Source organism: Paenisporosarcina sp. P4_B8 (assembly GCF_056402175.1).
The window spans coordinates 1-57,671 of record NZ_JBFUHX010000001.1 but is presented as its reverse complement, the minus strand read 5'-3'; the positions used below and the strand labels follow the sequence as shown (position 1 = coordinate 57,671).

58 protein-coding genes and 1 riboswitch (1 of these 59 running past the window's edge) are annotated in these 57,671 nt (G+C 38.6%); of the genes, 17 read left to right on the top strand and 41 right to left on the bottom strand.

Features of this window, described 5'->3' with window-relative positions; translation table 11 throughout:
* Positions 1–307: the 3' portion of a response regulator gene (locus tag AC1DSK_RS00290; protein WP_477531690.1), read on the top strand. It extends 296 nt beyond the left edge of the window; 307 of the gene's 603 nt are visible here — the last part of the coding sequence; its start codon lies beyond the left edge, outside the window; the stop codon is at positions 305–307.
* A 47-nt stretch (positions 308–354) separates the two neighbouring features.
* Here AC1DSK_RS00290 and AC1DSK_RS00285 read toward each other — a convergent pair whose 3' ends face one another.
* Positions 355–924, bottom strand: coding sequence for an MEDS domain-containing protein (locus AC1DSK_RS00285; RefSeq protein ID WP_477546085.1), 570 nt, complete (start codon positions 922–924; stop codon positions 355–357).
* A 121-nt stretch (positions 925–1,045) separates the two neighbouring features.
* Positions 1,046–1,756, bottom strand: coding sequence for a GNAT family N-acetyltransferase (locus tag AC1DSK_RS00280; RefSeq protein WP_477546084.1), 711 nt, complete (start codon positions 1,754–1,756; stop codon positions 1,046–1,048).
* Positions 1,757–1,912: 156 nt separating this feature from the next.
* On the opposite strand from AC1DSK_RS00280, the gene AC1DSK_RS00275 reads away from it, so the two are divergent.
* On the top strand, positions 1,913–2,206 hold the full coding sequence (locus AC1DSK_RS00275) for a hypothetical protein (RefSeq protein ID WP_477546457.1): 294 nt from the start codon (positions 1,913–1,915) through the stop codon (positions 2,204–2,206).
* 143 nt (positions 2,207–2,349) lie between these two features.
* On the opposite strand, the gene fumC is transcribed toward AC1DSK_RS00275, so the two are convergent.
* The 5 genes from fumC to AC1DSK_RS00250 form a co-directional block, all read right to left on the bottom strand.
* A complete protein-coding gene (fumC, locus tag AC1DSK_RS00270; protein WP_477546083.1) occupies positions 2,350–3,732 on the bottom strand; it encodes a class II fumarate hydratase in 1,383 nt (460 codons plus the stop codon).
* Between the two features lie 366 nt (positions 3,733–4,098).
* Positions 4,099–4,962 (bottom strand): pentapeptide repeat-containing protein, encoded by an 864-nt coding sequence (locus AC1DSK_RS00265; protein WP_477546082.1) that lies wholly within the window; start codon positions 4,960–4,962, stop codon positions 4,099–4,101.
* 233 nt (positions 4,963–5,195) lie between these two features.
* Positions 5,196–5,930, bottom strand: coding sequence for an amino acid ABC transporter ATP-binding protein (locus tag AC1DSK_RS00260; RefSeq protein WP_477546081.1), 735 nt, complete (start codon positions 5,928–5,930; stop codon positions 5,196–5,198).
* A gap of 26 nt (positions 5,931–5,956) precedes the next feature.
* Positions 5,957–6,658 (bottom strand): amino acid ABC transporter permease, encoded by a 702-nt coding sequence (locus AC1DSK_RS00255; protein ID WP_016428531.1) that lies wholly within the window; start codon positions 6,656–6,658, stop codon positions 5,957–5,959.
* A complete protein-coding gene (locus AC1DSK_RS00250; protein WP_477546080.1) occupies positions 6,645–7,466 on the bottom strand; it encodes an amino acid ABC transporter substrate-binding protein in 822 nt (273 codons plus the stop codon). The genes AC1DSK_RS00255 and AC1DSK_RS00250 overlap by 14 nt, the downstream gene beginning before the upstream one ends.
* 406 nt (positions 7,467–7,872) lie before the next feature.
* Here AC1DSK_RS00250 and pepF point away from each other — a divergent pair, with 406 nt between their 5' ends.
* Complete coding sequence (pepF, locus tag AC1DSK_RS00245; RefSeq protein WP_477546079.1) at positions 7,873–9,693, top strand: oligoendopeptidase F; 1,821 nt, start codon at positions 7,873–7,875, stop codon at positions 9,691–9,693.
* A 72-nt stretch (positions 9,694–9,765) separates the two neighbouring features.
* On the opposite strand, the gene AC1DSK_RS00240 is transcribed toward pepF, so the two are convergent.
* The gene (locus AC1DSK_RS00240) at positions 9,766–10,701 is read right to left on the bottom strand and encodes a DMT family transporter (protein WP_477546078.1); all 936 of its coding nucleotides are present in this window, start codon (positions 10,699–10,701) and stop codon (positions 9,766–9,768) included.
* Positions 10,702–10,884: 183 nt separating this feature from the next.
* Between AC1DSK_RS00240 and AC1DSK_RS00235 the strand changes: the two genes are divergently transcribed.
* Positions 10,885–11,364, top strand: a complete 480-nt coding sequence (locus AC1DSK_RS00235; protein WP_016428535.1) for an Lrp/AsnC family transcriptional regulator — start codon at positions 10,885–10,887, stop codon at positions 11,362–11,364.
* A gap of 79 nt (positions 11,365–11,443) precedes the next feature.
* On the opposite strand, the gene AC1DSK_RS00230 is transcribed toward AC1DSK_RS00235, so the two are convergent.
* Together AC1DSK_RS00230 and AC1DSK_RS00225 are read right to left on the bottom strand one after the other, a co-directional pair.
* Positions 11,444–12,070 (bottom strand): AarF/UbiB family protein, encoded by a 627-nt coding sequence (locus AC1DSK_RS00230; RefSeq protein ID WP_477546077.1) that lies wholly within the window; start codon positions 12,068–12,070, stop codon positions 11,444–11,446.
* 128 nt (positions 12,071–12,198) lie between these two features.
* Complete coding sequence (locus AC1DSK_RS00225) at positions 12,199–12,465, bottom strand: hypothetical protein (protein ID WP_477546076.1); 267 nt, start codon at positions 12,463–12,465, stop codon at positions 12,199–12,201.
* Between the two features lie 145 nt (positions 12,466–12,610).
* Here AC1DSK_RS00225 and AC1DSK_RS00220 point away from each other — a divergent pair, with 145 nt between their 5' ends.
* Together AC1DSK_RS00220 and AC1DSK_RS00215 are read left to right on the top strand one after the other, a co-directional pair.
* Positions 12,611–13,045: a GNAT family N-acetyltransferase gene (locus AC1DSK_RS00220; protein WP_477546075.1), complete on the top strand. Its 435-nt coding sequence runs from the start codon at positions 12,611–12,613 to the stop codon at positions 13,043–13,045.
* A gap of 153 nt (positions 13,046–13,198) precedes the next feature.
* Positions 13,199–14,182 carry an NAD(P)/FAD-dependent oxidoreductase gene (locus tag AC1DSK_RS00215; RefSeq protein ID WP_477546074.1) on the top strand — a complete coding sequence of 328 codons (984 nt, stop codon included), beginning with the start codon at positions 13,199–13,201 and terminating at the stop codon, positions 14,180–14,182.
* A gap of 59 nt (positions 14,183–14,241) precedes the next feature.
* Here AC1DSK_RS00215 and AC1DSK_RS00210 read toward each other — a convergent pair whose 3' ends face one another.
* The 3 genes from AC1DSK_RS00210 to AC1DSK_RS00200 all read right to left on the bottom strand — a co-directional run bounded on the left by AC1DSK_RS00210 (position 14,242) and on the right by AC1DSK_RS00200 (position 15,841).
* Complete coding sequence (locus AC1DSK_RS00210) at positions 14,242–14,868, bottom strand: YczE/YyaS/YitT family protein (protein ID WP_477546073.1); 627 nt, start codon at positions 14,866–14,868, stop codon at positions 14,242–14,244.
* Positions 14,869–15,039: 171 nt separating this feature from the next.
* The gene (locus AC1DSK_RS00205; RefSeq protein WP_477546072.1) at positions 15,040–15,327 is read right to left on the bottom strand and encodes a type 1 glutamine amidotransferase family protein; all 288 of its coding nucleotides are present in this window, start codon (positions 15,325–15,327) and stop codon (positions 15,040–15,042) included.
* 31 nt (positions 15,328–15,358) lie between these two features.
* Entirely contained in the window at positions 15,359–15,841 is a 483-nt protein-coding gene (locus tag AC1DSK_RS00200) for a zinc metalloprotease (RefSeq protein ID WP_036659896.1), read from the bottom strand.
* Between the two features lie 290 nt (positions 15,842–16,131).
* On the opposite strand from AC1DSK_RS00200, the gene AC1DSK_RS00195 reads away from it, so the two are divergent.
* The gene (locus AC1DSK_RS00195; RefSeq protein ID WP_477546456.1) at positions 16,132–16,794 is read left to right on the top strand and encodes a GntR family transcriptional regulator; all 663 of its coding nucleotides are present in this window, start codon (positions 16,132–16,134) and stop codon (positions 16,792–16,794) included.
* A gap of 61 nt (positions 16,795–16,855) precedes the next feature.
* Here the strand turns inward: AC1DSK_RS00195 and brnQ are convergent, their stop codons facing one another.
* Positions 16,856–18,214: a branched-chain amino acid transport system II carrier protein gene (gene brnQ / locus AC1DSK_RS00190; RefSeq protein WP_477546071.1), complete on the bottom strand. Its 1,359-nt coding sequence runs from the start codon at positions 18,212–18,214 to the stop codon at positions 16,856–16,858.
* Positions 18,215–19,006: 792 nt separating this feature from the next.
* Here brnQ and trhO point away from each other — a divergent pair.
* Entirely contained in the window at positions 19,007–19,981 is a 975-nt protein-coding gene (trhO, locus tag AC1DSK_RS00185; protein ID WP_477546070.1) for an oxygen-dependent tRNA uridine(34) hydroxylase TrhO, read from the top strand.
* A 170-nt stretch (positions 19,982–20,151) separates the two neighbouring features.
* Here the strand turns inward: trhO and AC1DSK_RS00180 are convergent, their stop codons facing one another.
* From AC1DSK_RS00180 to pxpB, 7 genes are all read right to left on the bottom strand, one after another.
* Complete coding sequence (locus AC1DSK_RS00180; RefSeq protein ID WP_477546069.1) at positions 20,152–20,994, bottom strand: DegV family protein; 843 nt, start codon at positions 20,992–20,994, stop codon at positions 20,152–20,154.
* A 281-nt stretch (positions 20,995–21,275) separates the two neighbouring features.
* The gene (locus AC1DSK_RS00175; protein WP_016428547.1) at positions 21,276–21,452 is read right to left on the bottom strand and encodes a hypothetical protein; all 177 of its coding nucleotides are present in this window, start codon (positions 21,450–21,452) and stop codon (positions 21,276–21,278) included.
* 139 nt (positions 21,453–21,591) lie between these two features.
* Positions 21,592–22,380, bottom strand: a complete 789-nt coding sequence (locus tag AC1DSK_RS00170) for a putative hydro-lyase (protein ID WP_477546455.1) — start codon at positions 22,378–22,380, stop codon at positions 21,592–21,594.
* Between the two features lie 129 nt (positions 22,381–22,509).
* Positions 22,510–23,715, bottom strand: a complete 1,206-nt coding sequence (locus tag AC1DSK_RS00165) for an NRAMP family divalent metal transporter (protein ID WP_477546068.1) — start codon at positions 23,713–23,715, stop codon at positions 22,510–22,512.
* Positions 23,716–23,733: 18 nt separating this feature from the next.
* Entirely contained in the window at positions 23,734–24,504 is a 771-nt protein-coding gene (locus AC1DSK_RS00160) for a 5-oxoprolinase subunit PxpA (protein WP_477546067.1), read from the bottom strand.
* Between the two features lie 2 nt (positions 24,505–24,506).
* Positions 24,507–25,517, bottom strand: coding sequence for a 5-oxoprolinase subunit C family protein (locus AC1DSK_RS00155; protein ID WP_477546066.1), 1,011 nt, complete (start codon positions 25,515–25,517; stop codon positions 24,507–24,509).
* The gene (gene pxpB, locus AC1DSK_RS00150) at positions 25,504–26,202 is read right to left on the bottom strand and encodes a 5-oxoprolinase subunit PxpB (protein WP_016428552.1); all 699 of its coding nucleotides are present in this window, start codon (positions 26,200–26,202) and stop codon (positions 25,504–25,506) included. Before pxpB ends, AC1DSK_RS00155 begins: the two co-directional genes overlap by 14 nt.
* A gap of 215 nt (positions 26,203–26,417) precedes the next feature.
* Here pxpB and AC1DSK_RS00145 point away from each other — a divergent pair, with 215 nt between their 5' ends.
* Entirely contained in the window at positions 26,418–26,603 is a 186-nt protein-coding gene (locus tag AC1DSK_RS00145) for a hypothetical protein (protein WP_477546065.1), read from the top strand.
* A 91-nt stretch (positions 26,604–26,694) separates the two neighbouring features.
* On the opposite strand, the gene AC1DSK_RS00140 is transcribed toward AC1DSK_RS00145, so the two are convergent.
* The 4 genes from AC1DSK_RS00140 to AC1DSK_RS00125 form a co-directional block, all read right to left on the bottom strand.
* Entirely contained in the window at positions 26,695–26,868 is a 174-nt protein-coding gene (locus tag AC1DSK_RS00140; RefSeq protein ID WP_016428554.1) for a YfhE family protein, read from the bottom strand.
* A gap of 508 nt (positions 26,869–27,376) precedes the next feature.
* On the bottom strand, positions 27,377–28,495 hold the full coding sequence (locus AC1DSK_RS00135; RefSeq protein ID WP_477546454.1) for an NAD(P)/FAD-dependent oxidoreductase: 1,119 nt from the start codon (positions 28,493–28,495) through the stop codon (positions 27,377–27,379).
* Between the two features lie 282 nt (positions 28,496–28,777).
* Positions 28,778–28,963, bottom strand: coding sequence for an aspartyl-phosphate phosphatase Spo0E family protein (locus tag AC1DSK_RS00130; protein ID WP_016428556.1), 186 nt, complete (start codon positions 28,961–28,963; stop codon positions 28,778–28,780).
* A gap of 341 nt (positions 28,964–29,304) precedes the next feature.
* The gene (locus tag AC1DSK_RS00125) at positions 29,305–30,318 is read right to left on the bottom strand and encodes an LLM class flavin-dependent oxidoreductase (RefSeq protein WP_477546064.1); all 1,014 of its coding nucleotides are present in this window, start codon (positions 30,316–30,318) and stop codon (positions 29,305–29,307) included.
* A 378-nt stretch (positions 30,319–30,696) separates the two neighbouring features.
* On the opposite strand from AC1DSK_RS00125, the gene AC1DSK_RS00120 reads away from it, so the two are divergent.
* The 3 genes from AC1DSK_RS00120 to AC1DSK_RS00110 all read left to right on the top strand — a co-directional run bounded on the left by AC1DSK_RS00120 (position 30,697) and on the right by AC1DSK_RS00110 (position 33,603).
* Positions 30,697–31,671 (top strand): proline dehydrogenase family protein, encoded by a 975-nt coding sequence (locus AC1DSK_RS00120; RefSeq protein ID WP_477546063.1) that lies wholly within the window; start codon positions 30,697–30,699, stop codon positions 31,669–31,671.
* Between the two features lie 185 nt (positions 31,672–31,856).
* The gene (locus tag AC1DSK_RS00115) at positions 31,857–32,780 is read left to right on the top strand and encodes an S-layer homology domain-containing protein (RefSeq protein WP_477546062.1); all 924 of its coding nucleotides are present in this window, start codon (positions 31,857–31,859) and stop codon (positions 32,778–32,780) included.
* Between the two features lie 193 nt (positions 32,781–32,973).
* Positions 32,974–33,603 (top strand): YfbR-like 5'-deoxynucleotidase, encoded by a 630-nt coding sequence (locus AC1DSK_RS00110; protein ID WP_477546061.1) that lies wholly within the window; start codon positions 32,974–32,976, stop codon positions 33,601–33,603.
* 232 nt (positions 33,604–33,835) lie between these two features.
* On the opposite strand, the gene asnB is transcribed toward AC1DSK_RS00110, so the two are convergent.
* The 7 genes from asnB to AC1DSK_RS00075 form a co-directional block, all read right to left on the bottom strand.
* A complete protein-coding gene (gene asnB / locus AC1DSK_RS00105) occupies positions 33,836–35,719 on the bottom strand; it encodes an asparagine synthase (glutamine-hydrolyzing) (RefSeq protein ID WP_477546060.1) in 1,884 nt (627 codons plus the stop codon).
* Between the two features lie 84 nt (positions 35,720–35,803).
* Positions 35,804–36,172, bottom strand: coding sequence for a hypothetical protein (locus AC1DSK_RS00100; protein WP_477531106.1), 369 nt, complete (start codon positions 36,170–36,172; stop codon positions 35,804–35,806).
* Between the two features lie 199 nt (positions 36,173–36,371).
* A complete protein-coding gene (locus AC1DSK_RS00095) occupies positions 36,372–38,720 on the bottom strand; it encodes a universal stress protein (RefSeq protein WP_477546059.1) in 2,349 nt (782 codons plus the stop codon).
* Positions 38,721–38,785: 65 nt separating this feature from the next.
* Positions 38,786–39,343 (bottom strand): potassium-transporting ATPase subunit KdpC, encoded by a 558-nt coding sequence (gene kdpC / locus AC1DSK_RS00090; RefSeq protein ID WP_477546058.1) that lies wholly within the window; start codon positions 39,341–39,343, stop codon positions 38,786–38,788.
* 26 nt (positions 39,344–39,369) lie between these two features.
* Positions 39,370–41,409, bottom strand: coding sequence for a potassium-transporting ATPase subunit KdpB (kdpB, locus tag AC1DSK_RS00085; protein WP_477546057.1), 2,040 nt, complete (start codon positions 41,407–41,409; stop codon positions 39,370–39,372).
* A gap of 32 nt (positions 41,410–41,441) precedes the next feature.
* Positions 41,442–43,115, bottom strand: coding sequence for a potassium-transporting ATPase subunit KdpA (gene kdpA, locus AC1DSK_RS00080; RefSeq protein ID WP_477546056.1), 1,674 nt, complete (start codon positions 43,113–43,115; stop codon positions 41,442–41,444).
* Between the two features lie 27 nt (positions 43,116–43,142).
* The gene (locus AC1DSK_RS00075; protein WP_081637833.1) at positions 43,143–43,220 is read right to left on the bottom strand and encodes a potassium-transporting ATPase subunit F; all 78 of its coding nucleotides are present in this window, start codon (positions 43,218–43,220) and stop codon (positions 43,143–43,145) included.
* 581 nt (positions 43,221–43,801) lie between these two features.
* Positions 43,802–43,945: riboswitch (cyclic di-AMP (ydaO/yuaA leader) on the bottom strand.
* A 247-nt stretch (positions 43,946–44,192) separates the two neighbouring features.
* Here AC1DSK_RS00075 and AC1DSK_RS00070 point away from each other — a divergent pair.
* Positions 44,193–44,561 carry a Na-translocating system protein MpsC family protein gene (locus AC1DSK_RS00070; RefSeq protein WP_477546055.1) on the top strand — a complete coding sequence of 123 codons (369 nt, stop codon included), beginning with the start codon at positions 44,193–44,195 and terminating at the stop codon, positions 44,559–44,561.
* Between the two features lie 300 nt (positions 44,562–44,861).
* Here AC1DSK_RS00070 and AC1DSK_RS00065 read toward each other — a convergent pair whose 3' ends face one another.
* A complete protein-coding gene (locus AC1DSK_RS00065) occupies positions 44,862–45,161 on the bottom strand; it encodes a hypothetical protein (protein ID WP_477546054.1) in 300 nt (99 codons plus the stop codon).
* 272 nt (positions 45,162–45,433) lie between these two features.
* On the opposite strand from AC1DSK_RS00065, the gene AC1DSK_RS00060 reads away from it, so the two are divergent.
* Both AC1DSK_RS00060 and AC1DSK_RS00055 read left to right on the top strand, forming a co-directional pair.
* Positions 45,434–45,580 carry a hypothetical protein gene (locus tag AC1DSK_RS00060; RefSeq protein WP_477546053.1) on the top strand — a complete coding sequence of 49 codons (147 nt, stop codon included), beginning with the start codon at positions 45,434–45,436 and terminating at the stop codon, positions 45,578–45,580.
* Positions 45,581–46,390: 810 nt separating this feature from the next.
* Positions 46,391–46,786 (top strand): BsuPI-related putative proteinase inhibitor, encoded by a 396-nt coding sequence (locus AC1DSK_RS00055; RefSeq protein ID WP_016428571.1) that lies wholly within the window; start codon positions 46,391–46,393, stop codon positions 46,784–46,786.
* 210 nt (positions 46,787–46,996) lie between these two features.
* Here the strand turns inward: AC1DSK_RS00055 and AC1DSK_RS00050 are convergent, their stop codons facing one another.
* The 7 genes from AC1DSK_RS00050 to AC1DSK_RS00020 form a co-directional block, all read right to left on the bottom strand.
* The gene (locus tag AC1DSK_RS00050) at positions 46,997–47,512 is read right to left on the bottom strand and encodes a C40 family peptidase (protein WP_477597995.1); all 516 of its coding nucleotides are present in this window, start codon (positions 47,510–47,512) and stop codon (positions 46,997–46,999) included.
* Between the two features lie 552 nt (positions 47,513–48,064).
* A complete protein-coding gene (locus tag AC1DSK_RS00045; RefSeq protein WP_477546051.1) occupies positions 48,065–51,157 on the bottom strand; it encodes an AAA family ATPase in 3,093 nt (1,030 codons plus the stop codon).
* A complete protein-coding gene (locus AC1DSK_RS00040) occupies positions 51,154–52,341 on the bottom strand; it encodes an exonuclease SbcCD subunit D (protein WP_477546050.1) in 1,188 nt (395 codons plus the stop codon). Before AC1DSK_RS00040 ends, AC1DSK_RS00045 begins: the two co-directional genes overlap by 4 nt.
* A 176-nt stretch (positions 52,342–52,517) precedes the next feature.
* The gene (locus AC1DSK_RS00035) at positions 52,518–52,814 is read right to left on the bottom strand and encodes a DUF3817 domain-containing protein (protein WP_016428575.1); all 297 of its coding nucleotides are present in this window, start codon (positions 52,812–52,814) and stop codon (positions 52,518–52,520) included.
* A 123-nt stretch (positions 52,815–52,937) separates the two neighbouring features.
* Positions 52,938–53,804 (bottom strand): AraC family transcriptional regulator, encoded by an 867-nt coding sequence (locus AC1DSK_RS00030; RefSeq protein WP_477531100.1) that lies wholly within the window; start codon positions 53,802–53,804, stop codon positions 52,938–52,940.
* A gap of 193 nt (positions 53,805–53,997) precedes the next feature.
* A complete protein-coding gene (locus AC1DSK_RS00025) occupies positions 53,998–54,762 on the bottom strand; it encodes a VanZ family protein (protein WP_477546049.1) in 765 nt (254 codons plus the stop codon).
* Complete coding sequence (locus tag AC1DSK_RS00020; RefSeq protein ID WP_342542357.1) at positions 54,723–55,085, bottom strand: PadR family transcriptional regulator; 363 nt, start codon at positions 55,083–55,085, stop codon at positions 54,723–54,725. The genes AC1DSK_RS00025 and AC1DSK_RS00020 overlap by 40 nt, the downstream gene beginning before the upstream one ends.
* A gap of 162 nt (positions 55,086–55,247) precedes the next feature.
* Between AC1DSK_RS00020 and AC1DSK_RS00015 the strand changes: the two genes are divergently transcribed.
* Positions 55,248–55,577 carry a CHY zinc finger protein gene (locus AC1DSK_RS00015; RefSeq protein WP_477546048.1) on the top strand — a complete coding sequence of 110 codons (330 nt, stop codon included), beginning with the start codon at positions 55,248–55,250 and terminating at the stop codon, positions 55,575–55,577.
* 106 nt (positions 55,578–55,683) lie between these two features.
* Here the strand turns inward: AC1DSK_RS00015 and AC1DSK_RS00010 are convergent, their stop codons facing one another.
* Positions 55,684–56,532 (bottom strand): class I SAM-dependent methyltransferase, encoded by an 849-nt coding sequence (locus AC1DSK_RS00010; RefSeq protein ID WP_477546047.1) that lies wholly within the window; start codon positions 56,530–56,532, stop codon positions 55,684–55,686.
* A gap of 167 nt (positions 56,533–56,699) precedes the next feature.
* On the opposite strand from AC1DSK_RS00010, the gene AC1DSK_RS00005 reads away from it, so the two are divergent.
* Positions 56,700–57,425 carry a BsuPI-related putative proteinase inhibitor gene (locus AC1DSK_RS00005; protein WP_477546046.1) on the top strand — a complete coding sequence of 242 codons (726 nt, stop codon included), beginning with the start codon at positions 56,700–56,702 and terminating at the stop codon, positions 57,423–57,425.
* Positions 57,426–57,671 lie beyond the last annotated feature (246 nt).

The following is a 57,671-nucleotide window of genomic DNA, read 5'->3' as shown; positions in this document are numbered from 1 at the left end:
TCTCTTGAAAGACAGCCCGAGTGAAGATTTGGCCAACTCTATTCGCAGTATCATGGAAGGACGCCGCGTATACGCACCCGAGCTCATCGACCTTGCGTATAGTGGCGACGAAAACCCATTAACTGATCGGGAACATCAAGTACTCGAATTGATAGCTGACGGTAAAAACACAAAAGAGATTGCGAGTCAGCTATACATTACAACCGGTACGGTCAGAAACTATATTTCCGTAATCTTAGACAAACTGGACGTAACCAATCGAATTGAGGCCATTTCACGTTTTAAAGAAAAAGGCTGGTTTAAGTAAAAACTCTACAAAATAAAACACGCTTAGTGGTATTTCCTAAGCGTGTTTTATTTCTTATTAGGTGTCTGGTATTGTTCCGAGATGATGAAATCATCTTCCATTAGAACATAAGGATGGGTTTCCATCAAAATCTTTTTTATATAGTCTGGCATTCTCTTTCCTTCGTACGCACAAATTAATGGAAACGACAGCTGATTTACAGCTTCGTCTACTATTTTCTCAAAATCTTCTATGAGATGCAGGGGCTCTTCCATAGTTGCCCACTCCACATGCGCCCACGAACGGAATGAGATATTATTGTCCACGTAGGGCTGTACTGTTTTATTAAAGTAATCCGTGATTGCAGGAGGATGATAACTGCCACTAGAAAAATAAAAATCGAAGCTGTTTACAAAGTGAATGAACTCCATTTGTTCTTTCGTTAACTGTTTGCTCAGCTCTTTGTGAATAATAGGGTAAAGACGTGCATTTTCAATAATAATTATGTAATCTCCTGCGGCAATACCATCTAGTATAAAATTCATAATCTGTTTATGGTAATTATCCATTCCATTGTATGAATAAAGTACATGCACATTCCTTTGGTCCTCAAACAACTGATTCATTTTACTTTTCATGTAATCATTCCTTCTCTTCTGTATCTCCTTAATTATACTAGAATTATGTAAATGATGTATCTCAAGAATTTTCAGTTACATTAACGAGGACCATTCGTTTTGGTATGTTAGATTGATTTAATCAATGTACATTGTTTCTGTCTTTATCTCCTGCAATCTTCTGGTACTGAACGTGCCATTCTTCATTCACCATGCTTATACTTACACCAATAAATCCTTCGTTTAAAAGACGTTGCTGCATGGCGGTGTCTGACATCGGAATCAACCTCTCTTCAGAGGACTTAACATCGTTCTGCTCATCTTTGAACGTTTTCATAAACACATATCGAAGTTTGCCACCATATTTTTGGCTCATGGCCACAATATGAAGACCCAGTACAAATTTATCCTTTAGGCTAGGAATGTTAAACGGCGCAACTGTTGAACAAACATAATCGTATCGAGAGCGATCGATGGCGCCCATTACAATCTTCCCCATTTGAAGCTGAAGACCTTTTCCACGATAGTCTAGGTGAACGATGGATAGTTCCAAATAAATGACTCGACTTAATGCCCCCAACGATAGCCCTGCATCTAGCCCTAAGTGGTCTCCATCAATGAATGGCATCAGCAACGCGCGGAAAGCAACCAGTTTTTGTCCTTCAAACAACCCAACTATTAACCCATTACCGTTCAAAATAAATTCAAATTCAGATCGAGATAATGGTTGTAGCGTATCTGTAGAAGCCATATGTTTTTTTGCAAGTTGCTGCAGATCCAACATGTTTGGCAAGTCATGATGCTCCAAGACTTTAGGTGAGAATACCATTGAATCTATAATGATTGGTTCCATTAGTTAATCACCGCTTTCTTTTGAGTTGAACTACTTTAAAATTTATGTCTGAATTAGCTATATTCATTGTTTACGTGCTTGCCCCAATACCGCATGGTACGATGTAGACACAATTAATAAGATTAGTATTATCTTTCTTAAAGGAGATTTGAAATGATGGACCAAAAGACTATGACCGACTACATCATCCAAAAATATCAAGAAGACGAACATGTGATGATTCAACTATTTGTGCAATGGTGTCAAAACTATGAGATTGACCCTTTATCTTTATATCAAAAAGCATACCCTACCCAAAGTGCCAATGAAACTTTAAAATCAATCATCGAAAACAACGAACCCATAGATTTGGACATTGATTCAGCCACACTTATTGAGATTCTTCAAGTGTTCGGGAACGATGATCTCGCATTTATGGTGTCTGAAGAGGCTAATAAGCTTAAAAAGTGAAAGTGCAAGAAATCACCCGATATTAAACACCAATATTTTACCATTCTAACTAACCTCCCTCTTTTTCCAACTAAAGAAGTGTGACCTTCAATTGTAAAAACGAAAAATCCCGTTCATCCAAAGATGTACGGGATTTATCTTACTTATCGAATCATTTTCGAAGGGTCTACAATTCGATCGAACTCTTCTTCCTTCAGTAATCCACTTTGCAAGGCTGCTTCTTTCAGCGTACTGCCGGATTCATGTGCCTGCTTGGCAATTTTCGCTGCGTTTTCATAGCCAATATGCGGATTAAGAGCAGTGACCAACATCAAGGAATTGCTCACATGATGGGAAAGCTGTTCCACATTTGGCTGAATGCCAACTACGCAATGGTCATGGAAGCTTCTCACACTGTCACTAAGCAATCGAACAGATTGCATAAAGTTATAGAAAATGACGGGTTTAAAAACATTCAACTCAAAGTTTCCTTGGCTTGCTGCGAAACCAATTGTCGCATCATTACCCATTACTTGTGTAGCAACCATCGTTAGCGCTTCACTTTGTGTCGGGTTCACTTTACCAGGCATAATCGAACTTCCCGGCTCGTTAGCAGGAATGGTAATTTCACCGATTCCGCTACGAGGTCCACTTGCTAACCAGCGAACGTCATTCGCAATCTTCATTAGATCTGCAGCCAGTGCCTTAAGTGCGCCATGCGCATACACAAGTTGATCATGACTGGTCAAGGCGTGGAATTTATTCGCTGACGACACAAAATTCAAACCAGTCTCCCCGCTCACTTCAGTCGCCACACGTTCACCGAATTCCGCATGTGCATTGATGCCAGTTCCGACGGCTGTCCCTCCTATGGCAAGCTCGCCAACATGAACAATGCTTTCACGAATCATCTCTTCGCTTTTAACGACCATGTGTTTCCACCCACTGATTTCCTGACCTAAGGTTAATGGTGTGGCATCTTGCAAATGCGTTCTGCCGATTTTAATAATATCTTTAAATTCATTTTCTTGTTTTTCGAAGGTTTGTTTTAAACGAGCTAGTTCTGGTAATAACATGGTCTGTAGAACTTCCACTGCCGCAATATGCATAGCTGTCGGGAAGGTGTCATTCGAGCTTTGCGATTTGTTCACATCATCATTTGGATGGAGTATTTCTTCACTCCCGGTTTCTTTCAACAACTGATTCCCTCGATGGGCAATCACTTCATTCACATTCATATTCGATTGTGTACCGCTCCCAGTCTGCCAAACGACTAATGGAAAATGTTCATCCCACTCACCTTCCCGTATTTCTGAAGCTGCACGAGAAATCGCCTGCATCTTCCCTTCACTCAAGGTGCCTAAATCAAAATTCACTTTTGCAGCTGCTTTCTTCAGTACGGCAAATGCATGAATTAACTCAATGGGCATCAATTCGGTGCCAATCGCAAAATTCTCTTTGCTGCGTTGCGTCTGTGCACCCCACATTTTATCAACGGGTACTTGAATTTCCCCAATGGAATCGTGCTCTATTCGAAATTTGGTCATGTTGAATACTCCTCCTTTGAGTAAGTTTAAAGAAAAAGGATTTAAAAATTCAAATATTTCAACTTAAAGCATTCGCATATTCTCTACAATACATACGCTTTACTTAACATGAATAATAGTTTGTCACACGAAATGAACTAATATTATTAAGTTCAGTAAATGATGTGTTTTGGAACAGTACTAGTTCCTATCTTTATTAAATAATCTAATGGAGCAAAATTAGCATTATGCAATTAAAAAGACATCCAATTAAATTGTCTAATTGGATGTCTTTTTTCGTTGGGATCAATCTATTGAAGCAAGTTCAGGAATTGTCTTGTCCATTCTTCTTTTGGATTTGTAAACATGTCGATTGGTTTGCTACGCCTAGTTAGTCCAATGAGATGGGCGTTTCAAGTATGAAGGTAAAATTGTTTCTTTGTCACCTTTAGCAGAGTTAATTTGCATTTGAGTTAGAAACATACTTGTTGAAAGATTCGCACCACTTAAATCTGCATCACGTAAATCAGCACCAATGAAATCGACACCTCTTAAATCCGTATTTTGCATATCTGCTGCAATTAAATATGCCCCCCTCAAATCAGTCGCTCTTAAATCTTTTCCTTTTAACTTTTTCCCAATCCAATCGATTCCTCTAAAGTCATGTTTTCGTGTATTCTTAGCACCGAAAAACTTTAATATTAATTCATTCCTAATATACTTACTAGATTCTAAAAGTAATTCATTTACAGGCAGTCGATAAGTATTTATATCTAATAATAATAATGCATCAGCATCAAGCCGCGTTAAACTCTCTAATTGACCTAATTGTAAATTCAATTTAACTGTTAGCGGATGTGAAACCTTGTAGGATAATGCTTCTGCAATATACGCAATCATTTCGTACAGTTGCTCCATAATTGGAAATACACGAAACATTTTCTCGCCAACTTCAGGATTTTCTCGCCAGTCTATTCCATTGAAAGTATCTTGAGAAACCTTTTGTCCAGCTCCTAAGCAATCGAATACTGTACACCCCTTAAATCCATTTTCTCTAAGACTACTGTGAATTTGACAACGGTAATCTGACTTTAAATTAGGGCAAGGTATTCCAGATGCTTTATTGATTGCAAAATCACTTGATGCAATAATATTTAGAGCTGTGCAACATAGACCAAAACAGTTTATACAATCTGCTTGCAGACTCTCTCTAATTTCTTTAGCAGTTGCTAATCTTTTATCTCCAGACATTTCTCACACCTCGTAATTTTTATATCTTCCACACCAACATTTATTGCATTCTCTTAGTGGTTAACAAGATTTTTAATGGAATTTCACTATAATTTAACATTATTTTCTTAAAATGAGTAGCCTCAAAACGAATTGAAAGATTTTAGCAAAGAGAGTTTGTTCATTCTTTGCAAAAAAAAGACATCCAATTAGACTGTCTAATTGGATGTCTTTTTATGTTGAATCAATCTCTTTTATTGAAGCAAGTTCAGGAATTGTCTTGTCCGTTCTTCTTTTGGATTTGTAAACATGTCGATTGGTTTACTACGCTCGATAATTTTACCTTGATCCATAAAGATGACTTCGTCCGCCACGTCGTTGGCAAATCGCATTTCATGCGTTACTACTACCATTGTGATGCCTTCGCCAGCTAAATCTTTCATCACTTGCAATACTTCCCCAACTAACTCGGGATCCAGTGCAGAGGTCGGTTCATCAAACAGCATCACTTTCGGTTCGAGCGCCAGCGCTCTAGCGATACCTACACGTTGCTGTTGACCACCTGAAAGTTGGTGGGGATAGAAATCAAGCTTGTCCCCTAGACCCACCTTAATCAATAACTGCTTTGCCTTTTTACGCGCTTCTGCTTTTGACAATTTCTTCACAGTAACGGGACCTTCCATTACGTTTTGAATGGCTGTCATATGCGGAAACAAGTTATAGTGCTGGAAAACCATCGCTGACTTTCTTCTAAATAGATCAATCGTTCTTTTAGGGACGGATTTCGAGAAATCCGCCGTCTGGTCATCGATTGTAATACTGCCTGAAGTCGGTACTTCCAATATATTTAAGCATCGAAGCAATGTCGTCTTGCCTGATCCAGAAGGACCAATAACCACAATAACTTCGCCTTTATTAACTTGCAGGTCGATTCCTTTTAAAACTTCTAGATTGCCAAATTGTTTTTTTAATCCATTTATTGAAATCATCTCTTACTCCTTTCTTCATCCTTTTGTTATCTCGATACATAGCGATCGAAGCGATGTTCCAGTCGACCTTGGATAAGCGAAAGGAAGAAACAAATAATCCAATAAAGAATCGCTACTTCTGTATATAACAATAAAACTTCATAATTTGTTGCCGCAATTTCCTGGGCTCTTCTGAACATTTCCGTTACGAGAATCAGAGATGCCAATGATGTATCTTTTACCAAACTGATGAATGTATTCGACAGTGGTGGAATGGACACACGAGTTGCTTGTGGCAAAATCACGCGCTTCAAAGTTTGAGAGTAAGACATCCCAATCATATGTGCAGCTTCCCACTGACCTTTAGGTATAGAGAGAATGGCCGCACGAATTACTTCTGAAGCATAGGCGCCAACGTTTAAGGAAAATCCGATTACCGCTGCTGGAAATGGATCAATGACAATTCCTACAGAACCCAATCCATAAAATAAAATGAACAACTGTACCAATAATGGCGTACCGCGAATCGCAGACACGTAGAAACGGGCAATCCATTGAAACGGCTTAACGGTCGAGATTCTCCCCAATGCCGTCAGTATGGCTAACGCAAGTCCTAATATAAAGGAGATTAAAGACAATGGAAGAGTATATACAACAGCACCCTCCAGCAAAGGCAGGAGGGATGATTGCGCGATATCTAGGTATCGCTCCATTTTTTCAGGGTCGACGAAAAAACTATTCCAAGACATTTTCGCCGAACCATTTTTCCGAGATTTTGTCGTACGTGCCGTCTTCAATCATTTCGTTCAAGGCTTTGTTTACAGCTTCCACTAAAGCTTCATTACCTTTGCGGAACATTAATCCACTTTGAGCCACGTCGTCTGCTTCATCTACAATTTGAATTTTTGCATTCGGTTTTTGTTTTTGGAAATCCAAAACGGAAAGTTTATCATTAATCGTTGCATCTACACGTTGAGAGTTCAACAATTCAATTGCTTGGTTAAATCCATCTATGCCTACCAATTCTGCACCATAAGATTTAGCGAGTTCAGCATAGTTACTTGTTAATGACTGCGCTGATTTCAGCCCTTTAAGATCTTCAAAGCTTTTTACTTCTTTGTTATCTGCATGTGTCACTAGTACAGCTGCTGAAGAAATATACGGCTCAGAGAAATCATATTTCGCTAGTCGTTCTTCTTTAATTCCTACTTGGTTAGCTATCATGTCAAAACGTTTAGAATCTAGACCTGCGAACATTGCATCCCACTGTGTTTCCATGAATTTCGGTTCCACACCTAAACGTGATGCGATTTCTTCAGCAATTTCCACGTCAAATCCAGTTAACTTACCACTTTCATCATGGTATGTGAATGGTGGGTAAGTTCCTTCAGTACCAATTAATAATTCCCCATCTTTTTTCACTTTCGCTAACAAATCGCTTTCAGATGAACTTGTGTTCTTTTCATCTTTAGATGCGTTATCGTCCTTTGAACCGCAAGCTGATAACATAAAGACTGCCGTAAGTAGCAGTGCTAATAATGTAGTTAATTTCTTCATTTTTATTAATTCCTCCTAATTCATATAGACTTACTTGGTATTACTAATCTTATAACATTGGATTAATTGCGTCAAAACAAAAATCTCAGTGCATTAAAACGCGAATAATTAAGAATTATCTCATTAATTCTGTCTCTTACTATGATGATGGAAATGAACCATTTCTATCCTGCTTTTTGGTATTTTTTTTGATCCTATACACTTTTTATCCCCGTTTACATATTGATGAAACTTAATCTTTTAAAGACATACGGTGAACAGAGCTTAAAAATTTCAGGGTTTAGGAAATCTATTATTTCCACTTAATTTTTCAAACAATAAAATTTTACAAAAAGAGTGAATTTTTCAATAAATAGAGATATAATAGTTTTTAGTTCGACATCCGTGATAAAAGGGAGAGATGAAAATGGTTCAAAGTTTACCTGCACGTTCAGATGTCAAAAGAGAAGAAACGTGGAATTTACAAGATTTGTTCACTTCAGAAGAAGCTTATCAAGATGCACTTATCGCGCTTGAAAAAGAAGTGGATGCTTTCCATCAACAATTCAAAGGTCAGATTAAAGATGCACATTCTGCTGAGGAAGCATTAAAAGGCTATGAAAGCTTATATAAAATGTTTGTTCCACTTGGCACCTATGCCGGCCTTGCATACAGTACTGATCAAACAGACAGTGATGCACAAATGCGTTCTGCTCGATTCGGTTCAGTGTCAGCGAGCTTAAGCAGTAAATTATCTTTTGTGGATAGTGAATTACTGGAGTTGCCTGTGGAAGCTTTGGAAGAAGCAATGAAAAACTCAACTGAATTCGGACATTATTTGAAGAAATTGATTCGCAAAAAACCACATCAGCTTCATCCTGAAGTGGAAAAAACATTGGCTGCTTACTCTTCTTCATTTGATGGTCCTTACGAGTTGTATAATACGACGAAAATGGTCGATTTATCCTTTGAAGACTTTGAAGTGAATGGTAAAAAATATCCGTTAAGCTATGTGCTGTTTGAAGGCGATTGGGAAGCGGAGACAGATACCGATGTTCGCCGTGCTGCATTTAAAGCATTTTCAAATCAACTGAAAAACTATCAGCATACAACAGCGAAAACGTACGATATGAATTTACAAATTGAAAAAACAACGTCTGATTTACGTGGCTATGACAATATTTTTGATTCTTTGTTGTTTGGTCAGGAAGTGGATAAATCATTGTTTGACCGTCAAATCGACTTGATTATGACTGAGCTTGCACCACATATGCGTAAGTATGCGAAATTGCTTCAAGATGTTCACGGATTGGAAGAAATGACTTTTGCGGACTTGAAGATTCCATTGGATCCTTCATATGAACCAAAAATCACGATTGAAGAATCCAAGAAATATATGAACGATGCACTTGCGATACTGGGTGATGACTATTTGGACATGGTCAACCGTTCATTCGATGAACGCTGGATTGACTTTGCACAAAATAAAGGGAAATCTACTGGTGCTTTCTGCTCCAGCCCGTACGGTTTCCATCCTTACATTTTAATTTCATGGTCAAGCCGTATGAATGAAGTATTCGTGTTAGCACATGAACTAGGACATGCAGGTCATTTCTACAATGCCCATAAAAACCAAAATGTCTTTAACTCCCGACCATCCTTATACTTCATTGAAGCACCATCGACGATGAATGAAATGCTGATGGCGAACCATTTGCTGGAAAACTCGGACGATCCGAAGTTCAAGCGATGGGTCATTTCTTCTATCGTGGCACGTACTTACTACCACAACTTCGTGACACATTTACTTGAAGCTGCTTATCAACGTAAAGTCTATGAACGCGTGGATGCAGGTAAAAACGTCAATGCGGGGATTTTGAATGAAATCAAACGAGGTGTACTGGAAGAATTCTGGGGAGATGCAGTTGAAATCACGCCAGGAGCTGAATTGACATGGATGCGCCAACCTCATTATTATATGGGCTTGTATCCATACACTTACAGCGCTGGACTGACAATTTCTACACAAGTTTCAAAACGTATTTTGGAAGAAGGCGAACCGGCTGTAACTCAGTGGTTGGAAGTTCTTCAAGCAGGCGGTACGAAGTCGCCGGTTGAACTTGCTCAAATGGCGGGCGTTGACATTACAACGGAACAACCGCTTCGTGACACAATTGCCTACATCGGCGAATTAATTGATGAATTGGTGAAACTGACAAAAGAAATCGAAGCAGTACCAGCAAAATAAATTGAGCATAAAAAACGAACCGAACCTTGGTCTATATTTGACCAAGGTTCGTTTTGCTTCTCACATTTTCAATTATTTTCTAACGATAGCTACCGGGACACCCTTTTCCCCAAACAGCTGGAATTTTCCTAGGAACGGCTTTGCTTTAAAATATGTAAACAAGAAGCAACCCATGATAACTATCAAACTTCCCATTCCCTGTATCCAAGTCATACGTTCCCCTAGTAAAAGATAAGCAAGAATGGCGGTGAAAATCGGATTAAAATTCAGGAAAATGCCTGACGTCGTTGCACCTATTTTTTGAACAGCCATGTTCCATAACAACATACAGATTACCGTAGATACTACTCCGGTATAAAGAACCGATTGAATGAAAGGTGTATCCATGTTGCTAATAGTAAAGTCCTTCATATTAAAAGGGATTAACATCATTACGCCAAAAACTCCAGAATACAATGTAGCTTTCAAAGGTGTTGTATATTTCATCGCCCACTTGCTGATAACCGAATACAACCCCCATATACATACCGCAGCCATCATTAATAAGTCGCCTTTATTGAAACCTATGGAAAAAAGTACTTCGACATGTCCTTTTGTAAGAACCAACAATACACCCGTGAAAGAAATAAACATAGAACCTATCTGGAATCTGTTGATTTTCTCTTTTAAAAACACAAATGAAAACAAGGCAATGGAAAACATATTAAACGTTGAAATCAATCCTACATTTGTTGCAGACGTGAAATTCAAAGACAGGAATTGAAAAAGGTTAAATAAAACTACTCCTGTTGCCCCCATCAATACGAGTGGCAAGATGGCTTTTCGGGAAAGCACGAGACTCTTCTCTTTCCACCACACAATTGGAATCAGGCAGATAACAGCGATTAACCATCTCAATGTCGTTAACGTCACTGGAGATGCATGGTCCACTAATGATTTCCCTACAACAAAATTGCCACCCCACAACAAGCTTGTAAACAACAACAATAGATAATAAATGTATGGCATATCATCCACCCCCTCTTCCTATTAAATTAATTTTAGCACCTTTATAGTTTTTACAATATATTATTTTGTCATATCCGTTGAATTCAAAATAAACAAAAGAATATACTGTAGATACTTAATATTATTCCATTAAACACTTAACCAAGAGGCATTTTTGGAATAAAAAAGAAAGAGGTAAAATCCATGGAATCATTGATTAGTAAAGTACTCGATCCAATCGATATTCAAATTCTCGATATTCTGCAAAGACAAGCGAATATCAGCAACGCAGAGCTCGGTCGACGTGTCAGTCTGTCCCCCCCTGCTACGCATGCGCGCATAAGAAGGCTGGAAACCGAAGGATATATCAATAGACAAGTCGCCATTCTCGATCAGCAAAAACTCGGTTTCGACCTCTTGTGCTACATTTTTATCAGCACCGATATCCATCAGGCAGAGAAACTTGAAATTTTGGAAAAGAATTTGGAAGCCCTCCCCGCTGTTTTGGAATGTCACTGCCTGACCGGCGAATACGATTATTTATTAAAAGTAGCGAACAGGAACCGCCATGAACTCGAACAATTCATTCGCAAACTGAATAAACTAGGCATCTCACGAATCCAGACCAGTCTTGCCTTACGGGAAATCAAACACTCCACCGTTTTGCCCATCAATAATCTATAAATAACTTAAATTTTCATTTCATATGAAAAAGCGGCAGTTGAAAATCTGCCGCTCGTTGCATAATAAGTATTAAAATTATTTATACAATCTTCGATGATGACAACTGATGCGGAATCAGATGTTTTTTATAGAAGAACGCTAATGTGTTCAAAACGCCAGCCGGAATTTTTTTCGGAAAGAATCGCTTCGTATAAAATTGTAGATATACCGCTTTTAAATCATTCCATTGGGAACAATCTTTTGTTTGCCTGAAACGAGCGACATCAATCAGCTTGATGTCGTTATTTGCTGTAATAATAATATTCCTTAAGTGAATATCTGAAGGATTCAGCCCCTTCTTTAATGCCATTGATAAAGCTCGATCAATCTCATCAATATGGTCGGAAGTAATGGGAATGCCTTGATTTACACATTCAAAAAGAGTACGTCCTTCTATATAATCCATAACAATATAGTTCTGTCCGGTATCGTAAATGGTCGGGAAATACAAAATACCATGCAGTTCTTTATAGATATCCGCCTCTTCTTTTGCAATGTATGTGAATTCCGGAAAAAAGATTTTAATGGCTTTACTGGAAGACTTAATCCGAAAGACAAAAGCACTTCTTCCGGTTCCTACGAGTGTCAATATATTGTCATAACTGAGAAGTCGATTTTTTTTTGCGGAAATGACAACTGAATTTGCAAGTTCTTGATAAGTTTTCAAACTTAGACCCCCCCTTTCTATTATAATCAACAAAAAGAGACGTTATAACTAAAAGACCTCACCAAATAATTGGTAAGGTCTCGCAAACAACTTAATGTTAGTTGCAATCAAAGCCGAGAAAAAATAACCTAATTAAAGTTGCGCCCTTGCTTATTGGCAATGTCATGCGTCAAATCATTTAACTTCTGTTCATTTTGGTTTGCATTGGATTGATTGTTCAATTCTTTTTCGCCTTGAATATCCTGCAGTTGATTATCGCGATTCTGATCCACACGATTGTCGTGCAATTTTTGATTTTGTTTTAACTCTTTTTCGTTTTCTTCTTGCTGTTTCTGCCGTTTTTCAATTTCTATAGGCTCTGGCTCAAATTCAGGAAACTTCTCTTTTTCACTCATGGTAAATGCCTCCTTTAGAATCTTCATCTTATGCTTATTATTCCCTTCAATTTGAAGGTAAAACATATGGCTTGTAAAACATATTTAATGTCCAATATATATTGACTTACAGAAACATTTTTATACAAACAACAGGAGGTTCTTCATGGTATATACATATATTGACGGTATTCCCGATGAAAAGTATATGATTGGCATTCAACAACTTCATCAACACGTGTTCGAGGGGGCAAAACTCTCACTAGAGGAATTGCAGAACAAGCAAAACCTACTTACATGCCTTGCAGTTTCCAATGATGAAGTAATCGGTTTTAAAATCGGATATGAACTCAGCCCCGATATATTTTATAGCTGGCTTGGCGGTGTTCACAGTTCTTATCGCGAACAAGGAATTGCTTCCAAACTAATGGCACTCCAACATAAGCTACTTAAGAATGCCGAATACAAAACGGTTCAAACGAAATCCCGAAATACTCGAAAAGAAATGCTGATTCTTAACATCAAACATGGTTTTGATATCATTTCCACGTATACGAGTGCTAAAGGGAAACATAAGATTATTTTGGAGAAAGATTTATAAGAAATTCACTATCCTTATCGTCATCATTTTACGGATAAATAATTGTAAGAGTCGTCTCATCCTTTCGACTGAAATGTGCGTGATAATGCTTATATTACCAACGATAGTGGTAGACTCATGGTAGACACTTAATGGACAAGGGGCTCGATTAATATGAAAGTATATGATGTAACAATAATAGGCGCAGGTCCTGCTGGATTATTTACAGCTTTCTACGGCGGTATGCGTCAAATGTCAGTCAAAATAATTGAAAGTTTACCCAATGTAGGTGGCCAATTAACGGCACTCTATCCGGAAAAATACATATATGATATTGCTGGATTTCCTAAAGTGCGTGCAAAAGATTTAGTAGCCAATTTATCCGAGCAACTATCAATTTTCTCACCCACTATCGTCACAGATCAGTCCGTGGAAGATATGACAAGACTTGAAGATGGTACTTGGCAACTGACAACTGAAAAAGAGAAGCACTTATCAAAATCAGTCATTTTCACCACTGGGAATGGCGCGTTTGAACCAAAGCGACTGGAACTCGAAGAAGCAGCCAAATACGAAGGTACGCAACTTCATTATTTTGTAGATGACATGGGAAAATTTGCAGGAAAAGACGTTGTATTATTTGGTGGAGGGGACTCAGCTGTCGATTGGGCACTCATGCTTGAACCCATCGCGAAAACAGTCACTCTCGTACATCGACGTGATTCTTTCCGTGCGCACGAACATAGCTTAGATTTGCTTCATCAATCATCTGTCGTCATCAAAACACCATTTGTAGTGGATCATTTTGAACCAGAAGGTGATACGTTTACACATGTGGCAGTCCGAAAATCAGATGGTGATATTGAATTGCTAAAGGCAGATTATGTAATTGTCAATTATGGATTCCGCTCACATATTGGCAACATGAAAAATTGGGGCATGGAGATGGAACGACATGCAATCAAAGTCAATTCCAGTATGGAAACGACTCTGCCGGGCGTTTACGCAGTCGGGGACAGCAACACTTATGAAGGTAAAGTTAAACTTATCGCCTGTGGATTCGGCGAAGCACCTATTGCCATTAATTCTGCGAAACACTTCGTGGATCCAGAAACAAAGAAACATATGAAGCATTCAACCGATTTATTTTCGCATTAAGATAAAAAAAGAGCAGTGAATTCATGAAGAATTCGCTGCTCTTTATCTATTTATACACTCTATAGCAAAACAGACTCATTACATAAACGTTCACGCAACTTCGTTACCGGTCGATAGAAGAACTGAATCATTGGACCAATCATAAGAGTCACAAAAATAGTACCCAATCCAATTGGGCCACCGAGAATGAACGCAATGACTAGCACGCCAAGCTCCATCATGGTTTTAGAGACAGCCATGCTTTTGCCAGTCAAAGTTTGAATCGCCATCATTAAAGTATCCATAGGGTTACGTGCAATTTTTGACTGCAAGTAACAGGCAATTCCTACTGCAATAACTGCAATACCGCCAACCAACATGGCAAATCGAATTGGAAGAATCGGTGCCTGATAGTTAGCAAAAACAAATAACAACCAGAAATCAATCAAAAAACCAACCGTTACTACAGGTATTACTGCAGAAACATCAATTCGCTCTCTTAACAGAAGAGCATTGATGAAAATAAGTAATATCCCTACAATAAAGACCCACGCACCGACACTTAGGCCAAAAAGATTATTTAGCCCTACGTACATGGCATCCCAGGCTCCAGCCCCTAAATCAGCCAATATTATTAAACTAATGCCCAAAGACAGAAAAGTTAATCCAATTAAATAAAATATAGCTACAATACTTCGATTTTTCATAAAAACTCCTTTACATTCCGCAAAAATGAATGATTGAATCATCTTATCATGAAATAAACTGTATTCCCAATTTTTCAATTCACAAAAAATAGCCTTTTCACTGTTTCAGTGAAAAAGCTATGACATTATTGAAAATAGAATAGCAGTGCACAAAATCGTATGCAGTCCTATTTATGAACCTAATTTTTCTATTAATTCTTTTACAACCATTTTTGGCGTGGATTGTGGATTTTGACCTGTAATCAATTTGCCATCCACCACAGATTTCTCAGACCAATTTGGCCCCGTCTCTACTGTTGCATCGAGCCCGCTTTCCAATAAGAATGGCATTAAGGAATCAAAAGTGGCGTCACGTTCTTCCGCAACGGTAAATGCACTGACCCGCTTCCCTTCAATCAATGGTTCGCCATTTGAAAGCGTTGCACCTACTAATCCAGCTGGACCATGACAAACTGACACTACGTATTTATCCGCTCATCACGAATAGGGATTACATCGTAGGATTATTTTTAAATGGTTTCTTTCGTATGAGATTCCAAACAGCCATTCCGTCACTCGGATTCTCCCCATGCCATATGGGAAATAGTGAAAAGAAAATGAAATAGAAAGAGAAATAAACGAATTGATACAAGAAAATGCCAGGTTCTAGTTCACGCATCAAAATCAAGCCATTCAACAGTAATATAGCGGTCAAATTAAAAAGCGATCCACCCAAGTAGACCAAAATCAGCTGCCATCTACGTCTCTTTTTAGCCAAAGAAATATATTCACACCAACCATCATAAAAGTACAACCGTCGTATATGTAGAGGTCCAATCTTCGTCAAAATTTTTCCCGATCCAATGTGCATATTTACCTTGCCTCCAAAAATGCGCGCGAAAAACATATGGCCCATTTGATGAAGAATTGTAACAAGAGGCATCACCAAGAAAAATGAAAAGAAAAATTTCCACATATCATTAAATCCAAACATTATGCCACCCGCTTTCTAATATTGAATTGAGGTCAGTTTAAAAGATGCCAAGCATGAATACAAATATTATCCTCCAAATTCCAGTGATAATAAGGTCCACCTACGTACTCTTCAACACCTTTGGTTCGGTATTATTTATCATCTATTTTATATTACTGAAATATGATATAAATTAAAGTTAATGCTAAATTCAAAGTGCAATATATCACATACAGAGTATTTGTTGTATAATGGAAGAAATCATCCATTTTTATACATATTATTTCTCGATAGGAAAGGTTGTTACCTATATGCCGATACCCACTAATCATGCCAAACCCATCCGCATCTCTGCCAAAGAGAATGCTTTTAACCAGTTGCAGCAATGGATTATTGACGGTACATTACGTCCTGAAGAAAAATTAAACGATACGGAATTGGCTCAAGCATTGGGTGTCAGCCGAACACCTATCCGAGAGTCGTTACAATTGCTTGAAGTTCAAGGTTTCGTTGAAATGTTTCCCGGAAAAGCCACGCAGGTCACAACTGTGAGAAAAGAAGACATTAAAGATCTCCTTCCTCCGTTAGCCGCGTTGCAGGCACTGTCTGCCGAATTAGCCATACCCAACTTAGATAAAAAAACGATAGATAACATGGAAGATGCAAATGAACGATTTTCACATGCAATCCAAACAAAAGACTATTTTTCAGCCTTGAAAATTGATGAAGAGTTTCATCAAATTATTGTAGATGCCGCAAACAATCCTTATATCACATCGATGGTTGCTAATTTACAAGCCCATGTACTCAGACAGTTCTTCCATAATTCAATCGTTTTGACGACCCATTCGATTAAGGAGCACGCTACCATCATCGAATTATTAAAAAAACGTGATGCCGCAGCCGTCGCCCAAGTGATGCGGGACAACTGGCTACGTGCAATAGAAGAATTTTATACTCGTGAAGAACTATAAAAAAACCCTCAAATCTTGATACTTTAAAAGTATCTGAGATTTGAGGGTTTTTTGGTTAAAATCATTGTGAATAAGCGAGTGAAGCTTTTCTTACGTAAGCGAGAATTCCTGTAATCACCATGACAATGAGCACAGGAATCAGCCAGCCCAGACCTTGTTCATAAAAAGGCAAGTAGTTTTCATAAAACGAAATGACTGGTTTCATCCAATCGAAATACTCCATGTTTAATGAAGTGCATAACGTTTTCAGTCCATCTATGCTGCTCACCATCAATGTAACGACCGTTGCCGAAACATAAACCATGCGCGAATGCTTAAACAACGGTGATGCGAACGTTAAGATAATCAAGACGATTGCCAACGGATACAAGAACATCAACACGGGAATCGAGTACGTAATAATGTTCGATAAGCCGAAATTGGCAATGATAAATGAAAATGTTGAAAAACCGATGATGAATAATTTATAACTCACCTTAGGGAAAAGGCTATGGAAATACTCCCCACATGCCGTAATCAGACCGATACTAGTCGTTAAACAGGCAAGAAAAATAATGACAGCCATCATTAGGGTACCTAATGTTCCAAAATAATAAGCGGCTGTATTCGTAAGCACTGGTCCACCAGTATCAAATAAACCAAACATTTCGATACTCGTCGCTCCTAAATAAGCAACACCTACATAAATCACGCCAAGTAAGAAAGTAGCCACTGCGCCTGATTTAGCTGTAGCCTTTAAAATTCCACGAGTGGATGTAACACCCATTTTTCGAATAATATCAATGACGATAATCCCGAATACCAGTGATGCTAGCGCATCCATCGTATTATAGCCTTCAGTGAAGCCTTTCATAAATGCACCATTGGCATATGAGTCTTGAGGTGCTTGGATCGAGCCAAGCGGATTAACGATTACCATGACAAGTAAAGTTCCTAGCAGTACTAAAATAGCTGGAGATAATAACTTCCCGATGCGATCAACCATTTTCGACGGATTCAAGGATAACCAAAGTGTTATAGCAAAGAAAATGATGGTGAAGACAATTAACCCAATCTGTTCATTGCCTTCTCCTAAAAATGGAGCCACACCGATATCAAACGAAACCGCACCAGTTCTTGGAATTGCGAATAACGGTCCGATTGTCAAATACAGCAAGGCAGTGAAAATGACGCCATATACTGGATGGATACGGCTTGCAAGGTCTTGTAAACTGCGACTTCCTGAATAGCCCATTGCGAGTATGCCAAGAAACGGTAAACCAATTCCAGTTAATAAAAAGCCAGCTACTGCCAACCATACATTCGTGCCTGCATTTTGACCAAGAGTTGCCGGGAATATTAAGTTTCCTGCACCAAAGAATAAAGCGAACAGCATCAATCCAATGACAGAGTATGCTGATAACGATAATTTTTTATCCATTTTGTTTACCTCCTGCAATTTAAAGATTGTAGTTTATGCAACTCCGATATATTGCATACTGAAACTATCACTGTCGTAATCCTACTCTCTTTTTAAATGAAATGCAATATATTGCATAAAATATTTAAAATTTTTATATAATTAATATAAATATCCGCCTAAATAATATATCTGATACTCCAGGAGACAAAATAATTCCTTATCTGTTGCGCATTTGGCTTGTCTAGACGAGTATGCTTGTTCAGGTAGACAGTTCGGCGATCCAGGTAGACAGAATGAGGGGTCAGGTTGACAGTTTGACTCTCCAGGTAGACAGAATGAGTGGCCAGGTTGCACAAAATCTTTAAACGTTCATATAAACAAAAACGTCTGCCTCCAAAAAGAAGGCAGACGTCTTATTATGATTATGCTTGATAAGTTACCAGGCGTCGCCACTATCCAGCAAAGCCCCGCTCCCACAACAATTACATCAACCTTCATACCAATACACCCCATTGAATTAAGATTTCATTTGGATACCTATTCGAGAAAATATGGACGTTATCCTTTAAAGGTTTTTTCGATATCTGGATTAAGTGGGGGGATATCGAGGATTCGGTGATGGATATCTCCATTTCACATGGTCTTATCCAGCATTCGCAATTCCTTTTCTCCATTTCACCCCACTTATCTAAAATTCACTTTTCCTACACAATTTAACAGTCTGATTTCCCTATTATCACTGTTCATTTCATCACTTTTATGCTATATTTATTGATTGAATTACCATAAAATTAAGGTGGTTAAATTAAAATGGAAAACAATGCTTATCAAGTCTTGTTATATTATAAATATGTATTAATAGATGAACCTGAATTATTCGCACAAACTCACTTGGCTGCGTGTAAAGAAATCGGCTTATTGGGTCGTATTCTTGTATCTCACGAGGGAATTAACGGAACCGTTTCTGGAACCATCGAACAGACCCAAGCCTACATGGATATGATGAAGAGTGATGAACGTTTTGCAGATATGATGTGGAAAATTGATGCAGCGGAAGGTCATGCGTTTAAAAAAATGCATGTACGTGCGAAAAATGAAGTGGTACATCTTGGTCTTGGAGAAGATGATATCAACCCGAACGAAATTACTGGTCAATACTTGTCCCCAACAGAATTCTACGAAAAAATGCAACAGGATGATACAATCGTCATCGATGCACGTAATGACTATGAATTCGATCTAGGTCATTTCCGTGGGGCAGTTCGTCCGGAAATTAAAAACTTCCGTGATTTGCCACAATGGATGCGCGAAAACAAAGAACAATTCGAAGGCAAAAAGATTTTGACTTACTGCACAGGCGGAATTCGTTGTGAGAAATTCTCCGGTTGGTTAGTCAAAGAAGGTTTCGAAGATGTAGGTCAACTTCACGGCGGAATCCATACTTACGGTAATGACCCAGAAGTGAAAGGTCAGCTTTGGGACGGACAAATGTATGTCTTTGACGAACGCATTGCTGTACCGATCAACAAAGTCGAGCACGTAATCGTCGGAAAAGATCATTTCGATGGTACACCTTGTGAGCGTTACGTAAACTGCGCTAACCCAGAATGCAATGATAAAATTCTTTGTTCAGAAGAAAACGAACACTTATATTTGCGCAGCTGTTCTGATGCTTGCCGCATGCATCCACGTAACCGTTATATCGTGGAGCATGACTTAAGCGAAGAGCAAGTTCAAGCTAGACTTGAGGAAGTTGTACGCGTAAAAGGTAACGTAATAGCATAAACAATGGAATTCATTTCCCGAATTATAAAGAGAGACGCAATGTGATTTTGTCACTTCGCGTCTCTCTTTATCTTTACTTATCACTATTCCAACTAAATAGGGAGCCCACACAACAAAAAAGTCGCCACCCCATACATAGGGGTTGGCGACTTTTTACGTTATAAATATTCTTATTCTCCTAACCAAGCAAGACCGACAGTTCCTCTTCCCGTATGAGTGCCTGGCACGGGACTAAGTTCTGTTGTAGAGAAAATAATCTGAGGATGTTGCGTTTGAAATTCTTTTTTCAATTGAGTCGCTTCTTTCAAATTATCCGCGTGGAGGACAGTCACTTCTTTTACGTGATTTTTTTCGGCTTCTAAATAGTCGGCCATTTTGGCGATGGCACGCTTATGACTTCGTACTTTATCGGACAGCACTGCACGTCCTTCATGAAATTTCAAGACGACCTTCATATTCAATAGAGTTGCAAACACGGCTTGTGAACCCGTTACACGCCCACCTTTGTGGAGTTGTTCAAGGCTGCCAGGCGTTAAGAACAGGCGACCTTTTGCAGGCAACGTCTTGATTTCAGAAACGATTTCTTCAAACGTTTTTCCTTGTTGCTCTAACGCCACAGCACGCTCCACCATTTTTCCAAGTGGAAATGATCCAATTTGAGAATCCAGAACAAACGCATCTACTCCAGCTTCTTTTGTCGCCGAGACTGCACCACTATACGCACCAGTCAATGCACCTGTCGCATGAATGGCAATAACGTGCTTGTATTTGTTTTTTATTTCATTAAACAGCTCCAGCATTTCGCCTGGAGAAGGTTGTGAAGTTTTAGGTAAATCATTAGCGGACGCAAGTTTTTTATAAAATTCACTTGAACTGATTTCAACGTTTTCTTTGTAAGCGGTTTCTCCGAAAATAACAAATAACGGTACCACATAGATATTATGTTTTTCTATAAATTCTGTAGTCAGGGTAGCAGTTGAATCCGTAACCCATGCAATATTTGATTGGTTCATGGCCATAGCTCCTTTTAATACCACTTAAGTGATTAATTAAAATGGTTAATTCAGGAAATCAACAGGATGAATGGTGACTCCTTTGAATGTATTAGTATGGTAAGAAGCAATGTTTTTCACAAGTGTAAATATCATAAGAGTAGTATGACAAACGTCATGTTTACAAAGAAATATAGGAGATTGTCATTAACTGTACACATACACTTTTTAAATATCCCATTATATAGAAAAATCCAAACCAGGTAATTTCCTGATTTGGATTCTTGTTGCCAATATGCTGATTATGAAAGTTCCTGATATTTTGCTTGAAATTTTCCTTCTACTACATCAGTATGGTACATCGCTTTAAGGGCGAAATCTTTTTCAAGCTCATGTTCTTTCATGATTTGCTTTAAGCGTATCTTCAGTTCCTCATTTTCTTTTACGAGTTGCTTCATTTTCGATTTTACGAATTTCAATTAAAGGTCCTCCTTTTCCGTTTGTTTTGGTCACGTCCAATTAACCTTGTATTGCTTATACTAGCACAAAAAAGTATCTCTCAGTCATAAACCGAGAGATACTTCAGTAATTGTAGATGTTCAAAGATAGCAGTTAGAATCAAATCACGCTTATATGTTCACTTTTTAAATCTGTGATGAACATATGACCAGGTGCGTGAGTGATCATCAATGGAGGCTTCATATGCATAGCAATTGCTTGTGGTGTCACACCACATGCCCAAAAGACGGGTACTTCTCCGTCTTTAATCGTCACCGCATCGCCAAAATCTGGATGTTGAATGTCCTTTATACCGATTGATTCTGGATTTCCGATATGTATCGGCGCACCGTGAACCGATGGAAAACGACTGGTGACTTGAACTGCCCGAATGACATCCGCTTCTTTCATTGGACGCATGCTGACGACTGTCGGTCCCGCAAATTTGCCTGCAGGCGACGTTTCAATTGATGTTTTATACATCGGCACATTAACGCCTTCTTCATTATGTCTCATAGGAATGCCATTTTTAATTAGCGCATCTTCGAATGTGAAGCTGCAGCCGATCAGGAAACCGACCATTTCGTCAGTCCAATACTCTTTAATATCTGTAGGCTCATCCACGACTTCTCCATTACGATAGACGCGGTATCTAGGTAAATCTGTACGTAAATCAGCTTTGGGTGCAGACATTTTCGGAATATATGAACCGGCGTCTGTGACGTCAATTAGCGGACAAGATTTGGGATTTCTTTGACAGAACAGTAGAAAATCAAAAGCCAAATCTTTCGGTAAAATAACTAGATTTGCTTGAATGTACTCTTCACATAACCCAGAAGTTGGTGAAGAAATCTCACCACTGCGCATCTTTTCTCTTACTTCAGATGGTTTCATCAAGTTAACCCCCATTTCTTTTAAGGCATTATAAGAAGGATGAAAAATATCGAAATAGCGCATTTGCGGCATGCATCACATCAAAGTGAGTGTTGGCTCATACGGAACATGCCGCTAATGTAAATGTACGATTAACAGAGATTTCTATTTAAACAATTGAGGAATTCCTTCAATTAAGGTGTAAACACCCATAATCGACATCGCGATAACAATAATGATTCCAAAAATAGTCATCCACATTGGATGTTTGTAGTCACCTACAATTTTCGATTTATATGCCGCAATAAGCATAACGCCTAACGCAATCGGTAAAATCAAACCATTTACAGATCCAACTAGTACAAGAATACTGACCGGACGACCGACGAATACAAAGACGATAGTTGAAATCGCAATAAACGCGATAATGATTTTTTGATGATGTTTTTCTAACCACGGATGGAATGTACGAATGAATGAAACGGATGTATAGGCCGCACCTACTACGGAAGAAACTGCTGCGGCCCACATTACTATCCCGAAAATTTTATAACCAAAGTTACCAGCTGCCAATTGGAAAACAGATGCAGGTGGATTAGAAGGATCAAGTTTTAACCCCTGTGACACAACACCAAGAACTGCAAGGAACAAGGCAATTCGCATAATAGCAGTAACTACAATTGCAAATACTGCGCTACGGTTCACTTCAGGAAGCGAGTCTACACCTTTGACACCTGCATCAATCAATCGGTGACCTCCGGCGAAGGTGATATAACCCCCAACCGTTCCCCCTACCAATGTTACAATCGCCAAAATATCAATCTTGTCTGGAACAAAAGTTTTCACAACAGCTTCTCCTACTGGAGGATTCGCAGTAAACATGACATATACAGTTAATGCAATCATGATGAAACCTAATATTTGCGCGAATTTATCCATCGCTTTGCCCGCTTCTTTAACAACAAAAATACCGATGGCAAGAATTCCGCTGAGAATAGCTCCCGTCTGTGCAGAGATTCCGAATAAAACATTTACTCCAAGACCAGCACCTGCAATATTTCCGATATTGAATGCAAGACCACCCATAACAATTAAAATTGCAAGAAAGTAACCAAGGCCCGGCAATATATCGTTTGCAATATCTTGTGCCCGTTTTTCAGAGACGGCAATGATTCGCCAAATGTTCAACTGAGCGCCGATATCAATAATAATGGAAATCAGAATAACGAATCCGAAACTTGCAAGAAGGGATTCGGTAAAGACCGTCGTTTGAGTTAAAAATCCTGGTCCTATCGCAGAAGTCGCCATCAGGAAGGCTGCACCTAGCAATAAACTCCTATTTGTGTTTTTCAATTTGTTCTCAGTTTTCATGTGGATCCCCCTTATGATTTATTTGAACTCTGAAATTTTTTGAATATCAATTCCAGATGAATTCAAGACTTGAGAAATACGTTGTGCAAAATCGAGTGCATGCAGCCCATCTCCATGAATACACACAGTGTCGGCTTGAATCAAAACTTCTTTTCCGCTGATGCTTGTGACCTTGCCTTCTTTAACCATTCGAACGACTTGGTGAATGGCTGTTTCCGTATCAGTAATCAGTGCATTAGCTTCTTTTCGGTTCGTCAATGTTCCATCTGCTTGATAAGTACGATCGGAGAAGACTTCATTCGCCGTGCGTAACCCGATTTTCTCGCCAGCTCTGACGAGTTCACTGCCGGATAAACCAAAGAGTACTAACTCAGGATTCACTGCATAAACCGCTTCTGCAATAGCTTCAGATAATGCCGAATCAGTAGCCGCCATGTTGAATAACGCACCATGTGGCTTGACGTGTTGCATCACGCCACCCTCCGCTTTTACAAAGCCAAACAATGCCCCAATTTGATAGACCACGATTTCATAAGCTTCCTGAGGTGTAACTGAAAAATTTCTTCTACCAAAGCCAGTCAAATCTTGAAATCCAGGATGCGCACCAATGCCTACTCCTTTTTCGAGTGCGAGTTTGACTGTTTTGCGCATCGTGGAAGGATCGCCTGCATGAAAGCCACACGCGATGTTTGCAGATGTCACAAAATCCAGTATCTCTTCATCGTTTCCCATTTTGTAGGCTCCAAAACTCTCACCCATATCACAATTTAAATCGACTTGATACTTCATTTTCATGTACCCTCCTTAAATTTAAGTGAAATGGATTGCGTTAATTGATCAATCAATTTTCTCTGCTCAATCATTGCTTTTTGTGCTTCTTCCAAAGATATTTTTTCAAAACGAATGGTTTCCCCAGGCTTCAGCTGGCTCACTTTCGGCAAATCAATAAATGCAACTTGACCTATTTTTGGATAGCCACCAGTCGTTTGCCGGTCTGCCATCAAAATGATGGGTTGTCCATCAGGGGGCACCTGGATGGAACCAAATGACACTGCCTCTGAAAGCAATTCTTTCGGTACTTCTAATCTAAGTTCAGTTCCTTTCAATCGATAACCCATCCGATCGGAATCTGAAGTGATTTGGAAAACTTGATTAAGGAAATCATCTTTACTTTTTTTAGTGAATAAATGTGCTTGTCTTCCTTCCATGACACGCACCGTCGCATCCTTTTGATAGGTGGGAATTGCTTCGGACTTTAATGTCCATTCCACTTGCATAAATGACCTATCGTTTATTTCTTTAGAGAGCTTGTTGATAAAACCTTTAACTTGTTGTGGGGCGTCATTAACCGGAATAACATCTCCTCTTTGCAAGGCTCTTCCGTTAAACCCTCCGATACTCGCTCGTATATAGGTAGACTGACTCCCCATCACTATAGGTACAGCAACTCCTCCAGCAACCGCCATATACGTTCGGCAACCTGTTACAGGCTTTCCAAAAATCAGCTTGCAACCTTTTCTGGCAAAAATCGGGCGCCACATTTTTATGGGTACACCATCAATGACGGGTGATAGATTCGCGCCAGTTAATGCAAATAAACAGTCTTCAAGAAATGTCATATGTGGGCCCATTAATGTGATTTCGATCGTTGCTTTCGTCTCTTCATTGCCGACCAATATGTTCGCCAGACGATGTGCATAAGAATCCATAACGCCACTAACAATAACGCCATATTTTTGAAAACCATTCCTGCCTAGATCTTGAACAGTCGTTTGCAAACCTTCCTTATCAATCATCAGCATGAGTTGTCCCCTCCCATTCTGCATACTCCGATTCTGTTATTGGCTTGAAGACTATAAGATCTCCTGCTTGGAGCAAGCTTGGAACGTCTTCATGCGGAAGGAATAAATCCATCGGCGTCCGACCGATTAACTGCCAGCCACCAGGCGTCTCAATCGGATAAACACCAGTCTGCATTCCAGCAATTCCGACAGACCGTTCGGGGATACGGAGCCTAGGAGTCGAGCGACGAGGAGCAGCAATTTTTTCGGACATGCCTCCAATAAACGGGAACCCTGGGGCAAATCCAATCATATTCACTTCATATGTACCAGAAGAATGAATGGCAATCACTTCTTCAACTTTTAATTGATTATGTGACGCAACAAACTCGAGATCCGGTCCGTGCTCGCCTCCATAGCAAACGGGAATCTCAATGGTCCGTTGGTCTACTTTTTCCGAATCATTGTTATTGTGCAGTATCTTGGTTAGACAATCCTTCATATCTTCAAATTGATTGTCGGCAGACACTCTATAAAAAACAGTGACGGTCGTAAATGCAGGAATTACTTCTACAACTGAGTCAATAGAAGCTTGTTCGATTCTACGGGTGATTGACCGTACCAGGTTGGTTGCTTCTTTTGTAATTTCTTGTCCAACCTCTAAGACAATTGCTTCTTCTCCAAGTGGTGAATAGGTGATTTCCATCTTTACACTTCCAAACATTTTCTGAAATATACGATAATTATAAAGAAGAATATATAGGGATACAACCGTAAATTAATAAATATGCACATATTGTATTGAAAATACAAATATTTCAAGTTCTGTCGGAATTACAAGATTCGTATGTTTGAACATACACATTTGGGGAAATATTCAACTACAACACTTTTACTAAAATAAATCAGGAGGGTTTGACAATGAAAAGAAATACGATGGCAATGGCAGCACTTGGACTTGGAGCGGCTTTCCTAATGCGCAACAAAGATTCTCGAGAAAAACTTAAAGGGCAAGTCAACGAATTCACGAAAAGTGGTAATGGTAAAGGCATGCTAAATCAAGTCATGAATTCCTTTGATAAGAAAAAAACAACGACAACGATATAAGAATTTTTAAAAAGGCCCTTTACAAAATTAGTGTATAAAAAGAGGCCATTCCAACGTTGAAATTTCAACTAGGAATGGCCGCTTTTTCTATTCAGTTTAATTTATTTTTAGTTTTCTCGTCTTTCTTCTTGATGCCTTTAACGCCTTCTAATCCACTTGCTTTGTCTGCTTTGTTGAACTCTTCGTTGTACAACACTTCCTGCGCAGCGGACAAACCATTATTTTCTTCAGACATTTGCTGATGTGGGGGTTTTCTTTCACTCATTTTCGAATTCTCCTCTCTTACTTATTGAAAACCTTAGTTTGTCCTTAGTGAACTTTCTTTATTCCTCCTATTTTTTTATCAAAGGCAAGTACCCGAAAACACGGGAAAGCATTTTGTGCAACCTGGAAGGCATTTCTGTCTACCTGGAACTTCTTTCTGTCTACCTGGAACTTCTTTCTGTCTACCTGGAGTTCCTTTCTGTCTACCTGGAGCTTTTTTCTGTCTACCTGGAGTTCCTTTCTGTCTACCTGGAGCTTCTTTCTGTCTACCTGGAACTTCTTTCTGTCTACCTAGAACTAAAACAGAGTCTCACACTGTTGATTGATTGCGTCTCCTTAGCACGTACTAAGGAAAAATAAATTACCTTTCTCCTTGACAGAACTTATTATGTACCTTTGTTCTACCAACGAACAGTACGCACTTTCAAGTAATGTAGGCACCAAAAAGTAGAAACACCCCCGTAGAAAATAGTTCTACGGGGGTGTTCGTTTTTTTGCAACTCATACTGTTAGTCTATAATTGCACCTGACACATCGTACAAAGCCAAATCGATATCGACTCGTTCATCAAGCGCGAGCTTCGACAGTTGTGCACCTAGAAATGGTCCGATAGTTAATCCCGATGCCCCAAGTCCGTTGGCGAGAAGAAGTCCTTCCCAACCCGGAACCTTCCCGATGATCGGCAAAAAATTAGGTGTAAATGGACGGAAACCGACACGGGTTTCAACAAATGTACTATCGGCTAATCCAGGTGCCACGGACAACGCTTTGTGAAAGACTTCATGTAAACCGCCTGCAGTGACGCGTAAATCAAACTCTTCATGGTCTTCATGGGTGGCGCCTATTACCATTTGGCCGTTATCAAAAGCGAGAATATATTGATCATTTGGAGGCATTACAACGGGCCAATCATCCGTTTTCATATTTTCCATCTGAAGATGGACGATTTGTGCTTTTTGGGATGAGAGCTGAAATTCAATACCCATTGGTTTTAATAATTGATCCGCCCACGCTCCGGCAGTAATGATTATCTTTTCAGCACTGTAACGTTCATTGCCGACACGAACTCCAGTGATAGCTGAATCATCAAATTCAATTTCAGCAGAGCCCTGAATGAAGGTTGCTCCATGTTTTTTTGCCGAATTGATTAAGGCTTGTCGGAGCGCCCTTCCGTTGACTCGAGCAGCTCCACTAACATAAACCGCTCCAAATTCTTCAGCTAACGGAGGAAATAGAGAACCCGTTTCATTCGGTGTAAGTTGAAGAACTTCTCCAATTTCCGTTGCATCCTCTCTTCTTGTCACCGCTCGTTCTTCCATTTTGATAAGTTTGCTTTGATCTGTATGCAGACTGAGGGCTCCCACGCGTTTGTATCCCGTATCTGTTTCACCATCTTCTTCCAGTTGGGCTATCAGTCCCTCATAATAGGCCGCCCCACTTTTAGCGAGAGAGTACCATGCTTTATTACGTCTTTGTGAAATCCATGGACATATAATACCTGCTGCGGCGTCCGTTGCTTGTCCTTTATCAAAGCGATCCACGACGGTAACTGTTGCACCCGTTTTAGCTAGATGATAAGCAGTTGACGCCCCTAAAATTCCAGCACCGATAATGATATATTTTTTCATGAAAGCACCTTTTCCCAATTGATTTTCTACAATCATTTTACACGTTTGAACACAGAGTCTCAAAATGACTGGTATCTATCTGAACAAATGAGCACTATCAAAGTATTTTAAGGGAAATAACCAAGCTAAAAAAACCCTGTCGTGAGATACAGGCATCTACGCGCCTTCCTCATCGACAAGGGAATTTTATCGTATGACAATATTATATCGTTTCAACTGTTGAGTGTATCTAGATGAGATGGAGTATCAAAAAATGGTGTGATTAATTGAAACATTGTGGCTTCACCCTACTTCTTGATATGGAATCATCCCTTGATATTGATTCAAGAGTTGATCCAGTTCTTGACTACAAGTCACCACCACTGAATGTGTGTAGCCTAATTGCTTAGCCTTTTTGTACATGTCTTTCTTTTTACGGTTAATTTGTTTCAATAAAAGATGTTGCTTATACACTGTCTTTGTTCTCATCTGTTTACATCCTCCAACTGGCTTAGCAATTTATTCATGAAATCACTTATTTACCAACTTAAAATTGTCATGTAAAAGTAAATTTCAATTTATGTATTAACTATTTAACCAATTATTTACTGAGATAAACTTCCTTTTTCAAAATTTTTTTCAATTAAATTATATTTTTTTTCGAAATGACCAAATCTCTTTATTTTCTAGTAGTAATTAATTGGCGGCAGTTTTACACCTGCGGTTTTGTTTGGAGCGGAGTTGATTGAACATTTGACGGGATCGGCACCTTTCAAATGAATTTAACAAACAAAAAACAGGCCAATATCTCCCGGCCTGTTTCCTGTTTCTTATTGAAGTTCATCCATCGCTTCTTTCAGTATCTCATAAGAACGTTTTCGTGCTTCCCGATCGTAAATGTACGTCACAGCCATCAATTCGTCCACTTGGAATGTGTCCTGGAATCTTTTCAGTTGTTTCTGAATTGCATTCTTGTCACCTTTAAAGGAATATGTAGACATACTGCGGACGGCGCTTTCTTCAAATGAATTCCATAAACCGTCCATTGAGTCTACCGGAGGCTTCAAGAATTCCTCTGTGCGTCTCACCACGTTTAAATAAAATCGATTAGTTGAAGTGGAAAGTTTGGTGGCTTCTTCAATCGTATCCGCCGCTACAACATTTACACAAACCATAACGTATGGCTCGCTTAAATACTCAGACGGCATAAATTGATTGCGGTATATCTGAAGTGCTTGCTCGAGTTGAGCCGGTGCAAAATGAGCTGCAAATACGTATGGTAAACCAAGTCTTGCAGCCAGCGAAGCACTTGATGTACTAGAACCGAGAATGTAGATTGGCACTTTGGCATCTACACCTGGAAATGCACGAACTTCACCTTGCTGCTCAATGGAACTGAAATACTGTTGCAGTTCCACTACATCTTGAGGAAACGCAAAAGCAGTTTCCTGTGTTGTTCTACGAAGTGCATGCGCTGTACGCATATCGGTTCCAGGTGCTCGACCGAGACCCAAGTCTACTCGTTTTGGATATATGGCTTCTAATGTTCCGAATTGCTCTGCTACAACCAAGGGTGCATGATTCGGCAACATAATTCCACCTGACCCTACTCGAATGGATTGAGTATTTTCCAACACATGTCCAATAAGAACCGACGTAGCCGAACTAATTACTGCAGGCATATTGTGATGTTCGGTTAACCAATAACGTTGATAACCAAGTTTTTCTGTATGTTGAGCTAAATTGACCAAATCGCCAATTGCTTCTTTATGTGTTTGTCCTTCAAGTACAGCAACCAAATCCAATACGGAAACTGGAATAGATTTTTCATTTAAAGTCATCATCAAAATCCTTTCGCAAAACTAATATCTTGAGTTGATAATATATCGATGAGATTTATACATCAAGCTATCTGCCTACGAGAAACTTCCTCCCTTAAACCACTCATGAGAAAGTGACTTTAAGATGTGTATGATAAGCATTTTCTATAAATAAAAATCAGTTATTTCTGATATCGTTCTGTTCTGATGTTTTTCAGATAGTATTAAAGAGTAGGTTTACGATTAAAAGGAAAGAATTTCCGTACAATCTCAATACGTTTAGTGTACATGTTCGTGAAAAAAGATTTATAATAAAACGATATCATTATACACATGATAGGATTAGTGATTTTACGGATGCAAGACAACATATAATGAATATTTTTTTAGGAGGCAAAAATCATGTTAAAAGATGTATTTATGGCTTTATCAAAAAACCAATTGCTGACGAGTGCAGCTAAAAAATATGGTTTGAAATTAGGCGCACAAACTGTTGTCGCTGGAACAAATGTTGAAGATACAATCAAAAGCATTCGTGAGTTAAACGCGTTGGGCATTAGTGCAACCGTTGATAACTTGGGCGAATTCGTTTTCGAGAGATCGGAAGCTTTGAAAGCTAAAGAAAGCATTTTGGAAGTAATCGAAGCAATTCAAGCCAATGGTGTGGACGCTCACATTTCTTTGAAACCAACTCAACTTGGTCTCGATATCGATTATGATTTCTGTTATGAAAACTTACATGAAATCGTTGCTGCAGCGAGCAAATATGACATGCACATCAACCTTGACATGGAAGATTATGGTCACCTTCAACCTTCATTTGATCTAATCGATACTCTTTCTAAACAGTACAGCAATGTCGGCACAGTAATTCAAGCTTACTTCTACCGCGCACAAGACGATATCGAAAAATATAAAGATATGCGTTTACGTATTGTAAAAGGTGCTTACAAAGAATCTGCTGAACACGCTTACCAAACAAAACAAGAAATTGATGCCAACTACATCAAACTGATTGAATATCATTTACTGAATGGTAAATTCTCTTCAATCGCAACACATGACCACAATGTCATCAACCATGTGAAGAAGTTTGTAAAAGACAATCAAATTTCAAACGACAAATTTGAATTCCAAATGTTGTATGGTTTCCGCAAAGACATGCAAGTGGATTTAGCGAAACAAGGATACAACTTCTGCACATACGTACCATTCGGAGATGATTGGTATGGTTACTTCATGAGAAGATTAGCTGAACGTCCGCAAAACTTGAACTTGGTTGTCAAACAAGTATTCAATAAACGCACAAATACTGCTATCGGAGTCTTTGCTGGCGCTTTCGCATTGAGCCGTATAGTTTCAAAAAAGAAAAAGTAAAATAAGTGTGCTGCCCTTTTTTAAGGGCAGTTTTTTTATGCCAATTCATCATTTTTCACCCATTGTACGGAGTCTTTAGGCTCAAATTAGAAATCCCTCAATTTACCTGTATTTATACAAATCTATCCATGGTAAATTAAGATGTATTTGAAAATAGTTTTATCCATTAATAGGAGGAAAGATCAATGTTTACTAGTCTCAAAAAATTTATTGCTGCTAGCTTAGTAGCTATCCTGGCAGTATCTGCCATCGTTCCATCTGCTTCTGCAGCGGAACACCAATTTACGGATGTTAATTCAAGTTATGATGAAGCTGTCAGCTTCTTTTATGAATATGAATTAATCAAAGGAACAACTCCTACCACTTTCGGAACAGATTTAAATATCAAACGTGGAGATGCTGCTGTCATTTTGGCAAACACGCTTGGTCTTGATGTCGATAATGCACCATCTGCAGGATTCAAAGATTTAAACCCACGTGTCCAAGGTGCAGTGAATGCTTTGGCTGAAGAAGGAATTATCTCGGGAGTATCTAAAGATAAATTCGGTCCAGACCAACTGTTGAGCCGAGGCGCAATGGCGAAGTTGTTGACTATTTCATTCGGACTTGAAGATTATGCAGAACCAACACCATTCACGGATGCTGTTGGGGTATTTACACCTTATATTGAAGCTTTATATGGCTCAGGAATCACAAATGGTAAAACGGCAACTTCATTTGGCACGAATGACAACATCAAACGTGGTGAATTTGCCAACCTTCTTTACAATACAATTATGTTCTCTTTCTATATGCCTTTTGCAGAATCAGCTAAAATTCTGACTCCGACAACGATTGAAATCAAAATGGAAGAAGCTGCACCTAAAGAATATTCAGTTACAGAACTTGCAGAAATGTTCTACATTGAAGCGTACTTCAAAGATGGTTCAGTAAAAGAACTTCAGTTTGTTGGAACTTCATTATCTGATGATCGTACAACTTTAGTAGTTGAACTTTCTGCAGACAGCTCATTGGCTGGCAAAAAAGGGAAAATCGAAATTGACGGATTGAATGAAATTGATTTTGATTACACAACACCTGTTGCACCACCAGTTGAAGAAACAAAATAATAAACATAACTCATCCTCAGATATTAATGAGGATGAGTTTTTTTGTGTTATTTGTCACGACCAGATGGATTTTTACACATTGTATAGGAAGAAGCGTTTAATCTGTTGGAATGGTGGAAACCACTTATGAAAGACTTTTGTACATACAGATTACATGTTGACAGGAAACTCACCTTAAAGGAGAAGAAATACAATGGGAATTCATCGATTTTTTACGAGCATGAACGATTTGGAACGCATCATACGCTGTCCAGGAAAATTTAAATTTGAAGAGCATAATGTTGCCGCACATAGTTGGAAAGTGTCCCAATATGCCATGTTTTTTGCGACGATTGAAGAAAATAACGGAGAAGTCATCGATTGGAAAGCGCTGTACGAGAAAACGATTAACCACGATTTCGCGGAAGTTTTCATTGGCGACATCAAAACACCAGTTAAACACGCTTCCCCAGAATTGAAGCAAATGATTGCCCATGTGGAAGATAAAATGATGGAAAAATTCATATTGGAAGAAATCCCAGAAGAATTTCAACCCGTTTTCTTTCATCGTATGAAAGAAGGAAAAGATGCCTCCATCGAAGGAAGGATTCTTGAATTTGCCGATAAACTCGATCAGTTTTATGAGTCCTTTGCCGAATTGAAGCGAGGCAATACAGACCCGGAATTTATCCTCATGTACCAGGAAGCTTTGACGAAATTACTAAAATTACCGTTACCAGCAAGTGTTGCTTATTTTCGAGATATTATGCTGGAAGACGTGAAACGGGAAGATACGGCACTCGATGTTAAAACATTTACTCTTAAAGTCCTACAGACCCCATGACAAATTTAGCCTGTATCATGAACATACTGGAAACGTAACTATATTTTGATGTCTTAACCAGCTCTGATAACCATGTTAAAATTAAAAGGTAGACGGAAGAGGATGCGCATCGTCTTTCGTCCTACAAATATTTCATATTATGTTCTACACATAACCTACCTGTTTTGTGTTATGTGGTCTGTGGAAAAAACGTCCGGAGTGGTTGCCGGACGTTTTTTTATGTATTTTTTTACTAAGTCTCTTCAATATCTCCCTTACGATTAAATTCATAAATATTCTCTACATAAACCTGATGCCAAACCATAAAGATAAGAATCGTCCAAAGTTTCCGGCTGTTGTCTTTTTTATTGGTCACGTGATCCGCTAGTAAATTTAACACTACCTGTTTATTGAAAATAGTCTCTGTTTGGCTGATATGTATTAAATCCATTGCCCATTCATATAACTCATCTTTTAACCAATGACGAATGGGAACAGGGAAACCGAGCTTTTTCCGTTCCACCACATGTTCAGGCACGAGTCCTTCTGCTGCTTTTCTCAAGATGTATTTGGTTGAATTGTTTTTTATTTTCAGGTCGGTATGTAGCTTCGATGCTACTTCGAAAACGTGTTTATCTAGAAATGGAACACGCAATTCAAGTGAATGGGCCATTGTCATCTTATCTGCTTTGACTAATATATCGCCCTTTAGCCAAGTGTGGATATCTATATTTTGCATTTTCGTGACCGAATCATAACTCATTGATTGTTGATAAATTGGCTTTGTGATGGTTGTATAATCCAAATTCGATTTATAGGTTCGAAGCAATTTCCTTTTCTCATTTTCTTCAAACATCTTGGCATTTCCAATATATCGTTCTTCCAATGGTATAGTCCCGCGTTCAATGAAGCTTTTCCCTTTAAATTCTTCAGGAAATATACGACTGAGGACTTTCAATATTTCTTTAAACCGTGGAGAAATATGATTAAATATCCTTAGAGAATGCGGTTCTCGATAAATATTATAGCCACCGAATAACTCATCTGCCCCTTCTCCTGACAATACAACTTTTACTTGCCTTGCTGCTTCCCTTGCTACGAAGTATAGCGGAACTAATGCCGGATCGGCCAAGGGATCATCTAAATGCCAAACGATTTTTGGTAGTTCCTCAAGAAATTCCTGTGATGAAATCATATAGCTGATATTTTCCAACTGGAGGACATTTGCTGTTTCTTGTGCGACATTTACCTCACTGTAACCACTTCTTTCAAAACCGACCGTAAACGTTTTAAGCCGTGGATTCACTTCCTTTGCCAATGAGACAATAAAGGACGAATCAATCCCTCCTGAAAGAAATGCCCCCACCGGTACATCACTGCGCATATGAACACGAACTGAATCGGTCAAAACATCGCGGATTTCATGGATTAGTTGATTTTCAGAAGAATGAACTTGCTGGAATTTCGGGGTCCAGAAAGAATGAATTTCCATTGGTTGCTCCGGTTTCTTAGTGAAATAATGACCAGCCGGCAACTTTTTAATCAATCTCGTCATGGTGTTGGGTTCAGGTACATATTGGAAGCTCAGATAATGCTGAAGTGAATCGTCATCCAGTTCATCGGATTCGACAAAAAGGATTGCTTTCTTCTCAGAAGAAAAATACGTCATTTCCTCATTTTCTAAGTAAAAGAAGGGCTTAATGCCGAAATGGTCCCGAGCTCCGAATAAGTGTTGTTCCTCTTTGTCCCAAATGACAAATGCAAACATCCCTCTTAATTTGTGCACCATTTTTTCTTTAAGCTCACTATATAAGGTAAGAAGGACTTCCGTATCCGATTCACTAGAAAATTCATGACCTTTGGCTATTTGTTCTTCCCGTAGTTCAATGTGGTTATAAATTTCTCCATTAAAGATAATCCAGTAACGTTCATTCTCATAAGAGAACGGTTGATGACCGCCTTCGATATCTAGTATACTCAGCCTTCTAAATCCAAAGCTTACGTACTCATCAACAAAACACCCTTTGTCGTCAGGCCCTCTATGGGCAAGTAATGAAGTAATTTCATTCATTTCCTGTACTCTTAGGTCACTTATTTCTTGAGGTTGATTATAAAAAAACCCTACAAATCCACACATAACAATCTCCTGCCTACGTATATTTCCAACGATAATGATTGATATGCGGGCTACCTTTCACCTATGTTCAAAATTTGTGTACTTTTAAACAACCATCATTTCTTTCAGTGCTGTAGAGAATTCTGAGTTCTGTATTTCAATTGTGGCTTGGTTTACTAAATGTGCAAGAAACGCTTCTTCATCAAAATCTTCAATATCGATTTCGAATCGATCCAATTCCAACTGGACTTCTTCGTTAACATTCGTTTCAATTTCAATTAAATCCGAAAAAATCAAGCCCCATCTTTTCTCTTCATATAATGTTCCAGCAATTTTTATGATAGTTGAACTGACCGTGGAAGAAGGAACAGAGTAATGATTCTTAATCCAGATAGATGTCTCATCATGATTCGCAACAAATTCTAGAACCTCATATCCTAAATCAAAATTCTTCTTAAACTCTACTTTGTTCATAGTCTTCCTCCCCAATTTTCAATAGATTACTGTCACTATATCCATTTAATCCAGCGATTATACCAATTTACTATGTTGTTCTACTCTATTATTTTTTCTTAAATAGAGTTCCTTACATATCAAACCAATGTGCTATTTTCAAACATTATGAGTTTGGTAAACTTGGAAGATATGATTTGGCTCACAGCTTCAAAAATTATTAATTTTTGTCTTTTTCAGACTTATAATCAGCAACAACTAACACATCTAAATGTCGGACTAAACGCAATAGCTTTTGAACTACCGATCCTTTCATGATTTCTTCCACACGTGTTCTAGCTGACTGTCCAATAATGACTTGTGTTGCTTTTCTTTCATTTAGCTTATGAACTAATTCATACACGACTTTTCTTCGATGCGATGTTTCATATATTTCAAACTCTCCACCAAGTCTTTCTGTTAATGACTTCACTTTATTTGACATAGATTCCTCTGATTCTGAAAGAGTAGCATGATCTTTTACATAAATTACATACCACCTGGCTTTCAATCGATAAGCAATACGAAATCCCCTTCGAATTAGCCGTTCACTGTCATTCCCTAAATTTACACAAACAAATATTATTTCCTGTTTCCGCCAAGGCCCTCTTAACGTTCGACTTCTCTCCAGAGACTCCAACCTCTCGTCAACATCATCTGCTACTTCACGTAGCGCCAATTCCCGTAACGCAATCAAGTTACCTGTTCTAAAAAAATTATTTAAGGATTGTTCAATTTTCGTTGTATCATATATATTCCCTTGCTGCATCCGTGTTCTTAAAGCTTTAGCTGAAATATCGATTAATTCTATTTCATCTGCCATTCGAAGAATATTGTCTGGAACTGTTTCGCGAACTCGCACTCCCGTAATTTGTTCAACACTATCGTTTAAACTTTCCAAGTGTTGAATGTTCATAGTAGAAATCACTGAAATCCCAGACTTTATTATTTCTTCGACATCAATATATCTTTTTGAATACTTACTAGTAGGGATATTCGTATGGGCGAGTTCATCGACAAGAACAACCTCAGGGTTCCGCTTTAAAATAGCTTCTGTATCCATTTCTTCTAAAATGACATGTTTATACTTCACTTTTTTTCTAGGAATGAACTCAAGGGTACCAACTTGTTCCAGTGTTTCTTTTCTTCCGTGGGTTTCCAATAAGCCGATCACTACGTCAATTCCACTTCGCTTCAAGATATTTGCTTCACGAAGCATCGTGAATGTCTTACCAACTCCTGGGGCAGAGCCGATGTAAACCTTTAAGGTGCCATTTTTAATTTTATGAACCTCATTTTCAAGTTCTTTATGTGATAGTCGTCGGTATGGATCTGGCGTCAGAATTTCTGATTTTTTTGCAGGTAGAATCCGTTCTCCTTCTTTTTCTGTACGATCTGCTACGATAAACAAATCTATATTTTTTGTTTTTCGCAGTATTTTATTCAAAATTGACCCATACATCACTTCATCCAATCTGCTACGTTTTGTTTGCCCCACGACTATACGGGTGATTTTTTTCTTCGTAGCGTAATTGTAAATTTCATCAGCTACATCCTCATTGATGATAGGAAGTTCTTCAAAAGAACCACCTATTTTTCCCACAAGTTTTTTTATTTCGCGTCTGAACGATTCTTCATTTTTGGTGAGGTTTCTTTTTGATGAACGAAAACAGACAACAAGGAGTTCTGCTCCTAGTCGCTTGGCTATTTGTTGGCCACGACGGATTAAGATGGACCCGTTCCAATGGTATTGAACAGATACCAATATTTTTTCAGAGGCACCTGATGCTCCTAACATCCCTTGTTTTTCGCGATAAGAATCCAATACCTCATTTACTTCTTCTGCTACAAACCTTAATGAGAGTTCTCTAAGCACCGCAAGATTGTCACGCAAATATAATTTATCTCTTCCTTTTGATGTAACAATGGTTCTTTCAATTGTTCCATCCTGTAATCGCTTTAGTATGGATTCAGGGGTCACATCAATGAGTTTTACTTCATCAGCTAAATCTAATGTGTCTTCGGGAACACAATGATCAACTTGTACGCGGACACCTAAAGTTTCTTCAGCTACTTCTCGTACACCTTGCAAATCATAAATATTGACCGTTGTAATCACACTTATTTTTTTATTGATTAATTCTAAAACATCGTCTAATCTTGTTTTATTTTTAGCTTGTGGGGAATTTCGATGTGCTAACTCATCTACAAGAACTAATTCAGGATTTCGCGCAAGAATCGCTTCCATATCTAAATCACATTTTATTATTCCTTCATTGTTCCACTCAATCGGAGCTATATTTTCAAGCTGTCCAATTTGTTCAACTGTCTTTGGATGGTTCGATACACTAACTAGTCCAATCACGACATCTATCCCACTCTTTTTCATTGCATTCCCTTCTAGTAACATATGATAGGTTTTACCTGACCCGCTCACAGCTCCTAAAATAATTTTCAAGTAACCTTTATTTACTTTTACTATTTCCTGAAGCAGTTCTTCCGGTGACTTCCTCCGAAATTGGTCTACCATCTATCAATCACCTTCCTTTTGCAAGGTAAAAAGAGAGAGTCATTTCACTCTCCCTTTTCTCCTACTTATTGCTGTTTATCAAGAGCCAAATTGAGGTTCAATACATTTACACGTGGTTCACCAAACACACCTAACTGACGTTCTTCCGTATGTTCCTTAATTATTGTTAATAATTCTTCTTCACTAACTCCCCTTTCAGCTGCAATTCGAGGAACCTGTATCTCAGCAGCTAATGGTGAAATATGTGGATCCAGACCTGATCCAGAGTTGGTTAATAAATCTGCTGGAATATCTTTCTTTTGAATATCAGGATTATTTTTTAGAAATATGTCAATATCCGATTTAGTTCGTTCAATCATATCTTCATTCGAAGGCGCATAGTTTCCGGACCCAGAACCTGCTGCGTTATTATCTATAGAAGAAACTCTTCCAGAAAAGTACTTTGGGTCATTAAATGTTTGGCCGATTAGCTCAGATCCAACTACTTTCCCATCTTGATCCGTCAATAAGCTTCCCTCTGCTTTTGCTGGCATAATTAGTTGCGAAAAACCTGTCATCGCCAATGGGTAACCTACCCCACATATGAAAAGTAACACGAGCGTTAATCGTAAGTTTTTTAACATGATTCGTCACCTTTGCCTTCATTATTTTATGTTAAATTTATCAAAACTAGCATCAAGTCAATTATTTTTATACCAATAAAAGGAATCAAAACTCCGCCAAACCCATAAATAAACAGATTACGGTTTAAAAGCTTAGTCGAGCTCATCGGAACATATTTTACGCCCTTCATTGCTAAAGGAATCAGCAAAGGAATGATTATTGCATTGAAGATCAGTGCAGATAAAATTGCACTTTGCGGTGTTGCCAAATTCATAATGTTCAGAGCAGCCATTTGAGGAATAGCTACCATGAACATCGCAGGAATGATGGCAAAGTATTTTGCTACATCGTTTGCAATACTGAAGGTTGTCAATGCTCCCCTTGTCATTAACAGCTGCTTTCCGATTCCCACTACTTCAATGATTTTTGTTGGATCCGAATCTAAATCAACCATATTAGCAGCTTCTTTAGCAGCAGTTGTTCCACTATTCATGGCAAGACCAACATCTGCTTGAGCAAGAGCTGGGGCATCGTTGGTTCCATCACCTGTCATCGCAACAAGTTTACCCTCAGATTGCTCTTTTTTTATAACAGCAATTTTATCTTCTGGCTTTGCCTCTGCAATAAAATCATCAACCCCGGCTTCGCGGGCAATAGTTGCAGCTGTCAAAGGATTATCGCCAGTACACATCACCGTTTTTATTCCCATTTTTCTTAATTCATCAAAACGCTCTTTCATTCCTGGTTTAACTGTATCTTTTAAATAAATTAATCCTAAAATTCGGTTACCATCTGCTACGGCAAGTGGCGTACCACCTTCCATCGCAATTTCCTTCGTTTTCTCATCCAAATCACTTGGAACTGTTCCACCTTTTTTCATTACATAATCTTTGATGGCATTGACTGCACCTTTACGGACTTGACGGCCGTTTGCAAAGTTCGTTCCACTCATTCTCGTCTCCGCTTTAAACTCCACTCCCTCAGATCCGGCTGCATTTAGTTCTGATGCAGAAACACCCATTTTTCTTCCTAACTCAACGACTGATCGGCCTTCTGGCGTCTCGTCATGGAGTGAAGTATGAAGAGCCACTTTATTTAATTCTTTTTGATTTACATTTTCTACTGGAATAAACGTTGCAGCCATCCGGTTACCAAAAGTAATTGTTCCTGTTTTATCTAGGATGATTGTGTTAATGTCACCAGCAGCTTCTACTGCTTTCCCTGACATGGCAATCACATTAAACTGTGTAACCCGATCCATTCCTGCAATACCAATAGCTGAAAGAAGGCCCCCAATGGTTGTTGGAATCAAACAAACTAGCAATGCAATTAATGTTGAGATCGGAATGTTGGCATCCACATAAGATGCAATGGGTAATAATGTTGTACAAACAATTAGAAAGATTAATGTTAAACTAACGAGCAATGTATTTAGCGCAATTTCATTCGGTGTTTTTTGACGTTTTGCTCCTTCAACCAAACTAATCATTCGATCAAGGAAAGATTCACCTGGATCTGTCGTTATCCGAATTTTGATGCTATCACTTATTACTCGTGTACCACCTGTTACCGAGCAGAAGTCACCGCCTGATTCTTTAATGACAGGTGCAGATTCACCAGTAATTGCTGACTCGTCAACAGAAGCAACACCTTCAATAATTTCTCCATCACTCGGAATCAATTCGTTCTCTTCAACAACAACGATGTCCCCTTTTCTTAAGTCAGTCGAGCTGACCATTTTAAAGCTTCCATCTTTTTGGAGCAGCTTTGCTTTTGTATCTTGTTTTGTTTTTTTCAAGCTGTCCGCTTGCGCTTTTCCTCTTCCTTCAGCCAAAGCTTCTGCGAAGTTGGCAAATAGAATGGTAACCAATAGGATAAAGCTGACGATTCCGTTGTAAAAGGCATTGGACTCTCCGCCAAACATCGTTGGAAAAATTGTTAGAATTAGCGTAACAATAAATCCTATTTCAACTACGAACATGACTGGATTTTTCGCCATAAGTCGTGGATCAAGTTTCTTAAATGAATCAATTATTGCCCGCTTGACAATATCATTAGTCAGCGTAGCTTTATGCGTTGTGTTCATTGGGGTACTCCTTTATGTTCTATTTTCTTTGCTTATCGAATAGTTAACCATTCAGCAATCGGCCCTAACGCTAGTACAGGGAAAAATGTAAGCGCACCTACGATGACAACTGTTGCCAGTAAGATGACCAGGAATGTGCTGTTGTCTGTTTTAAAAGTACCCATTGTTTCGGGAACCGGTTTTTTGGCTAATAATGAACCAGCTACTGCAATCATCGCAATCATTGAGAAGTAACGGCCAAACAACATAACCAAACCAGTTGAGATATTCCAAAACGGTGTGTTATCTCCTAACCCCTCAAATCCAGAACCATTGTTTGCTGCCGAAGATGTAAACTCATAAACAACCTGAGAAATCCCGTGATATCCTGGATTCGAAATCGCTGATGAGCCCATCTCAGTAGCCAATGCGATTGCTGAGGGAACAAGAATAATTAACGGATGAATCAATATGGTAATCGCAATCAATTTCATTTCTTTTGCTTCGATTTTTCTTCCTAAGAACTCGGGTGTTCGACCTACCATCAATCCTGCCAGGAATACGGCAAGAATAGAGTACATCATGATATTGATGAAGCCTACTCCATCTCCACCGAATACACTGTTGAACATCATTAACACTAATGGAACGAAGCCTCCTAGGGGTGTTAATGTATCATGCATGTTATTAACTGTTCCTGTCGTCGCTGCGGTTGTAACTGTGGTAAACAAGGCACTTTGAGCAATACCAAAACGAACCTCCTTGCCTTCCATACTTCCATTTTCTTGAGAAAGACCAATTTTCTCCAGTTCCGGATTTCCATTTGCTTCACTAAAATAAGTAAGTGATAAAAAGGCGAGGAACATGAGTCCCATGGTTGAGAATAGGATGACCCCTTGTTTACGGCTTTTAGCCATTGCTCCAAATGCAAATGGCAGAGCTGTTGGAATTAAGAACATGGCCAGAATTTCTATGACATTGGAAAATGGTGTTGGATTTTCAAAAGGATGAGCCGAGTTAACACCAAAGAATCCTCCACCGTTTGTACCTAAGTGTTTAATTGATTCCAGCGCTGCAACAGGACCACGCGCAATTTGCTGCACCGTACCTTCAACTGTTGTCGCGGATATTGTGGCACCCATCGTTTGCGGAACACCCTGAGCAACTAGAAGCAGTCCTACAACTATGGATAACGGGATTAAGATACGTGTATTTGCCCTTACTAGGTCAACATAAAAGTTCCCGACACTTTTTTGACCAGTGATTCCACGCATGAATGCCAAACATAAGGCAAGACCCGTTGCCGGTGTTGTAAACATCAAAAACATAATGACGGTCATTTGGGAGAAGTAAGATAACCCTGATTCCCCGCTATAATGCTGTAAGTTCGTATTCGTCAAGAAGCTAACTACAGTATTGAAGGCTAAGAAAGGATCCATTGCAGCAATCCCACTTGGATTGGCCGGTAATATCCCTTGCAAACGAATAATGAGGTAACAAATGGCAAACATGACGATGTTACTAATCAATAAAGCTTTTGCATATTGTTTCCAGTTCATGCTCGTTATTGTGATACCCGATATCTTATAAATGGCTTTTTCTACGCCACCAAAGACTTTATCAAGCTTTGTTTCTTCCAAAGAAAACACTTTGGCAATATAGCGCCCCATCGGAATTGCCAGTAGCACAACCAGTAGTAATACAATTCCTATTTGTAAAAAATCCATTTTTGTTTCCTCCATCTATTTAAAAAATTAATACTTCTCAGGATGAATTAAGGCATCGATTAGGTAAACTGTTAGTCCTCCGACTAGAATCAATAAGAAAATCATTACTTTCCGCTCCCTTGTTCATCTACAACTTTGTCGCAAAAATGAATGAACCCCAAAAATATTGCAAAAGATGAAATAATTAATGCAATTGAAACGATATCCATACTTTATCTCCCTCTCTTTATTTGTGAATTATATTTTCTCAAGCCCCGTCTTCAAAAATCACCTCCTTTAAAATTGTCCATACAAAACGCACATCTTTGAATGGTCTCGAGCGTTTGCCTGGAAATAAAAAATAGGCCAATGTTTACTTCTTCCCCACAGTTAAATTCAAACAAATCCATCTCAATCCACACCCCAGTGGGATGTGTCGATGAAAATTTTTGAAAATCAACTTTGTTGGAGAAAAAGTACACATTGGCCTACTTAACGCCCAGCAAGCAATAGCTCTAGCTCTCTTTGCGTTCTGTCTTCCTGTTTCCTTTTTCAAAAGTTCAGTTAAAGTGCCTTAAGAAGTTGGCACTCTAGCTAAAAATCATATATTAATAAACATATAAAAAGACCTACTACAGTCCCCGGGCTTCCTTTTCCGCCTAAAAAAGGCAACAAAAAAAGACTCCCGAAATCAAGGTGGTCTTGTGACCTCCTCCGCTTTAGCCGACGAAGTTAGCTGACGGGTAGGATGGCGAAAGAGCATCTCATCCTTTCTACAGACAACTGTAGAATTAACCCCAAAAAATTGGTTCCTCCGTTCCTGATTGCTCAGGACTAAGCCGATATGTTATTTTCTGTTAATAGAATGTATATTACTCTTGACCCTTTTTTATGTATACAGGCAATTAGAACTATTTTTCGACTTTTGAATGTTCAATATGGATCGGAAAATTCAAAGTTCCTATTATTCAGGAATTTTTACGTTTGTATTTTAACTGAGTGACTATAAAAATAAATTCATATTGACAACTTTAACAACGCCTCAGTAAGATAAGTCGTTAAGAAGATGAAAAATATAATCCACCGGAGGAAATACAGTTGCCAATCTCACAGAAGAAAAAGTTAGAAGCTGATTTAAGTGAAGCATTTATAAAGCTGCAACGGGAATTACTCGGTCGTGGCCCACAAGAAACGAAAACCTATATTGTAGGAGATATGGTGATTGCACGATTTAAAGGGGTTCTTACCGTGGAAGAAAAACATCTTGTTACTCATGACAACGGACGGAAACTGGTTAAACAGATGCGACAAGTCCTGCGCGAAATGTACAGTAAGGATTTTGAGGGCATAGTTGAAAAATGTACAGGTTCTAAGGTACTCTCAAGCCATGCAGATATAAGTACCAAGATGGGTGAAAGAATTGAAGTTTTTATTGTGGACAAGGACTTGGAGAAATCTTTAGATTAAATACGATAAAAAAATAAAAAAATTCATGGTTCAAACCATATTCATTTGTATGAGATTTTTCGTCGATTACTTTTTCACATTTTACCAATACCTCACTATGGCAAAGGATGGTTTCTGATCAAACTCTTTTGTTTTTATTCTCCTTCCTTGAATCCTCCCGCCAGCTTGTCGTGGGAGGATTATTCAATTTAGATGCTGCCTCCCAATGATTTCGAAAATAGAAAAGAATCCAGCAAATTACTTACACGCTGGATTCTATTATCTAATTTAGTGATAGAAATAAGAAAATACGCATTTCAATCAAGCTTTTGCCTTTTCATTAAATGATTGCAAAACCTGCTTTAGCGCATCTCTGAACTCAGGTTCTGTAAACTTTTTAATGCTTATGAACTGTCTTTTATCCATACGATGACGATATTCAGACAAATAGCCAACAAATAAATAACCATTTCCCGATAGATGCAATTCTTGTAATACATTCTCTTTGCGAATTGGACTATTGGGATAATAGTAAGCCGAACGATTATTCGAGACTTCTTTACGCTTTAACTCCGGAAACTCATCTAAGATATTTACTACCTGTTCATAAGACATCGGCATGTTTTAGCTCTCCCTTGTTCAGAGTATTGTTTCTTTCCTCTCATTTCGAAATATGCCCCTAAATAAGATTTTTCATCCTGACAAGTAATGCTGTAATTAAAAGTTACTAGAAGTCTATACACATAATGATAAGTTCAGCCTCCTTCGCTAGCCTTATCATTGTAAACAGACCGAAAATCCCACTAATGGTTTTCCATTCATGAGTTCGTAATTATTTTCTGACAACTTTCATATACTATTTCTAAAAAGCTATATTAGGGGAGTATTTGACGATGAAACCTGAATATGTGGATCAAAAGGAAATGGAATTGCGTCAAAATCAAGATTTTATTGCTTCTCAAAATATGGTCGCTGAAGGTGCACCCATTTATTATCTGGATAAAGACGATACAGAAGTTGAAAAAAAAGATACACTTTAATTCTCGGGCACCAATAATCTTCATAAAATAATACTCAAAAAACCCAGTAACTCTTAGAGTCACTGGATTTCTTTTTTATTGGCTTTTAAATTTTATGTTGTTTATCCTACATTTGCGCTAGCCGCAAATGTACTCTGTCGATTGTTCTTCAATATCAACAGCATTCTTTAATATAGCCTTTTTTAATAATAGGGTCTTTTCATTTGATCTATTGAAAGTCTGGTAAAGGAGCCCAGCCTTTCTCAAATCCATTTAACTTGCATACTCATACAACTTCTCAGACTGATGGAAGTCGTATGTCTCCATGTATTGTTTAACATAGACGCCACCCGTTTTCTTAAACAATTGGTTTCGTGCATCCAAATTTATTGAGAAAGCGCTCAGCATAAACTGTTCTTAATTTGGCACTGCAAAATGAATACAGTAAAAGGGGGTTTTTGTTAAAAATAGGTGGTTGAGAGTTAATGTCTTATCTTAGTACGCCATCGACAATACCTCTTCCCCTCCTGAAAACGGCTTATCCGTATTTTAAGAAGATGGGTTATGGGCTTGCAACTGAGACTTATGAGATTAAATTATATGTTATTATATGGAAAAGGGAGAAGTGGCACTATCTAATAAATATGCATTACCTATTGTGGAGAAGTATCGAAAAAAAAATGAACTCGTTTAATCATTATTTGAAATTGATGTTTATCCATGCATAAGTAAGGGGTATCATTTCGTGGAGAATTGCTGTCCAATTTTCGGATGATTTTCGTCGTAAGGAACCATAAAATTTTAAAAACGGAGGTTAGGGTCATAACAGAATTGAAATGGGATGGAAAAGTCACCGTAGATGTAGATCAAGCTACTTTTACTTTTACAGTTAAAAATAATAGTGAGCAGCCAATAATTCTAGAATTTCCAACGAGTCAGTCTTATGACTATTCAGTGTATAATGCCCAAGGAGAACGAGTGTATCATTTTAGTAAAGGGAAAATGTTTCTCCAAGCACTTCAATATAAAACGTTAAACAAAGGAGAACAAATTCAATTTGAAAGTATCTGGAATTACAAAACGAATGAAGCGGAGAGAGTGCCGGCAGGAATGTATACAGTAAACGCAATATTGACCATTCGGAAAATAAATGACACACTCGTTCATTCACAGCCTTCTACTACGTTTGAATTTTATATTCCGGCTGAAAATACTGCTTTCAAATAGTGTAAATTGRGGGAAAGTGTAACTAATACAATATAAGTTGAGAGCTCTTTCTATTATGTTCTTGTTTTCGATTGAACGGGAGTTTAAAGAAGTATCAAATGGGTTAATAGCAACACTAAAGGACTGACGATGAATATCGTCAGTCCTTTAGTGTTGCTGGTAAAATATCACATAAATTAGATGCGCTTTTCTAGAAATATGGGATGAATATTATAGTACTCTTTGTGCCCACATGAAGTGTTTTTGTGTCCATGGTCCCCAAACAGAAAAAGTTTGTACACTGTTTGCCGTGTTTAGATTGCTGATCCATTGCCCATTCCCCATATAAATCCCTACATGAGAAATAGTTTTGCTGTTGCTCGCAAAGAACATTAAATCCCCTTTTTTCATATTCTTAAATGAAATTGACGTTCCGATATGTGATTGCTCACGGCTAGTTCTAGGCAAGTTCACGCCAAATTTAGCATAGACATGTTTAGTCCAGCTACTACAATCTGCTTTGTAAGGTGCTAGGCTATAATCTGCTCCGTACACGTATTTTGTTTGTGTTTTAAGAACCTTTGCATAGTCAACAAGATCAGATGCTTTGTCCGGTGTTCTAACAACAATAGATTGACCAATATTAAGTTGATGAGGATTTTTGATTTGCGGATTTAATGATCGTAAATCCTGATAGCCCATTCTGTATTTATAAGCAATGCCGTTTAATGTATCACCTTTATGCACTGAATATGTTGCACCTGCGACTCCCGAAAATGAAAGCGTTAACATAAATGATAGAATCAAAATTCTTGTAAGCTTTTTAATAGAAGTTCATCTCCTCGTGATTAATTAGTTGGTATTTTTTTCTTACACTTGGTACAAATTCTGTAATACGTTTTGGTAAGGTCTACTATGTAAAAATATGTAGGTAGAGCGCTTGCAAACTGTTGGCTAATTATTAAAAGCAACAGCACGAAGGGTCGTTATGTATTTGGCTTAACTTTTTTTGAGTATAGCATGCAAATTATATAGGAAATGGTGGTAATTATTACCGAACATCATTTCCCCTACAACTGTCCACACTTCCAATATTTACTGGCATGTAAACTTAATAATTTCTAAAGGTTTCAATTTCAATATTGACTAGAAATTGAATTATCTTTAATAAATCCAGCAGATATTTACATACAAAAAAACCAGTATCTCGATGAGGTACTGGTTTTACATCTGTAGTTTTATTCAAGGAAGTTGTTCTGCTAACAATCAGACAACCACCATCCGAAACACGAGTCTTAATCACTTAATAACAAATCGTGTCTCGCTATAGCCTTCTTTCGACTTTCTCACTTCCAATATCGCTGGAATAGCTGTTTTCAATTCCTGAACATGAGAAATAACGCCAATCATACGACCTGATTTTTGCAAGTCAATTAGTGTGTCGATTGATTTGTTCAATGATTCTTCGTCTAGCGATCCAAATCCTTCATCAATGAACATCGTATCGATGGAAACATTGCCTTGGAAACTTTGAATGACATCGGCCATACCTAACGCTAAGCACAATGAGGCGTTAAATTTCTCTCCTCCGGAAAGCGTTTTGACATCGCGTGTTTGTCCCGTATAGGCATCATAAACATCTAGTCCCAAACCACTTTGTCTTCCTCTTGCTTCTTGACGTTCACTTCGAATCAAATGGAACTGTCCATTCGATAAGTTCTTCAAGCGTTCATTCGCCGACACAATAATTTGTTCAAGGTATTCAATCTGCAAGTATCGTTCAAATGAAATCTTCATTCCATTTTGGCCTCTGATCACGTCATACAAGTCGGTGATTTGATTGTATCCCCGTTCTTTCGCAATGGCTTTTTTACTGGATAACACTATGCTACTAATTAGATTGTTCGCTGCTTTTTTATAATCATTTGATAGATTTACTTCCTGTAACGCCTTTTCATAAACTACTTTCAAAGAAGCAAGTTCATTTTGCAAATCGTTTAAATCGACTTTCGTTTTGTTTGCAAGTTTTATGGACAATTCAGCCACTTGTTCAATCAGCGTATGTCGAGATTGTTTAAACTCCAAAATTTGCTCTTTTAAGGTAGTTCTCTCTGAATCTCTTAACTTTGCTTGTTGATAAGTTTCATCTGATTCAAAAGCCGAGGACTCGAGGGCCTTCGTAAATGCAGCATTTGCCTTATCTAGTTTAGCCTTTGTCTCTTGCAAAGCTTGTTCGGTATGTGCAATCGTCAAAACAGAAGAAGCATGTTGTTCCCTAGCTTCTTGACGAAGTTGTTGCACCGCTTTCCATGCATTTTCAAGTTTGGTTTTGCGTTCACTTGTTTCACGTACTTGTTGTTCTAATTGAGACAAGATGCGCACTTCGGCTGGAATCGATTGTAATTTATCTTCATAAATCGCTTTGCTTTTTTCGTAAATAGATTGTGCTTCTTGATGATTTTTTGTTATCTCAACTTTTCTAACATCCAACTCTTGTACAGTTAGTGACAGCTCTTGGTGTTGTTGTTTTATTTTTCGAAGCACGTCTTTATCTTTTCGCATTTGACTGACTTCAACATCAAATTTAAGACGAGATTCATCCAAAGTTTCATAGACCTTATCAGAATGCGTTACATCAACACCGAACCCAGCTACTTCTTGCTCTTTAATCGAGAGTTGCTCCATCATAGCGTTTTGTTTGGCTGAAGCGTTTCGATAGGAACTGTCTACTTGATTCAAAGTCAATTTTACTTGTTCGAGTTGTTCTTTCGAAGGAGCAACAGTTTGATCTTGCTCGTTCTTATTTGGATGCTCCACACTGCCACATACTGGACATGCATCTCCGTCATGTAAATGATCCGCTAAAACTCGAGCTTGATTGCCAAACCACTCATTTTCAAGCGTAGTGTACTCTGTTTTCACCGTATTATAGTGTCTTTCTTTATCAAGAGTTTCAGTTTCTTGTGTTTTCATTGATTGCTGAATGGACAGAAACTCTTTTAACACTCGGCATTGTTCATTTAGCTCGCTAAGTTTTTGTAACTTATCATCAAATGGAATCAACTGATTTTCTAGCCGATCCATATCAAGCTTTAAAGCTGTAACAGCTTCATTTTTAGAGTTTACTTGTTCCTCGATTTCCTTGACGTTTGCTAATAATTTATCGACTTCATTCTCCATAACTTTTAACTCGGACTCTTTCGAAGTCATATCTTTTACTATTGGCAAGAAATCATTTAAACGGACGAGTGACTCGCTTAGTTTTTCACGAATCTCCTGCTTGTTTTCTTCTTCAATATATTGAAGGTTCATATGCTCTAACTTTTCCTTCGCTTTTGCCTCTGAAGTAACCGCTCCATCCCAAAGCTGCTGTTTCTCCAGTACTTCTTTTTGAAGTTCTTTAAAGTTTCGTTCGATTCCTTCGATTACGCTTGCTCGTTCTGCCTTTTCAAGTTGCATTTCTTTGCCTTCAAATAAAGGTAACTGTTCCGTCAACTTCTGCAGCTTCTGTTCTTTTGTTTCCCATTCGTCAAATCGTTCATTCAAGCTTTTGGCTTCATGGAATTCACCTGACTTACTTGTATGGTTCTGGTAAGCATCTTCGTATTTAAAGTGATCTTGGCGGATTTTCTCTTCATAGTAAGAAGATTCTTCTTCCAATCCCGAAATGACTTGGTGAATATTGTAGTGTTCCTGGGCAAGCACCTCAAATATGGTGGATTCGCGTTTCGGAAACGATGCAGCGATATTTTGAATGTAACTGTTAGTCGTGCGTTGCTCAATTTTCAATTCTTCTTCAGCAAGTGCTTTCTTTGTCTTAAGTCGTTCACTAATCATTTTATAAGGCTCGGTTTTAAAGATTTTCCGCAGAATATCTTCTTTGTTTTCTGTCTCAGAAGTTAGTAATTTTCGAAACTCGCCTTGTGGCAGCATCACAATCTGGATGAACTGATTTTTTGTTAGTCCAATAATTTCATCAACTTTATCATTAATTTCTGACACGATTTGGCGTTCAACACATGGAACTTCACGGTCTATTAGTTTTTCATAAAACTCATATTTTTCACCCGTCAATCCTTTATTGCCTTTTTTCACATGCCCTATTTGGCGTAGGATTCGATACGTTCGCTGATGTATTTCAAATACCAGCTCTACAGATGTATGGACATGGTCCTCTGCAAAGTCACTGCGCATAATACGTGATTCACTTCGATCCGAACCACTTGCCGAACCATATAAGGCAAAGCAAATCCCATCAAAGATGGTCGTCTTGCCCGCTCCAGTGCTTCCGGATACGACAAATAATTGGTTGCCTTTAAGTTCGGTGAAATCAATGACTTCTGTATGTTTATAAGGACCAAAAGCGGTCATCTTTAAGGTAATGGGTCTCATATTTTCAGCCCTTCCTTCTTACCTGGGCTAGTGATTTCCTGTTGCTCCAGTAAGAACTCTTGAAGCACTTCTTTAAAAATATCCTCAGTTTCTTCCGATGCAGGTACCCCTTTTACTTCTTCGTAAAAAGCGTTAAATAACGCTAAGTCATCCATTTTACGACGTGAACCTACCGTGGTTTCTTCATTATCTTTGACAGCAGACAACAGTTTACGTTCTACATGCATTGCATTTGGGTAAACCGAGCGAATCTTTTCCATAGGGAATAAAATCGGTGTTTCATCCAGCAATTTCACAAACACATAATCGTGATTCATTTCATGCTGCAAAATGTCTTCCATTTTTCCTTCAACGGTGCGAATGTCGCGTTTAGGTTTGAGTAAACGCTTTTCTACACTGACATTTCCAAGCTCGTCCATCTGAACAATATGGAAACCTTTTTGATGATGCTCTTCAGAAATTGAATATTTCAATGGAGAGCCCGAATAACGGACCGTCTCATTCAAGACATAATGTGCTTGATGCAAATGTCCAAGTGCCGTGTAGTGGAACTTTTTGAAGTGTGAAGCACTTACATACTCCGCTCCACCAATTGCAAGCGGCCGTTCCGAATCACTCGTATTTTCCTCTTCTTCCCCGTGAGGTGTCACAAAGGCGTGTCCTACCAGCACATGTCTCTTAGATAAATCCATCGAAGACTCAATATGTGCAACCATTTTCTTCATGGCATCATCATGAGTGCGGATCTCTTCATCTTCTAATACATGCCGAACTTGAGAAGGATCAGCATACGGAACTAGATGGAAATGAACTTCTCCGTGTGCATCCTGTAACACAATCGGCTCTAATTCTTTCTTCAATTGGCCCGTAATATAAAAACCATTCGATTTCATCATACGGCTACCAAAGTTCAAACGCCCCGGGCTATCATGGTTCCCCGAAACGGCAATGACAGGTGTTTTCAGTTTCAATACAATCGTTTCAAGTACTTCGTCCAACAAATTCACCGCGTCCGTCGGCGGTACTGCCCGGTCGTATAAGTCTCCCGCGATAATAACGGCATCCGGTTTTTCTTCGGCAATCGCCTCAGTAAATTGTCGCAACACGTATCGTTGTTCGTCCGTCATTGAAACTCCTTGTACTAACTTACCTAAATGCCAATCGGCTGTGTGGAAAAATTTCATCATGTGCTCCTTTCATCATTCATCTGGATTATAATTCTCAGTAGTTTCTCTACATTTATCTTACCTATATTTCAAGCCAACAAGATTTCCAAAATAAGTATTATTATACATGATTACGATCAGGTTCCTTGAAACCAAAAGAAAAAACACCAGTAAGATATGAATCTTACCAGTGTCTATACTGTTTCCAATTTTTGAAGCTTGCGATCGAATATGATATTGCCAAACGGAATGAAGGCAACAATCACAGCGATAACGCTATAAATAAACGGCCATCTCACGATAAAAGTCATATACGCAATTACCAGGCAATAGCTGACAAACAGAAACCCGTGGATTGAACCAACGACTCTCACAGCTTCTGGCATTCCAAAGAAATATTTTAATGGCATCGCCAGGAATAATAAGATTAATAGAGAACTGCCTTCCAATAATCCCATGAAACGGAATCGCTTAAGTGGTTTTTCAGACATTATAACCCCTCCTGCTTTCTACACCCCTCATTATAGAGAGGCGAGGGGTAGAGTGTACAGTCATACCGTCCTAATCAAGTGATTTTATCGAAAGGGTCTTCAAAGATTTGTCACAGTAAAGGTCTACTTATTTACGACAGGAATCCAGATCTCTGAATAATAATCTGCCTGACTGGCATCTTCGATCGAATAAACTTCCATTTCAGCCGAACCGCTTGGGCGATAAGAGCTCGACGGGAACCATTCGCTGTAGATTTTCTCCCACATTGATTGAATTGCTTGAGGCATCGGGCCTACTACTTCAAAAACAGCATAAGTCGCCGCGGGGATTTCCATACGGTCATAACGTGCTGGAACCTCGTCTCCATCATAAGCAGTAGCAATCCAATACTCTAAAGTACTTGCAGCTGTATCAATCATGCGACAGACTCCAAGCATTCCTTGCACTGCGCCATTATTCAACGCGACCAATTCGTCATCCACTCCGTTTTGATGAACTTCTTGCCACATTTTTGGAATCTCTCGTGTATTTTCCCCGTTTTCACACGAGAACTCTCTTTTCACACCAATAATCGGAAATGCCTCTTTTTCTTCAATTCGCACCTTCATCGGTAACGCCCCTTTCAATTGTACAGAGATGACCAAACGATTGTAGGAAGTGAATCCTTTTTTTGAAGATCGCGCTTCAGATGGCGATAACCCGTGCTGCCGCTTGAATGCCTTCGCAAAAGATTCCGGTGTCTCATATCCATATTTGAATGCCACATCGATTACTCGCACATCCGTCAATGCGAGCTCCTCCGCAGCAAGAGTCAACCGGCGGCGGCGTACATACTCCATCACACTCATGTCAGTCAGAACCATGAAAATTCTTTGAAAATGAAATACAGATACATTCGCTTCTGCAGCGGCATCTTCCATTTTGAAAGCAGTCTCTAAATGATTCTCCAAATAATCTATTGAGCGTTGAAGCGCTTCTATCCAACTCATTCCATCACCTCGTAAATTTATCTTATTCCTATTTCGACATTGAATCCTGTCTTTTCCTGCTCTATTCGGACAGGTGGACGGTTTTCTTCATATTGAGCGGACTCTCAGTCTGATTTTTTGGCGATGATGTCTGAAAAACCTTCATTTGACTTAAAAAATCAAAAAACGAGAGAGGTTACATATTAGATATTGGTTAACTTGTAGTCTTATAAAATATCGTCAATCTGGATAACTTAGCTACTCTCATCAAGAGCTTGATGATTAAGAATCCAAGTGCCGCACCAATCGTATTGAGAATGATGTCGTCAATATCAAACTGGCCAATTTGAAGGAAAAACTGTAACACTTCAATAGTAAACGTTATGATCATGCTTCCCACAAACAATTGAGTGAATGATTGATATTTTTTAAATAGGATGGGAAGGAAAATGCCCAGAGGGATAAAAATCAACACATTCCCTAACGTATTGTTGATGATAATGTCCACATTGAATTTATCCGCACCCATTAAATATTCAAAAGTATTTCCAAATGGGATCAAATTCGAATTTTGTTGCCATGTGGCTAAATCGAAGAATCCATTAGATTCTGGCGAGATATAAAAGTATTGATTGAAATCAAATTTATAATTAATGATTCTCGATAATATCCTCAAGAAAAGTAAGTTACTTAGAACAATTAAAGAATAGATGCCAAATAAAAGCCAATTAATCTTTCTGAACATTTTATAGTATGGAAATATAGAGTGTTGGAATCCTTCTTCTATACTTTTCTCATCCCCAAAGCTTTGCAATGCTTTTTGTGTGGATTCTGAATCCGAAAATCCCTGCTCCAGAAATTCCTGTTTCAATAAAAGGATATGCCCTGTCATTTCTTCAGTCATTTCACTTTTTTCATGTTCATCGCAATTAAGTTCACTTACGATCTTCCTAATGTAGGCTTCAATGGTTTGATCCATGCTATTCCCTCCGAACATACTTTGATTAAGTCACTTATCTTCTCCCATTCTTGTAACTTCCGAGCCAACTCTTTTTTCCCCGAATCTGTAATGCGATAATATTTCCTTCTTGCACCGACCTCTGGATTATCCCAATAAGATTCAAGCCATTTTTTGTTTTCCAAACGTTTCAAAGCTGGATATAATGTTCCCTCACCCATGTTATAAAGTTCTCCACTATTATGTTTTAATGTCTTCACCATTTCATAACCGTACATGTCTCTTGTATTTACAATGGACAGAAGTAATATATCGATACTTCCTTTCATGATTTCCTTATCCATTAACACCTCTCCTTATGTTTAATAACTTTTTACATCGTAACACGATGTATATTGTTCTACAATGTTTATCAAGAATATTTTTCCATAATTATTTTTAAGTGAATGACTTCCTTTAATTAGTATGGTTAAATGACTTCAATAGCGCTAAAAAGGAGAATACCAATGATCATTCATGGACACCTAGTAAAAGGGAATGATGTCGATAACGAAACACGTTGCCTTCATTACCATTCAGAAATCGATCGAATCGCCATCAAGTTTTATTGTTGCGATACCTATTATCCTTGTTTCTCCTGCCACAAAGAGGTTGGATGTGATTCTCCTCAAGTTTGGCCAATTGAACAGTTTAATCAAAAAGCTATATTGTGTGGCGCTTGCGGACATGAATTGACCATTGATGAGTATCTGTTTTGTAACTCCACTTGTCCAGCTTGCCAACGTGAGTTCAATCCAGGGTGTAGCCTCCATAAGCATCTTTATTTTCAAACATAAAAACTCCCCTTCCATTAAGGGGAGTCCGGCATTTCCTCAAACTACTTTTTCGTAAAGTACTTCAACTTCTTTGCCTCCTTTCTTTAATAGAACCTGGACTTCTCAACTAGTTCGCTGTAAAAACATATGTAGACAACGCATGTATGAAAGGAGTTTTCTTTACTGCTTCTTCCAACAAATTCACTTCGGATTTGATTAGTTCTTTTAATTTCAATGGCATATGGACTATTCCTTCAAGCTCCGTTTGATAATCACTAATTGTCATATCTACTTCCCATTTCCCATCTTGGAGCTTTGTAGAAGATATGGATTGCTCATCGTTAATCGTCCAACCAGCACTCTCAGCAATTGTCGTTAAATCTTTTGGTGTGAACAATGTCCGTACATTTGAGAAGCTGTTCTCTTTGAAGCACTCATATTGAGCTTGAATATGCACCGCTAAAAAATGAGGATATTGCTCAATGGTTTGAAGTCGTGGATCCCATTCAGCAAAACACAATTGTTTCGCCCATTTCTTCGTTTTCTCCAACAATGCTTGTAATTCATCTGCCGATTTCAAATACCAGGAACAATGCGACAGAACAACGCAATCAAATGAGTTTTCAGGAAAATCGACTTCCGCTGCTAACACATCCAACTCAAACTCCATGCGTATTTGTTTTCCTAGCATTGATTTCATTAAATATTCTCCTGCGTCTCCAACAGTTATTGGACTTCCATAACTAGGTGGAGCAATGTCCACCCCGTGCACAAAGCCTTTATCCCCTACTAAATACGCAAGAACTGCCGTCGTATCACCTTGTCCACAACCTATCTCAAGTACGCGACTACCTTCTCGAATTCCCCAAAACTCTGCAAGCTTCAAGCGGTGTTCAGTTTGCACGCACTGTATGTCTTTCATTTGTACATTCGTCGCCATACTGTCCACTATGTGTTGAATTTTTTCAATGCTCATCGGACACCTCTTTTTTTGCTTTATCATATCATTCCATCTTTAATTCTTTTGATTATCCATTGGAGGATATAGGTCAAAAATCCTTTTTATTCAATTTTCTCTCTTTTCCCGTAACTCTTTTTGCTTTCTCACGGTCTAATCAGTATTAATGAAAGGTGGTTTTAAAGATGAAAAATTCGCTAAAAGCGGTTTCGACAGCAATCATCCTCATTGCATTGGGAGGCTGTGGAACATTTGCAAATACAAGTGAATCAGAAGAAGGAAACACAGGCTCTGGAGATGAAAATAACGAAATCGTCGCTGGCTCCGTTGTGTCAAGTCTGTCAGAAGAAAGTACAGATGGCGCCCACCAATTTGTTTTCCAGCTGAGGAATGACAAAGAGGAAGACGTTAAATTATCGATGAATAGTTCGCAGTCCTTTGATTATCAACTAATCGATAGCTCAGGTACAGTTGTCTACAAGGATTCCGATAACAAGATGTACACACAAATGTTGCAGGAAAAAATCTTGAAACCCGGTGAAATTCTTGAGATGAAGTTTGATGCAACGGAAGGTCTCTCTAAGTTACCGGCCGGAAAATATACACTTGAGGTTTGGTCAACTGCCAATGAAGCTGAAGATTGGAAGGTCTCCACAGAAGTAACTTGGGATGGCACTGGTTCTTCATCTGCTGGAGAGAAATTGAAGGTTGAAGAAACATCAGTTACTTATGTGGGACTCCAGGATGTGAACTCCATCGAAGTGAAAAACGAACAAAATGAAGCGGAAGCAATGAGATTGTCTGAAACAGCGAAACCATTCTTTGCTGAGTTGGAAGAAGGCGCAAAAATTAAAGTATTCTACGTGATCATTGATGGACAAAAAGTCATTCAATCTGCAGAAAAAGAATAAACCACTGCAAAAAATTAGGACCGAATCAGTCTTTTTGAACTGATTCGGTCCTTTTTGTTGGTGCGAAAATCATTTTGTGCAACCTGGCGAGGCATTCTGGGGTTAGTCTAAAAAGTGTACACGCCTGAAAGAGAATCTTTATACTAAAAGAAACTGGGCGGAGGCGCTGAAATTGAATGGGAAACATTATTCGCATGAGTACAAAGAACAAATAGCTAAAATCATTGTCGAAGACCGACGCAGAGC

What these genes read in the sequence shown, in the direction of transcription:
- AC1DSK_RS00155 (WP_477546066.1), bottom strand. Translation starts at nt 25,517, where the DNA reads ATGCTGATGATTGATAAGGAAGGTTTGCAAACGACTGTTCAAGATCTA.
- AC1DSK_RS00180 (WP_477546069.1), bottom strand. Translation starts at nt 20,994, where the DNA reads ATGAACCAATCAAATATTGCATGGGTTACGGATTCAACTGCTACCCTG.
- AC1DSK_RS00030 (WP_477531100.1), bottom strand. Translation starts at nt 53,804, where the DNA reads ATGAGTTGGATAGAAGCGCTTCAACGCTCAATAGATTATTTGGAGAAT.
- AC1DSK_RS00145 (WP_477546065.1), top strand. Translation starts at nt 26,418, where the DNA reads ATGAAAAGAAATACGATGGCAATGGCAGCACTTGGACTTGGAGCGGCT.
- asnB (WP_477546060.1), bottom strand. Translation starts at nt 35,719, where the DNA reads ATGTGTGGATTTGTAGGGTTTTTTTATAATCAACCTCAAGAAATAAGT.
- AC1DSK_RS00130 (WP_016428556.1), bottom strand. Translation starts at nt 28,963, where the DNA reads ATGAGAACAAAGACAGTGTATAAGCAACATCTTTTATTGAAACAAATT.
- AC1DSK_RS00220 (WP_477546075.1), top strand. Translation starts at nt 12,611, where the DNA reads ATGGTATATACATATATTGACGGTATTCCCGATGAAAAGTATATGATT.
- AC1DSK_RS00045 (WP_477546051.1), bottom strand. Translation starts at nt 51,157, where the DNA reads ATGAGACCCATTACCTTAAAGATGACCGCTTTTGGTCCTTATAAACAT.
- AC1DSK_RS00240 (WP_477546078.1), bottom strand. Translation starts at nt 10,701, where the DNA reads ATGCCATACATTTATTATCTATTGTTGTTGTTTACAAGCTTGTTGTGG.
- AC1DSK_RS00125 (WP_477546064.1), bottom strand. Translation starts at nt 30,318, where the DNA reads ATGATGACTTTAAATGAAAAATCTATTCCAGTTTCCGTATTGGATTTG.
- AC1DSK_RS00100 (WP_477531106.1), bottom strand. Translation starts at nt 36,172, where the DNA reads ATGAACAAAGTAGAGTTTAAGAAGAATTTTGATTTAGGATATGAGGTT.
- AC1DSK_RS00065 (WP_477546054.1), bottom strand. Translation starts at nt 45,161, where the DNA reads ATGCCGATGTCTTATGAACAGGTAGTAAATATCTTAGATGAGTTTCCG.
- AC1DSK_RS00015 (WP_477546048.1), top strand. Translation starts at nt 55,248, where the DNA reads ATGATCATTCATGGACACCTAGTAAAAGGGAATGATGTCGATAACGAA.
- AC1DSK_RS00095 (WP_477546059.1), bottom strand. Translation starts at nt 38,720, where the DNA reads ATGGTAGACCAATTTCGGAGGAAGTCACCGGAAGAACTGCTTCAGGAA.
- AC1DSK_RS00140 (WP_016428554.1), bottom strand. Translation starts at nt 26,868, where the DNA reads ATGAGTGAAAGAAAACCCCCACATCAGCAAATGTCTGAAGAAAATAAT.
- AC1DSK_RS00275 (WP_477546457.1), top strand. Translation starts at nt 1,913, where the DNA reads ATGGACCAAAAGACTATGACCGACTACATCATCCAAAAATATCAAGAA.
- AC1DSK_RS00135 (WP_477546454.1), bottom strand. Translation starts at nt 28,495, where the DNA reads ATGAAAAAATATATCATTATCGGTGCTGGAATTTTAGGGGCGTCAACT.
- pepF (WP_477546079.1), top strand. Translation starts at nt 7,873, where the DNA reads ATGGTTCAAAGTTTACCTGCACGTTCAGATGTCAAAAGAGAAGAAACG.
- AC1DSK_RS00035 (WP_016428575.1), bottom strand. Translation starts at nt 52,814, where the DNA reads ATGTCTGAAAAACCACTTAAGCGATTCCGTTTCATGGGATTATTGGAA.
- AC1DSK_RS00020 (WP_342542357.1), bottom strand. Translation starts at nt 55,085, where the DNA reads ATGGATAAGGAAATCATGAAAGGAAGTATCGATATATTACTTCTGTCC.
- AC1DSK_RS00170 (WP_477546455.1), bottom strand. Translation starts at nt 22,380, where the DNA reads ATGGGGGTTAACTTGATGAAACCATCTGAAGTAAGAGAAAAGATGCGC.
- AC1DSK_RS00255 (WP_016428531.1), bottom strand. Translation starts at nt 6,658, where the DNA reads ATGTCTTGGAATAGTTTTTTCGTCGACCCTGAAAAAATGGAGCGATAC.
- AC1DSK_RS00210 (WP_477546073.1), bottom strand. Translation starts at nt 14,868, where the DNA reads ATGAAAAATCGAAGTATTGTAGCTATATTTTATTTAATTGGATTAACT.
- fumC (WP_477546083.1), bottom strand. Translation starts at nt 3,732, where the DNA reads ATGACCAAATTTCGAATAGAGCACGATTCCATTGGGGAAATTCAAGTA.
- AC1DSK_RS00285 (WP_477546085.1), bottom strand. Translation starts at nt 924, where the DNA reads ATGAAAAGTAAAATGAATCAGTTGTTTGAGGACCAAAGGAATGTGCAT.
- pxpB (WP_016428552.1), bottom strand. Translation starts at nt 26,202, where the DNA reads ATGGAAATCACCTATTCACCACTTGGAGAAGAAGCAATTGTCTTAGAG.
- AC1DSK_RS00165 (WP_477546068.1), bottom strand. Translation starts at nt 23,715, where the DNA reads ATGAAAACTGAGAACAAATTGAAAAACACAAATAGGAGTTTATTGCTA.
- AC1DSK_RS00215 (WP_477546074.1), top strand. Translation starts at nt 13,199, where the DNA reads ATGAAAGTATATGATGTAACAATAATAGGCGCAGGTCCTGCTGGATTA.
- AC1DSK_RS00225 (WP_477546076.1), bottom strand. Translation starts at nt 12,465, where the DNA reads ATGAGTGAAAAAGAGAAGTTTCCTGAATTTGAGCCAGAGCCTATAGAA.
- AC1DSK_RS00260 (WP_477546081.1), bottom strand. Translation starts at nt 5,930, where the DNA reads ATGATTTCAATAAATGGATTAAAAAAACAATTTGGCAATCTAGAAGTT.
- trhO (WP_477546070.1), top strand. Translation starts at nt 19,007, where the DNA reads ATGGAAAACAATGCTTATCAAGTCTTGTTATATTATAAATATGTATTA.
- AC1DSK_RS00040 (WP_477546050.1), bottom strand. Translation starts at nt 52,341, where the DNA reads ATGAAATTTTTCCACACAGCCGATTGGCATTTAGGTAAGTTAGTACAA.
- AC1DSK_RS00250 (WP_477546080.1), bottom strand. Translation starts at nt 7,466, where the DNA reads ATGAAGAAATTAACTACATTATTAGCACTGCTACTTACGGCAGTCTTT.
- kdpA (WP_477546056.1), bottom strand. Translation starts at nt 43,115, where the DNA reads ATGGATTTTTTACAAATAGGAATTGTATTACTACTGGTTGTGCTACTG.
- AC1DSK_RS00200 (WP_036659896.1), bottom strand. Translation starts at nt 15,841, where the DNA reads ATGTTTGGATTTAATGATATGTGGAAATTTTTCTTTTCATTTTTCTTG.
- AC1DSK_RS00160 (WP_477546067.1), bottom strand. Translation starts at nt 24,504, where the DNA reads ATGAAGTATCAAGTCGATTTAAATTGTGATATGGGTGAGAGTTTTGGA.
- kdpC (WP_477546058.1), bottom strand. Translation starts at nt 39,343, where the DNA reads ATGTTAAAAAACTTACGATTAACGCTCGTGTTACTTTTCATATGTGGG.
- AC1DSK_RS00075 (WP_081637833.1), bottom strand. Translation starts at nt 43,220, where the DNA reads ATGATTTTCTTATTGATTCTAGTCGGAGGACTAACAGTTTACCTAATC.
- AC1DSK_RS00235 (WP_016428535.1), top strand. Translation starts at nt 10,885, where the DNA reads ATGGAATCATTGATTAGTAAAGTACTCGATCCAATCGATATTCAAATT.
- AC1DSK_RS00010 (WP_477546047.1), bottom strand. Translation starts at nt 56,532, where the DNA reads ATGAGCATTGAAAAAATTCAACACATAGTGGACAGTATGGCGACGAAT.
- brnQ (WP_477546071.1), bottom strand. Translation starts at nt 18,214, where the DNA reads ATGGATAAAAAATTATCGTTATCAGCATACTCTGTCATTGGATTGATG.
- AC1DSK_RS00115 (WP_477546062.1), top strand. Translation starts at nt 31,857, where the DNA reads ATGTTTACTAGTCTCAAAAAATTTATTGCTGCTAGCTTAGTAGCTATC.
- kdpB (WP_477546057.1), bottom strand. Translation starts at nt 41,409, where the DNA reads ATGAACACAACGCATAAAGCTACGCTGACTAATGATATTGTCAAGCGG.
- AC1DSK_RS00195 (WP_477546456.1), top strand. Translation starts at nt 16,132, where the DNA reads ATGCCGATACCCACTAATCATGCCAAACCCATCCGCATCTCTGCCAAA.
- AC1DSK_RS00060 (WP_477546053.1), top strand. Translation starts at nt 45,434, where the DNA reads ATGAAACCTGAATATGTGGATCAAAAGGAAATGGAATTGCGTCAAAAT.
- AC1DSK_RS00120 (WP_477546063.1), top strand. Translation starts at nt 30,697, where the DNA reads ATGTTAAAAGATGTATTTATGGCTTTATCAAAAAACCAATTGCTGACG.
- AC1DSK_RS00265 (WP_477546082.1), bottom strand. Translation starts at nt 4,962, where the DNA reads ATGTCTGGAGATAAAAGATTAGCAACTGCTAAAGAAATTAGAGAGAGT.
- AC1DSK_RS00110 (WP_477546061.1), top strand. Translation starts at nt 32,974, where the DNA reads ATGGGAATTCATCGATTTTTTACGAGCATGAACGATTTGGAACGCATC.
- AC1DSK_RS00005 (WP_477546046.1), top strand. Translation starts at nt 56,700, where the DNA reads ATGAAAAATTCGCTAAAAGCGGTTTCGACAGCAATCATCCTCATTGCA.
- AC1DSK_RS00025 (WP_477546049.1), bottom strand. Translation starts at nt 54,762, where the DNA reads ATGGATCAAACCATTGAAGCCTACATTAGGAAGATCGTAAGTGAACTT.
- AC1DSK_RS00280 (WP_477546084.1), bottom strand. Translation starts at nt 1,756, where the DNA reads ATGGAACCAATCATTATAGATTCAATGGTATTCTCACCTAAAGTCTTG.